This window comes from Streptomyces deccanensis (genome assembly GCF_022385335.1).
GTDB classification, from domain to species: Bacteria; Actinomycetota; Actinomycetes; order Streptomycetales; family Streptomycetaceae; genus Streptomyces; species Streptomyces deccanensis.
This window is the reverse complement of record NZ_CP092431.1, coordinates 230,687-286,994: the sequence shown is the minus strand read 5'-3', so window position 1 is coordinate 286,994 and position 56,308 is coordinate 230,687. Positions and strand designations below refer to the sequence as shown.

The following is a 56,308-nucleotide window of genomic DNA, read 5'->3' as shown; positions in this document are numbered from 1 at the left end:
AGACCGTGGTGAGGACCAGTGCCGGGCGCAGCAGCGGCAGCTTCACATACCGGACCGTCGTCCACGCACCGGCGCCGTCGATGCGGGCGGCCTCGTACAACTCCGCGGGGATCGTACGCAGTTGGGCGACGAGCACCAGCACGTTGTAGCCGGCGAACTCCCAGACGACGATGTTCGCGATGGACCACAACACCGTGCTCCCGCCCAACAGGTCCACCGACACCCCCAGGTGCCGCATGCCGTCCACGAGAGGGCTGACTCCCGGCACGTACAGGAAGCCCCACAGGATGGACGCGATGACCCCCGGAACGCCGTAGGGCAGGAAGTAGGCGGCGCGGAAGAACCGCACGCCCCTGGCCGAGGCGCTGTCCAGCAGCAGCGCGAGCCCGGCGGCGAGCGCGACCATCACCGGCACCTGGACGACCGCGAACAGCAGGACGCGGCCGACGCTGCGCAGGAAGGCGTCATCGGACAACGCGTGGGAGTAGTTGCTCAGCCCTACGAAGGCGGTACGGCTGCCGCCGAGCCCCAGCGGTCCGGTGTACTCGACATCCATGACGCTCTGGTGAACGGCGTAGGCGATGGGGACGGCGAAGGTCAGCAGGAACAGCAGGAGGAAGGGCGCGACGAAGGCGACGGGCGCCAGATTTCTGCGGCGGCGGGGCGCTCGGGTGCGGGTCGGCATCAAGGTACTTTCTGGAGTCCGGAGGGGAGAACGGCGACGGCCGTGTCGCGCCCTCCGGAGGCGGTCACTGGCCGGTGGAAACCTTCAGACCCTTCCTCTGCAGGTCCTCGACGGTCTGCTTCTGTGCCTGCTGGACCGCGGAGACGAACGTGCCCTTGCCCGCCACGGCGGCCTGGAAGCCGTCGTTGAGGTGCTGGTAGGTGGCGGCGATCGTCGGTATCCACTTCCACGAGGTGTCGATGTTCTTGTCCGCCTCCGCGAAGACCTCGTTGTACTTCTGGCCCCCGTAAAACTCTGACGGCTTGTCCAGCGAGGAGCCCTTGTACGCGTCGGCCCCCGCGGGCCAGCCGTAGCCGCCCTGCAGCAGCAGGTCGACGCTCTCGGGGTCGGTGTTGAGCCACTCGGCGAACTTCAGGGCCTCGGGGATGTGCTTGGCGCCCTTGAGGACAGCCGTGGAGGAACCACCCCAGTTCGCGGACACGTTCGCGCCCTTCGTCCACTGCGGCATGGGCGCCACCGCCCACTTGCCGGCGGTCTTGGGGGCGTTTCCGCTGATGATGGCGTCGCCCCACTGGGCGCTGACCCACGAGGTGATGGCACCGGACTGGAGGTCCTTGTACCAGCCGTTGGCGAAGTCGGGTTCGGTCTTGATCAGTTTCTTGGTGCGCATCTCGTCCCAGAACGCGGCGACCTTGAGGGTCTCCGGGGAGTCGATGTTCACGGTCCAGTTGTCACCGTCGACGCCGAACCACTTGGCGCCGGCCTGCCAGGCGAGCGCGGTGAACCAGGCGGAGTTGCCGGGAGGGAAGGTGCCGATGTAGGCCTTCGGGTCGGCCTTGCGGATCTTCTCCGCGGCCTGGGCGTACTCGTCCCAGGTCTTGGGCGGAGCGATGCCCCACTTCTCGAACAGGTCGGAGCGGTAGAACATCCCCATCGGACCGGACGCCTGCGGGATCGCGTAGACGGCCGAACCGAAGACCCCCTGCTGCCACTGCCAGTCCACGAACTTCGACCGGCTCTTGTCCGCGCCGTACTCGGACAGGTTCACCAGGCCGTTCTCCAGCAAAAACGAGGGGATCTCCTGGTATTCCACCTGCGCCAGGTCGGGCGCGTTGCCGCTCTTGAGGGCGGCGCGCATCTTCGCGTAGCCGCCGCTGCTGCCTGCCGGGATCTTCTCCAGCTTGACGCGGATGTCCGGGTGCGTGGCATTCCACTTGTCGACGGCCTTGTCGACACCGGGAACCCACGACCAGAAGCGCAGGTCGACCTTCTCGCCGGGCTTTGCGGGTGCCTGCGCCTTGTCCTGGCTGTCGGTCGAACCGCTGCACGCGGAGATGAGCAGGGAGAGGGCGACAAGGGTCGTCGCGAGTGCGCCCCGGCCTCTGCGGCGGGGTGTGGTGCGGCTCATGGGAGGAGGTCCTTCCTGGCTTCGTGCTGAAGGTGCCTTGGTGTGCCGGTCAGTCTCGGAGCGGCATCACCACCCCGTCAAGATATATTCATAATTAATTGAAACAGCTATGGTGGGCGCGTAGACAGGAGCGAGGGAGACGCACGTGATGACGGAATGCCGCAGGATGACGGGGCGCGTGGCGGTGATCACCGGGGCGGCGCACGGAATCGGCGCGGCCACGGCCCACCGACTCGCGGCCGAAGGGGCGCTGGTCGTGGTCACGGACGTGGACGACACGGCCGGCAAGGCGGTCGCGGCGCACATCGCGGACGGCGGCGGACACGCGGAGTACGTACGCTGCGACGTGACCTCGGCCGCCGACTGGGAGAACCTGGCCCGCCACGTCGACGAGCACCACGGCCGGCTGGACGTGCTGCACAGCAACGCCTTCGCCCAGCTCAACAAGCCCGCCCACGAGCTGAGCGAGACCGAGTGGGACGGTCAGATGGCGGTCCTGCTCAAGCCCGCCTGGCGCGCGATGAAGACGTTCGCGGCCATGCTGCGCACGGCGAAGGGCTCCGTCGTCCTGACCTCCTCGGTGCACGCGGTCATCGGCCTGCCGGGCCATGCCGCCTACGCCGCCGCCAAGGGCGCGCTGTGCTCATTGGGACGGCAGTTGGCCGTGGAGTACGGTCCTGACATCCGGGTCAACACGGTGCTGCCCGGACCCATCCTCACCGCCGCCTGGGACGGGATCCCGGAGGCCGACCGGCAGCGCAGTGTGGCGGCCACGGCGGCCAGGCGGTTCGGACAGCCGGAGGAGGTGGCGGCCGCCGTCGCCTTCCTGGTATCGGCGGACGCCTCCTATGTGACCGGTGCGAGCCTCGTGGTCGATGGAGGATGGAGCGTCATGAAGGAGTCCTCGTGAGCGTCGTGCACCCCGCCGGGCGCCGACCGGCAGGACCGATACGGAAACGGAGAACGTGGTGACCCATCCCCCGAGGGGACTGCACGGCCAGGCCGTGGAGGAGCTGGGCCGGCGCATCATCCGCGGCGACTACCCCCCGGGCTCCGTGGTGGACCCGGCCAAGTTCGAGACCGAACTCGGCGTCAGCAAGACCGTCGTGCGCGAGGCGCTGCGCGTGCTGGCGGCCAAGGGCCTCCTGGAGTCCAGGCAGAAACGCGGTACGACCATCAGACCGCGCGCCGACTGGAACCTGCTCGACAGCGACCTGCTGCGCTGGCAGGGCAGCAGTGCTCCCACCGACCGGTTCCTGGAGGACCTCGCCGAGGTCCGCGCGATCGTCGAACCCGCCGGGGCCCGGCTCGCCGCGACCCGCCGCACCCCCGCCGACCTGGACGCGCTGCGCCACGCGCTCGACGCGATGGCGGCGGCCGGCACGGACGCGGAGGCGATGGTCGAGGCGGACCTGGCCTTCCACCGCGCCCTGCTGGACGCCGCCCACAACGAACTGCTCAGCCGGATGGAGGTCGTCATCGAAGCCGGCCTGCGCGTCCGCGACCGGATCGTGCACGGCGCCCGGCACTTCTCCGACTCCATCCCCGTGCACCAGGAACTCCTCGACGCGGTCGAGGCCGGAGACCCGGACGCGGCGGTGGCCGCCGTCGCGTCCCTGCTCGCCCAGGCGTCGCACGACCTGGCCGCCGTACAGGCCCGGGAAGACCACGACGACACCGTGACGGACCAGCATCCCGAGGGAACTCCTTGAAGATAACCGGACTTGAGACGTTCCTCGTGGCCCCGCGCTGGCTGTTCCTGCGCGTGGCCACCGACGAGGGGGTCACCGGCTGGGGCGAGCCCGTGATCGAGGGCCGTGCCGAGACCGTACGCGCCGCGGTGCACGAACTGGCCGACTACCTCGTCGGCCGGGACCCGCTGCGCATCGAGGACCACTGGCAGGTACTCACCAAGGGCGGCTTCTACCGGGGCGGCCCCATCCTCTCCAGCGCCGTGGCCGGCATCGACCAGGCGCTGTGGGACATCGCGGGCAAGACCTACGGCGTCCCGGTGCACCGCCTGCTCGGCGGCCCCGTGCGCGACCGCGTCCGGATGTACGCCTGGATCGGCGGGGACCGGCCCAGCGAGGTCGCGGAGCTGGCCGAGGAGCAGATCAAGGCGGGCTTCACCGCCGTCAAGATGAACGCCTCGGCCGAACTCGCGCCGATCGACACCCCGGCCCGCACCGCGGAGGTCGTCGCCCGTGTCGCGGCCGTCCGCCAAGTACTGGGCGACGAACGCGACATCGCCGTCGACTTCCACGGCCGGGCCTCCACCGCCATGTCACGCCGCCTCCTGCCCCGACTCGAGGAACTGCACCCGCTGTTCGTCGAGGAACCCGTCGCACCGGAACACTCCGGCAACCTGCGCGGCCTGGTGGAGTCCACGAGCGTTCCGCTGGCGACCGGCGAACGCCTGTACTCCCGCTGGGACTTCCGTGAGGTCCTGACCAGCGGCATCGCCGTCGCCCAGCCCGACCTCTCGCACGCCGGCGGCATCTCCGAGGTCCGCCGCATCGCCGCCATGGCGGAGACGTACGACGTGGCCATGGCACCGCACTGCCCCCTCGGCCCCCTCGCCCTGGCCGCGAGCCTCCAGATCGCCTTCTCCGTACCGAACTTCCTCATCCAGGAACAGAGCATGGGCATCCACTACAACCAGCGGTGCGACCTGCTGGACTACGTGCTCGACCCCGAACCCTTCCGCTTCCAGGACGGATACGCCGTCGCCTCCGCCCGCCCCGGCCTCGGCGTCGACATCGACGAGAAGGCCGTACGCCGGGCCGCCGAGACCGGACACCGCTGGCGCAACCCCGTGTGGCGGGGCGCCGACGGGTCGTTCACCGAGTGGTGAGCACCATCAGGCCCCCACACCCCCGACCCGAGGAGAGCCCCGCTCCCATGAACCTGGTGGAATCGCTCCGCGCCCACCGCCTGCTGGCGATCGTCCGCGGCAAGGACCCCGCCGCGGCCCTGCGCACCGTACGCACCCTCACCGAAGAGGGCGTCGCGGTCATCGAGGTCTCGCTGACCACCGCCGACGCCCTGACCGTCATCCGGCAGGCCCGCGCCGAACTCGGCCCCGACGCCCTCCTCGGCGCGGGGACCGTGCGCTCGGCCGCGGACGCCGAACGTGCCGTGGAGGCCGGAGCGTCGTACCTCGTCACTCCGGCCGTGCTCGACGGGCCGGTGTCCTTCGGCGTACCCGTGTTGATGGGTGCCCTGACACCGACCGAGATCGAGACCGCCCTCGCACGAGGTGCGGACGCGATCAAACTCTTCCCCGGCGTGCTCGGGGGGCCCGGCTATCTGCGGGCCCTGCGCGACCCCTTCCCCGAGGTGCCCTTCGTGCCCGTCGGCGGGGTCGACGCGCAGGCCGCACGGGACTACCTGGACCGGGGCGCCCTGGCCGTCGGCGTCGGCTCGCCCCTGGTCGGGGACGCCGCCGACGGCGGCGACCTGCGGCGACTCCGGGACCGTGCCGCCGAGTTCCGCACGGTGACGGCCGGGGGCAGGTCATGACGAGATCGGTTCCGCCCGAGGTCGTCACCTTCGGCGAGACGATGGCCGCGCTCCGGGCCCACGGCGCCCTCCGGCTCGGCGGCAGTCTCGGGCTGTCCGTGGCGGGCGCCGAGTCCAACGTCGCCATCGGTCTCGCCCGGCTCGGGCACCGGGTGCGCTGGGCCGGCCGGGTCGGCGCGGACGAACTCGGCGCGCTGGTCCTGCGTACCCTGCGCGCCGAGGGCGTCGACACCACCCACGCGGTCACCGACGACGCCGGCCGCCCCACGGGACTGCTGATGACCGAGCCCCGCCTGGGCACGCTCACCCGCGTCAGCTACTACCGCACGGGATCCGCCGGTTCGGCCGTCGCACCGGCCGACGTCCTGCCCGCGCTGGCCGACGGGCCCCGCGTCCTGCACCTGACCGGCATCACGCCGGCGCTCAGCCCCACAGCGGCCGACGCGGCCCTGACCGCCGCCGCCACCGCACACGAAGCCGGCATCACCGTATGCCTCGACATCAACCACCGCTCCCGGCTGTGGACCGCCGACCGGGCCCGCGCCGCACTCAGGCCGATGCTGGCACACGTCGACCTGCTCATCGCCTCCGAGGACGAACTACCGCTCGTACTGGCACGACCCGGCGTGGACGAACCCGAGGCGGTGCGCGCTGTTCTGGCCGAGGGGGTCGGCGAAGTGGTCGTGAAACGGGGCGCGCGCGGCGCGACCGCCTTCACCGCGGACGGGGCGACCGACCGCGCGGCACGACAGGTCGACGCCGTCGATCTCGTCGGCGCGGGCGACGCCTTCGTGGCCGGATACCTCTCCGGACTCCTCGACGGCGCGGACGTCCCGGCCCGGCTGCACCGGGCCGTCACCACCTCGGCGTTCGCCGTCGCCACCCGGGGCGACTGGGAGGGCCTTCCCGCGCGGGACGAACTCGGCCTGTTCGACCAGCCCGACGGCACGACCATCCGCTGACCCAAGCGATGCAAGCAGTTCAAGGAGAACGGAACATGACACCAACGGCGGCGGTCGTCGTCGAGGGAGCCTACGAACTCGCCGAGGGCGGCCGCTGGTTCGACGGCCGGTACGTGTACGTCGACATCCTCAGCGGGCGGCTCTTCGAACTGCGCGACGACCGCGACGACCTCGGTCCGACCCGACTCGCCCGCCTCGACGTCCCGTTGGGCGCCGTCGCCCCGGTGGCCGGCCGACCGGACAGCTGGATCGCCGCCGCGGGCACCGGCATCGCGCTGCTCACCCCCGACGGCACCCTGGAATGGCTCGACCGGCCCGAGGACCGCACCCCGGCCCCCAGCCGCATGAACGACGGCGTCGCGGACCCCGCGGGGCGCTTCTGGGCCGGCAGCATGGCCTACGACGGCACCCCCGGCGCGGGCTCCCTCTACCGGACGGACCCGGACGGCACGGTGGTGCGAGTCCTCGACGGGCTGACCATCGCCAACGGCCCCGCGTTCACCGCCGACGGCACGACCATGTATCTCGCGGACACGGCTGTCGGCACCGTCCTGCGCTGCCGTGTCGACCCCGTCTCGGGCGGGCTCGTGGGCGGCCCGGAGACCTTCGCCCGACTGCGTGACGGGGAAGGAAGTCCCGACGGCATGACCGTCGACGCGGAGGGCTGCCTGTGGGTGGCGCTGTGGGGAGCGGGGGCGGTCCGCCGCTACCATCCCGACGGCCGCCTCCTCGACACCCTGACCGTCCCCGCCCCGCATCCCACGTCGGTGTGCCTGCTGCCCGGAGACACCGACCGCCTCTTCGTCACCACGGCCCGGTACGGGGTGACGAACCCGACCTCGGCCTCCGGGGCGGTACTCAGCGTCCCCGTACCGGTCGGGGGAACGGCGGCCTGCTCCTGGCGCGGCGCGCTCTGACCGGCCCGAATCAGGCCGCGACGAGCTCCTGCTCGCGGTCCGGCGTCCTGACCTTGGGCTTCTTGTTCGGCAGTGAGAGGCGGACGACCTTGCGCCACGCGGAGAACACCTGCTTGGGCAGCGGCCCGGTGACGTACTCCAGCTCGTACTTCTCGAACAGCGCGCGCACCTTCACCGCGACCTCGGCGTACCGGTTGCTCGGCAGGTCCGGGAACAGGTGGTGCTCGATCTGGTGCGACAGGTTGCCGGTCATGAAATGCATGGCCTTGCTGCCGCTGATGTTCGCCGAGCCCATCATCTGGCGCAGGTACCACTGGCCGCGCGTCTCGCCCTTGATCGACCGGCGCTCGAAGACCTGCACACCCTCGGGGAAGTGCCCGCACATGATCACCGAGTGGGACCAGAGGTTGCGGACCAGGTTCGCGGTGAACGTGGCGGCGAGCGTGGGGAGGAACGACGGGCCCGACAGCAGCGGGTGGATCACGTAGTCCTTGAGCACCTGCTTGCGGATCTTGCGGCCCACGGCCCTGGCCCGCGCCCGGAACTCCGGGTTCTTGCGGCGGCGCTTGTGCAGGTTCTTGCCGAGCTCCAGGTCGTACGCCGCGATGCCGTACTCGAAGAAGCAGGCGTTGATGAAGTTCCACATCGGCTGGCCGAGGTGGAACGGGTGCCACTTCTGGTCCTCGTCGACGCGCATGATGCCGTAGCCGAGGTCGTTGTCCTTGCCGATCACGTTGGTGTACGTGTGGTGCAGCTCGTTGTGCGAGTGCTTCCACTGGTCGGCCGGGGAGACGTGGTCCCATTCCCAGGTGGTGGAGTGGATCTTCGGGTCCCGCATCCAGTCCCACTGGCCATGCAGGATGTTGTGGCCGATCTCCATGTTGTCCATGATCTTCGCCACGGACAGACCGGCGGTGCCGATCAGCCACGCGGGCGGGAAGATCGAGAACAACAGCACGCCCCGGCTGACCAGTTCGAGCTTGCGCTGCGCCGAGATGACCTTGCGGATGTACGCGGCGTCCTTCTCGCCGCGGCTCGCGATCACCTCGTCGCGGATCGCGTCCAGCTCGCGGCCGAGCTCCTCGATCTGCTCCGCGGTCAGATGGGCGGTGGGGTCGATGGCGGTCAAGGTGCTCCTACCGTTCGATGTCACAGGGGCCCGCCGCGGCGGACACGCAGGTCTGGATGAGGACGCCCGGTTCGGCCTCGGTGATCTCGCCGGTGCGCAGGTCGCGGACGGCGCCCGCCTTGAGCGGCGTGACGCAGCCGAAGCAGATGCCCATGCGGCACCCGGACGGCATGAGCACACCGGCCTCCTCGCCGACGTCCAGCAACGGCGTGGCGCCGTCCGCGTCGACGGTCGTGCCGGTGGTGCTGAACGTGACCTCGCCACCGTCGCCGGTGGCGACGACGGTGGGGCGAAAGCGCTCGGTGTGCAGGCGCTCCCGGACGCCGTGCTCCGTCCAGTGCTCCTCGGCGGCGTCGAGCAGTCCCGCGGGACCGCAGGCCCAGGTCTCGCGCTCGGCCCAGTCGGGCACGAGGTCGCCGAGACGGGCGATGTCGAGCATGCCGTCGGTGTCGGTGTGCAGCTCGGTGAGGCGCAGCTTCTTGTCCGCGACCAGGGCGTGCAGATCGTCGCGGAAGATCACGTCGTGCGGCCGCGGCGCGGAGTGGACCATGACGACGTCGTCGAAGTCGGTGTCGCGCAGCATGCCCATCACGGGCGTGATGCCGCTGCCGGCCGTCAGATAGAGCACCTTGGCGGGCTTGGCCTCCGGCAGCACGAAGTCACCGGTCGCCTGGTCGAGCTGGATCAGCGTGCCCGGTGTCGCCCTGCGGACCAGGTGGTTGCTGACCTTGCCGTCCGGGATCGCCTTCACGGTGATCGTGATGCGGCCGTCCCGGCGGTCGGTCGGCGAGGTGAGCGAGTAGGCACGCCACAGGCGCACCCCGTCGACGTCGACCCCGACCCGCACGTACTGACCGGCTGTGTGGCCGCGCCAGCCCCGTCCCGGTCTGATCACGATGGTCGCGGCGTCACCCGTCTCGGGGCGCACGGCTTCGATGCGCCCGCGCAGGTCGGCGCCGGCCCGCAGCGGGCTGACCAGGTCGAGGTAGTCCGACGGCACCAGCGGCGTCGTGACCATCTCCAGCAGTTTCCACGCCCTGCTGCGCAGGGCCACACTCGTCATGACTCCAGCTTGCTGTGCCTCAGGGCGTAAAGTCCTGTCCGCAGGACGTGAATCTGATCGGTTGAATTGTTCGCGGGGAACAAAAAATGAGTCACGCAATCCAGAGGGCCAACGAATTGGCCCTGGACGAGACGACGGTCACCGCGCTGCGGGCCGCGCTGAGGACCACCGCGGACGAGGTCGTCCAGGCGATCATCGACGAGGTCCCTCCCTACGCGGGCGCTCTCTCGGGCAGCATGGGCGGCACCATCCGCCGAGCAGTCCGCACCGCCCTCGGGCACTACCTGGACCTCGCGAGCGGGAACGCCACGGGCGGCGACGCCGGGGACGCGGCCTACGAGCTGGGACGCGGCGAGGTGCGCGACGGCCGTTCGATGGACGCCCTGCTCAGCGCCTACCGCGTCGGCGCCCGCGTGGCCTGGCGCTGCCTGGCCGCGGGTGCCGTACCCGCCGGTCTGCCTGCCGCCGAGGTCGCCAAGTTCGCCGAGCTGACCTTCGCCTACATCGACGAGCTCTCCGCCGCGAGCGCCGCGGGCCACGCCGACGAACTGGCCGCCCGGGGCCGGGCCCATGAACGCCACCTGGAGCAACTGGTCCGCGACCTGCTCGCCGGCGCGAGCCCGGACGTGCTGCTGGCCTCCGCGCAACGGGCCGCGTGGCAGCCTCCGGCCTCGCTGACCGCCGTCCTGCTGCCCGCCGCCCAGGCCCGGCCCGCCTGCCGACTGCTCGACCCGAACACCCTCGTCCTCGATGATCTGCCGGACGACCTCGGCGTGCTGCTCGTCCCCGATGCCGACCGATCACACCTCTTGCGGCGGATGACCGACCGCACCGCCGTGGTCGGCCCGGCCCGGCCGTGGACGCGCGCGTCCGCCTCGTACGCACGGGCCGTACGCGCGCGCTCCCTCTCCTCCGACATCCGCGACACCGAGGACCATCTGCCGGAGCTGGTGCTGAGCGCCGACGAGGACGCGTTGGCGGACCTGCGTGCCCGAGCCCTCGCACCGTTGCGGGCCCTGCCTGCCGCGACGGCACGGCGGTTGGAGGAGACGCTGCGGGCGTGGCTGCTGCACCAGGGCAGGCGGGACGAGGTGGCGGCGGCGCTGTTCGTCCACCCCCAGACCGTCCGGTACCGGATGTCACAGCTGCGGGAGCTGTTCCCGGACCTCGCGACACCGCACCGGGTCCTCGAACTGACGCTGGCGGTCGGTCTCCGGGCGAGCTGACGCGACGGGCGACTCAGGCTCGCCAGCCCGTCGTCGGCAGTCGTCACCTAGGAGAGGAGCGGCGCCTCAGCCTCCGAGGGTGCCCCGCTGAGCGGTGAGGGCGACCCGGGTCAGGAGGTCGCGGAACTGGGCCCGCTGCTCTTCGTTCAACTCCACGAGCAGCCGTGCTTCGGCGGCCGCGACATCAGTGCGCATGCGCTGCAGTTGCGATCGGCCTTCGTCCGAGAGGATCACGTGGCGAGCCCGCCGGTCCTGCGGATTCGGGCGTCGCGACAGCAGGCCCTGCCCCTCCAGGCCGTCGAGGAGGTAGGTCATCACCGTTCGGTCGAGACCGACCTGGCCCGCCAGTTCGAGTTGTGTGGGGGGCTTGTCCCCGGCCTCCGCCAGTGCCACGAGCACCAGGTAGGCGCGTGCTCCTCCGGGCAGCGTCTCCGCGGCCTCGGCTGAAGCGCGCCGAAGCGCCCCCGAAATCATACGAATGGCCCAGACCAGGTCGTTGTCCAAGGCGAGACACTGGGCGTTTTCGCTCGAACGGCCGCGAGGTTCAGAGGACATCACATCACCGTAGCACCTTTCGGCATGGCGACAGACAGTCTGCCGAGCAGAATATTTGTCCGGCGCAGTGTGCGAGTTTCGATCGTTCAGGTTTTCTTGTCGGCAGATGTTCTGCTGTGCATACTATCTGCGTTGCAGCAGAACTATGTCGGAGGTACCGCACCATGAACCTGTTCCGTCTCGACGCGAGCATCCGTACCGAAGGGTCGGTGAGCCGCGCCCTCGCCGACACCGCCGAGCAGGCGTGGCTCGCCGAGCACCCCGGCGGCGTCGTGACCCGGCGCGACCTCGGGGTCCACCCGCTGCCCGGGGACGCCTGGACCGCGCTCGCCCACGAAGTCGTCAACCCGGCCGCACCGGCCCCCGCCGAGGCGCACGAGCTCCTCGACCGCCTCGGCGCGGAACTGCTCGCCGCCGACGCGTTCCTGTTCGCGGTGCCGATGTACAACTGGAACGTCCCGGAGCAGGTCAAGACCTGGATCGACCTGATCCTGAAGCACCCCGTGGTGGGTGTGCACGGTGACTGGCCGCTCAAGGGCAAGCCGGCGCTGCTGACGTTGAGCCGGGGCGGCGGCTACGGGCCCGGCACCCCGAAGGAGGGCTGGGATCACGCCACCCCCTACCTGCGCATGATCCTGGCCGACGTCTTCGGCCTCGACCTGCAGATCGCCGAGGCGGAGCTGACCCACGCGTTCTGGAACCCGGAGATGGCGCACCTGCGAGGACTGGCCGAAGAATCCATGAAGACAGGGCACGAGCACGCCGCCGAGCATGGGCTGCGGATCGCCAAGCTCAGCAGGGTCTGATGCGCGAGCGGGCGCGGCACCGAGGAGGACGGCTGCCTGCTGGCGGCCCGGCCGTCTTTTGATCTCGGCCCACTGACCCCCTCGGGACGGGCGGCACGCGCGATCGTGCGTGCCGCCCGTTCATGCCGGCGGTGCCCTGGAACCGACCGGGCGGCCCCGTTCAGGCCCGGGACGGTGCCGGTTGTATGGGGTGGGGCAGGCGGCCGAGGCCCTGGTTGTAGCGGCGTAGCAGGAGTACGGCCGTGGTGGCGAGGCCGGTGAGGAGGCCGAGCCAGATACCGAGGGTGTCGAGCCCGGTGGTGAGACCCAGGAGGGCGGCGGCGGGGAGGCCGACGAGCCAGTAGCCGACGAGGGTGACGCGGAAACCCCCCTTGGTGTCGTCGAGGCCCCGCAGCAGACCGACCCCGATGTTCTGGGTGCAGTCGAAGAACTGCAGGACCGCCGCGACCAGGAGCAGCTGCGTGGCGATCTCGACCGCCCGGTCGTCACCGCTGTCGAGGAACGGCGCGAGGACGAGGCCCGGCAGGGTCACGTAGACCACACCGACCACGGCCATGACAACGCCGGCGCAGGCCAGGGCCGTGGTCTTGAGGCGCTGGGCGGCGGCCAGACGGCGCAGTGCCAGCTCCCGGCTGACGCCGATGGACGCGGCGTGGGAGAGGCCGACGGCTATCTGGAAGACGATGTAGACGAGCTGGTTGACGGCGGTGTGGGCGGCCAGGGCCGCCGTGCCGAAACTGCCGGCGAAGAGGGCGACGACGAAGAAGAAGCCCGCCTCGGAGCCGTAGGTGGCCGCGATCGGCGTACCGAGGCCGGTGAGTCCGCGCAGGGTGGCGGGGCGGGTCTTCCAGACGGCGAGGGACAGCACCGGGGCGAGTCGGCTGTCGCGCCGGGCGGAGAGATACAGGGCGAGACAGGACAGGGCGTAGACCAGGCTGGTGGCCAGGCCGATGCCGGGCAGGCCCAGTTCGGGGAAGATCCACGTGCCGTGGATGAAGGCCCAGTTGAGGCCGGCGTTGACGGCGATCGAGGCCAGGGTGATCCGCAGCAGGGCCTGGGGGCGGCGCATGCCGACGGTGAACTGGCGTATCGCCTGGAACCACAGACAGGGGATCAGGCCGGGCGCCATCGTGTAGAGGACGGGCTTGGCGGCGTCGACCACGTCCGGGTCCTGGCCGAGCCAGATCACGGCGTGCCCGATGAGCACCATCAGGACCGCGCCCGCGACGCCCACCAGGGTCGACAGCAGCAGGCTCGCCCGAACGAGGTCGCGGACCTCCTCCCGGGCGGCCGCGGCGTCGGCGCCGCTCTCGCCTTCGCCCGTGGACTCCGCCTGGGCGTCGGCCGCCGCGACCTGGTTGCCGACGGCGGTGACCATGCCGACTCCCATGGTGCGCAACTGGTTGAAGATCACCATGGCGAGGCCGCCCGCGGCCAGGGCCTCGGTGCCGAGCAGGCCCATCATGACGGTGTCGGTGGTGGTCAGCGCGACCTGTGCGAGCTGGGTGAGGGCCAGCGGCACGGCCAGCGTCGCCAGGGCGCGGCTGTCGCCGAGAAGGCGGGCGAGGGCGGGCGGCATCGGTTCCGTTCCTGTGTGGGGGAGAGGGCGGGGGCGAAGGGAAAGTTACCCCTGGACGTGGACTTGGACCTCTGGCGGGGTCTGGGCCTGGCTGGGGGGCGGGGCTGGGGCCCTGAGCCTTGGCTCGTGTGCGGGGCCGGACTCGGTCCTCGGCCTAGGCGTCCGGTGTGATGCGACGGAGTTCGGCGAGAGAACTCCATACAGTAGGCAAGGGCTACCTAAGTTTGATCTAGGTCACACATCTGGAGGCCTTGCCGCACAGATGACGCACAGGATAGGTAAGGCTAAGCAAAGCAAGCCAACTGCGGGAAAATGAGGAACAAGTGGAGCTGACGCGACGTCATATGCTCTGGGCCGGCGGAGCCATCGGCGCGGGAGCCCTGCTCACCGCCTGCGGCGGCGGCGACGAAAAGCCGACCGCGTCCGCCACCGGCGGTTCGGCCAAGCCGGTCAAGGGCGGAACCCTGCGGGTCGGCGCGCTCGGACGGGCCGGGGCCATCACCCGTGACCCCCACGGCAGTCAGGCCAACGAGAGCGACTACCTCATCCTCAGCCTGATCTACGACACGCTCACCGTCCCCGGCACCAAGCCCAACACCGAGCCCCGCCTCGCCGCGAGCTGGAAGCCCTCCGCGGACCTCAAGACCTGGCGCTTCACGATCGCCAAGGGCGCCAAGTTCCACGACGGTGCACCAGTCACCGCAGAGGACGTCGTCTTCTCTCTCAAGCGCCTGCGCGCCACCCCCTCGGGTGCCTCGCGCCTGCCCGGCATCCAGGAGAAGAACATCTCCGCCGAGGGCACCGACACCGTCGTCATCGTCTCCGACTACGCCAACGCCGAACTCCCGCTGCTGGTCCGCCTCACCACGTTCGTCATCCCCAAGGGCACCTCGGACAAGGACATAGCCAAGGCCCCCGGCACAGGCCCCTTCAAGCTGGACTGGTTCCGCGGGGGCAACGCCCGCCTCGTCCGCAACGAGGACTGGTACGGCGGCGACGTGCACCTCGACGCCATCGAGGTCAAGATCTTCGAGAGCCCGCAGGCCATGGCGAGCGCCCTGCTCGCGGGCCAGATCGACCTCGCCTCCAACGTCGGCGCCGTCGCCGCCCGTACGGCCGAGAGCCGCAAGGACATCCAGACCGTCCGCCGCCCCAACGACATGGCGATGCCCATCGTCATGCGCACCGCCGACGGCCCGTTCGCCGACCCGAAGGTCCGCGAGGCACTGCGCCTGGCCGTCGACCGCGAGGCCATGGTCAAGCAGGTCCTCTCCGGCTATGGCACCGTCGCCAACGACGTCCTCGGCACCGGCGACCCGGCCTACGACAAGAGCCTCCCGCAGCGCACCCGCGACCTCGCCAAGGCCAAGGAGCTGCTGAAGGAGGCGAAGTTCGACACCTCCAAGACCTACGAGCTGTACACCACCGAGGACATCTCCGGCCTCGCCGAGTCGGCCACACTCTTCGCCACCCAGGTGCGCGAGGCCGGCGTCAAGGTCAAGGTCGTCAAGCAGGAGTCGGCCACCTTCTGGGACAAGACCTGGCTCAAGGGCGACCTCTACACCACCTACTGGGGCACCAACGACTCCGTCGTCTTCTTCGCCAGCAAGACCATGGTCTCCGAGAGCGGCACCAACGAGGCCGGCTGGAAGAACGAGGACTTCGACGCGGCGTACGAGGAGGCCATCGGCACCGCCGCCCCGGTGGAGCGCACCGCACTGCTGAAGGTGCTCCAGAAGATCGAGTACGACAGCTCCGGCTACCTCCTGTGGGGCATGGCCGACGGCATCGACCTCGCCGGACCCAAGGTCCACGGACTGCCCGAACTGCCCGGCTACGGCCGGGTCCAGCTCGAACGGGCGTGGCTGGCCCGTTGAGCCCTGACACGGCCGCACCGGCCGGGCCCCCTCCCACGACGGAGGGGGCCCGGCCGACCCGCGCTCCCGTCCTCCTGCCGCTCGCCCGCGTCGGCGCCGTCGTCCTGAAACGGGCGGTGCTGCTCGCGATGCTGCTCGCGCTGGTCTTCCTCACCGTCGAGCTGCTCCCCGGCGACGCGGCGACCGCCACCTCCGAACGGGGCGAGAGCGGGGCCGACCTCCAGCAGCGGCGCGAACTCCTAGGCCTGGACCGGCCCGTCCTGGAGAGGTTCTGGGACTGGATGAGCGGCCTGCCCACGGGAGACCTGGGCACGTCGGCACGCGGCGAGAAGGTCACCGACCTGCTGTCGACCGCGTTTCCGAACACCTTGCTGCTGGGCGGGCTCGCGCTGCTGCTCACCGCCGCACTGTCGCTGGCACTCGGCTGCTGGGCCGCGCTCCGGCCCGGCGGGCGCGTGGACCGGGCGGTGTCCGCCACCGCCACCGCCGTCCTCGCACTGCCCGAGTTCGTGGTCGCCGTCGCCCTGGTCCTGGTGCTGTCCCTGTGGACCGGCTGGCTGCCCGCCGTCACCCTCGCCGACGCCGACGGAACCCCCGGCGACTGGACCATGCTGATCCTGCCCGCGCTCGCCCTGACCGTCCCCCAGGTCGGCTGGAACGTACGCATCGTGCGCGCCGCCCTCGCCGACGAGGCCCGCGCCCCCCACGTGGAGACCGCCGTCCTGGACGGGCTGCCGCCCCACCGCGTCCTCACCCACCACGTCCTGCCCGGCGCCCTGCCCACCATCACCGCCGGCCTCGCCACCTCGACCGGCATGCTCCTCGGCGGCGCCGTCGTCGTGGAGACCATCTTCAACTACCCCGGCATCGGCTCGGTCCTGGCCTCCGCGGTCACCGACCGCGACAGCCCGGTCATCGCCGGGGTGACGGCCCTCGCGGGCGCGGTCATCACCGGCGTACTGCTCCTGGCCGACCTGGTACGGGACCTGACGGCCGGAGTACGCCGATGACCCCCCGGACCTGGGCGACGACAGCCCTGCGTGTGCTGCCCGCCGCGTTCCTGCTCTGCCTCGCCCTCGCCGGGCCCTGGCTCGCCCCGCACGCCATCGACGCCCCGGTCACCGCGCCGTACGCGGAACCCGGCGCCGACGCCGTACTCGGCGGCGACCAGCTCGGCCGCGACGTCCTCAGCAGGCTGCTCGCCGGGGGCCGTGACCTGGTCCTCTCCTCCCTGCTCGTCGCGGTCCTCGTCACCGGCGGCGCGGCGGTGCTCGGCACGATCGGGGCGCTGCGGCCCCGCGTCGGACGCCTGGTGGAACAGCTCGCCGATGTGCTGATGCTGCTGCCCGCCGTGCTCGGCATCCTCCTCGTCACCCTCTCCTGGCCGGACGGCGGCCGTTTCGCCGTGATCGCCGCCGCCGTGGCCCTCGGCGTGCCGTACGCGGTACGACTCGCGGCCGGCGCGGCGGCACCGGTCGCCGCCTCCGGATACGTCGAGGCAGCGGCGGCGGGCGGCGAACGCCTGTGGTACCTGGTGCTGCGCGAGGTGCTGCCCAACCTTCGGGCCACCCTCCTCGCCCTGTTCGGCCTGCGCTTCGTCGCCGCCGTCTACCTCGTCGCCACGGCCGGCTTCCTCCAGGTCGGGCCCCAACCCCCGGCCGCCGACTGGGCGTTGATGATCCGCGAGAACTCCTCCGGCATCCTCCTCAACCCCTGGGCCGTCGTCGCCCCCAGCGCCGCCATCGGTCTGCTCGCCCTCAGCGTCAACCTCGCGGCAGCCGCCCTCGCCCCGCAGACCGGCCGGAAGGCGGTGACCGTCCTGTGAACCCCACACCCGACCGGTACCGAAAGGCCGACGACGACTCCTCGGCATCCCCGGCCACTCCGCTGGCTCAGGCGACTCCGGTGGCTCAGGTCACGGACCTCGCCGTCTCGGCACCCGACGGCAGGACCGTGCTCCAGGACGCCGCGCTCATGCTCCGGCCGGGACGGCTGCTCGCCCTGACCGGACCCTCCGGCTCGGGCAAGACGACGCTGCTGCGCGCCCTCACCGGCCTCCTGCCGCCCGGCACCACCCGCACCGCCGGGCGCGTCGAGGTCTTCGGCCAGGACGTGTTCGCCCTGTCCGAACGGGAGTTGCGCGTCCTGCGCCGCGAGCGCCTCGCCTACGTCGGCCAGGACCCGGGCTCGGGGCTGAACCCCCGGATGCGCGTCCGCTCCCTGCTGCGCGAACTCTCCGGCGATCGAACCCCCGAGGCGGTGCGGGCCCTCCTCGCGGAGGTGCGGCTCCCGGACGACGACGGCCGACTCGCCGCACGACGCCCCGCCGCCCTCTCCGGCGGACAACAGCGCCGCGTGGCCCTCGCCCGCGCCCTGGCCCGCCGCCCCCGGATCCTCCTCCTGGACGAGCCGACCGCCGGACTGCACCCCGAACTCCGCGACGAGATCGGCGAGTTGCTGCGCCACCTAGCCAGCGAGCATCAACTCGCCATCGCCCTCTCCTGCCACGACCGCGAACTCGTCGAGCGCATCGCGGACGAGGTGGTGGACCTGGCGACGCCAAATCCGCGCCCCGTCAGGGGCGCGGGGAACTGCGCGACCAGCCCCCACGAACCCGCACCCGCCCAAGCAACCGAACCCCCCGAGCTCTCAGGCGCAAGGGGGTCGAAGGGGCACAGCCCCTTGAGGACGGGACGGGTAGGGGCGGCGGGGGCGACCCCCTCCACCGCACCCCTCCTGGCGATGGACGACCTCCGCGTCACCTTCGCCCGCCGCCGCCGCACCGCCGCCCCCGCCCTCGACGGCGTAACCCTCCGCATCGCCCCCGGCGCCGCCACCGGCATCGTCGGCGCATCAGGCTCCGGCAAGACCACACTGGTCCGCGCCGTGGTGGGCCTGCAACCGATCACCGCCGGCACGATCCGCCTCGACGGGATACCGCTGAGCACCGGCCTGCGCGGCCGCGGCCGCGAACAGCGCCGCCGGATCCAGCTGGTCACACAGAACCCGCTGGGTGCGCTCAACCCCAGTCGAACGGTCGGCGACGCGATCGGCAGGCCGATGCGGCTGCACCGCCGCTGCCCGAACGGTGAGGTACCCGCCCGCGTGGCGGACCTCCTCGAACAGGTCGGCCTGCTCCCCTCGTACGCCGACCGCTATCCGCACGAACTGTCCGGTGGACAGCGCCAGCGCGTGGCCATCGCCCGGGCGCTCGCGGCCGATCCGGACGTCCTCATCTGCGACGAGGTCACCTCCGCGCTGGACTCCACCACCGCCGAGGCGATCATGGACCTGCTGGTCCGGCTGCGCGAGGAACGCGGCACGGCCCTGGTCCTCATCAGCCACGACCTGCCCCTCATCGCCGACCGCACCGACACGGTCACCGTCCTCGACGCGGGCCGCACGGTCGAGTCCGGCCGCACGGCCGACATCTTCACCGCCCCCAGCCACTCCGCGACCAAGGCCCTGCTGCGTCTGCCGGCCGGGACGGTGTGACGGGCCTCGATCGAGAACGGCGGCACCACCTGGTGGTGCCGCCGGATCGGTTTCAGGCGTCGTAGATGTGGAAGCCGCGGCCGCTCTTGCGGCCGAGGTGGCCCGCGGCGACCATGCGGCGCAGCAGGGCGGGCGGTGCGTACAGCGGCTCCTTGAACTCCTCGTACATCGACTCGGCCACCGCCTGCGCGGTGTCGAGGCCGATGAGGTCGAGCAGGCGCAGCGGGCCCATGGGGTGGGCGCAGCCGAGTTCCATGCCCTGGTCGATGTCGTCCGGCCGGGCGGCGCCCGACTCCACCATCCGTACCGCGCTGAGCAGATACGGAACGAGCAGGGCGTTGACGACGAATCCGGAGCGGTCGGGTGCCTGGATGGCCTGTCTGTCCAGTTGCCGGGCGAGCTCGTGGGTGCGGCGCACCGTCTCCTGGTCGGTGGTCAGGGCCGGGATCAGCTCGACCAGCCGCTGCACGGGCACGGGGTTGAAGAAGTGCATGCCGATGACCTGCGCGGGCCGCTCGGTGGCGACGGCCAGGTCGACGACGGGGATAGAGGAGGTGTTGGTTGCGAGGATCGCGGCGGGGTCTTCGAGCGCCTTGTCCAGGGTCCGCAGGACGTCGGTCTTGACGGCGCGGTTCTCGGCGACGGCCTCGATGACGAACTGACGGTCGGCCAGGTCGCCGAGGTCGGGGGTGTAGGACAGACGGGCGAGGGCCTCGTCCCGTTGCTGCTCGGTGAGCTTGCCGCGCCGTACGCCGCGGTCGAGGGAGGCGGTGATACGGCGGCGGCCGGCCTCGGCGGCGTCGTGGCCGGCTTCGGCCACACGGACGTCGATGCCGTTGCGGGCGGCGACTTCGGCGATGCCGGAGCCCATGAGGCCGCAGCCGACGACGCCGAGACGGGTGACGGGATCCATTCGAGGTCCTCTTCGTAGAGTTGCGGCACGGGGGTTGCGGGGCCGGTTCAGACGTTGCGGCGGTACTGGCCGCCGACCTCGAAGAAGGCCTCGGTGATCTGTTGGAGGGAGCAGACCCGGGCGGCGTCCATGAGGACCGCGAAGACGTTGCGGCCGCTCACCGCCGCGTCCTTCAGGGCGGTCAGGGCCGCGTGGGCCTCGTCGCGGTGGCGGGCCTGGTGGTCCCTGACACGGGCCAGCTGGGACTGCTTCTCCTGCTCGGTGGCGCGGGCCAGTTCGATGGCGCCGGGCTCGGTGGTGTCGGCGTGGGGGTTGCGGAAGGTGTTGACGCCGATGAGGGGCAGGGTGCCGTCGTGCTTGCGCTGCTCGTAGAGCATCGACTCGTCCTGGATGCGGCCGCGCTGGTAGCCGGTCTCCATGGCGCCGAGGACACCGCCGCGCTCGCTGATCCGCTCGAACTCCTGGAGCACGGCCTCCTCGACCAGGTCGGTGAGTTCGTCGATGACGAAGGAGCCCTGGAGGGGGTTCTCGTTCATGGCCAGGCCCCACTCCCGGTTGATGATCAGCTGGATGGCCAGGGCCCGGCGCACGGACTCCTCGGTGGGGGTGGTGACCGCCTCGTCGTAGGCGTTGGTGTGCAGGCTGTTGCAGTTGTCGTAGATGGCGATGAGCGCCTGCAACGTTGTGCGGATGTCGTTGAAGTCCATCTCCTGCGCGTGCAGGGAGCGGCCCGACGTCTGGACGTGGTACTTCAGCTTCTGGCTGCGCTCGTTCGCGCCGTACTTCTCCTTCATCGCCACCGCCCAGATACGGCGGGCCACCCGGCCCAGCACCGTGTACTCCGGATCCATGCCGTTGGAGAAGAAAAACGACAGGTTCGGGGCGAAGTCGTCGATGTGCATGCCCCGGGCCAGGTACGCCTCGACGTAGGTGAAGCCGTTCGCCAGGGTGAAGGCCAGCTGGCTGACGGGGTTCGCGCCGGCTTCGGCGATGTGGTAGCCGGAGATGGACACCGAGTAGAAGTTGCGGACCTTCTGCTCGATGAACCACTCCTGGATGTCGGCCATCATCCGCAGGGAGAACTCGGTGGAGAACAGGCAGGTGTTCTGGCCCTGGTCCTCCTTCAGGATGTCGGCCTGCACCGTGCCGCGCACGTTCGCCAGCGCGTGCGCCCGCAGTTCGGCCGTCTCCTCGGGTGAGGGGGCGCGGCCCTCGGTGGCGCGGAAGTGGTCGATCCGCTGGTCGATGACGGTGTTGAGGAAGAACGCCAGGACGGTGGGCGCGGGGCCGTTGATGGTCATGGAGACCGAGGTGGTCGGCGCGACCAGGTCGAAGCCGTCGTAGAGCGCCTTCATGTCCTCCAGCGTGGCCACGGAGACGCCGGAGGTGCCGACCTTGCCGTAGACGTCGGGTCGTTCGTCCGGGTCGCGGCCGTAGAGGGTGACCGAGTCGAACGCGGTGGACAGGCGGGTGGCCGGCTGGCCTTCGGAGAGCAGCTTGAAGCGACGGTTGGTGCGGAACGGATCGCCCTCGCCGGCGAACATCCGGGCCGGGTCCTCGCCGTCCCGTTTGAAGGGGAACACCCCTGCGGTGAAGGGGAAGTGGCCGGGCAGGTTCTCGCGGCGCCAGAAGTTCACCAGCTCCCCGTGGTCGGTGAACCGGGGCAGCGCGACGCGCCGGACCTTGTTCCCCGACAGGGACTCGCGGGTCAGCCGGGTACGGATCTCCTTGTCCCGGACCTTCACGACCTGTTCGTCACCGGAGTACGAGGCCACGACGGCGGGCCAGTTGGCGATCCGTTCCACGATGTCGTGCGGGAGCTGCCTGCGGGCGTCGTCGAGCAGTGACCGCACGTTCCCGGCGTCGGAGCCGGCCTCGACGAGTTCGGCGCTGACCAGGTCCAGGCGCTGCGCCCGCCGGGCCGCCTCGGCGAGCCGCTCGGTCTCGGCATGGTACGCGCGGACCGTGTCCGTGACCTCGGCGAGGTAGCGCACCCGACCGGCGGGAACCACCTGGCGGATGCCGGAGGAGTGGCGCACGTCGACCGGCGCCGTCACGCCCTCGGACAGCGGCAGCCCCTTCTCGGCCAGTGCGGCCTTCAGGTGCTGGTGGAGCGCGGTGACACCGTCGTCGTTGAAGGTGGCCGCGGAGGTGCCGTACACCGGCATGTCCTCGGGCCGCATGCCGAACGCCTCGCGGTTGCGGACCAGTTGGCGGCCCACGTCCCGCAGCGCGTCCTTGGCGCCGCGCCGCTCGAACTTGTTGATCGCGACGACGTCGGCGAAGTCGAGCATGTCGATCTTCTCCAACTGCGAGGCGGCGCCGAACTCCGGCGTCATCACATAGAGGGAGGTGTCGACGAACGGGACGATCGCCGCGTCGCCCTGTCCGATGCCCGGTGTCTCCACGATCACCAGGTCGAATCCGGCGGCCTTGACCACGTCGATCACGTCGGTGAGGTGCTCGGGCAGCTCACGGCTGCCGCGGGTGGCCAGGCTCCGGAAGAAGACCCGATCGCCGTCCAGGGAGTTCATGCGGATCCGGTCACCGAGCAGGGCGCCGCCGCCCCGGCGGCGGGTCGGGTCGACCGCGATCACGGCGATGCGCAGCTTGTCCTGCTGGTCGAGGCGGAAGCGGCGCACCAGTTCGTCGGTGAGTGAGGACTTCCCCGAGCCGCCGGTGCCGGTGATGCCGAGCACCGGCACGGTGCGTGCCGCCGCGGCAGTACGCAGCTTCCCCAGAAGATCCGGGGGCAGCTTGCCGAGTTCCGCGCCCGTGAGGGCGCGGGCGATCGCGAACCGGTCGCCCGCGAGGACGTCGGCCGCGTCGGCCGCCCCGGCGTCCCAGAGGTCGAAGTCGCAGTCCCGGATCACCGAGTTGACCATCCCGGCCAGGCCCATCCGCTGACCGTCCTCCGGGGAGAAGATGGTGACCCCGCTGTCGCGCAGCCGGGCGATCTCCTCGGGCACGATCACCCCGCCCCCGCCGCCCACCACCCGCACATGCTCCGCTCCGTGCCCGCGCAGGGACTCGACCAGGTACTCGAAGTACTCCACGTGCCCGCCCTGGTAGGACGAGACGGCGACGCCGTGCGCGTCCTCCTCCAGCGCCGCGTCCACGACCTCCCGCACCGAACGGTTGTGTCCGAGGTGGATCACCTCCGCGCCCTGGGACTGGAGGATGCGCCGCATGATGTTGATCGACGCGTCGTGTCCGTCGAACAGGGCCGACGCGGTGACCAGTCGGACGGGGTGCACAGGTCGGTGCAGGTCGCTCATGGGGGCCTTCCCGGGCGGGATGGAGGAACGCTGGCGAGACAGATACTAGGACGTCCTAGTAAATTGCCGGAAGGGGGCATGACGTGAGCAGCGGCACAGGGGCGGTGCGCGAGGCCAACCGCCCCCGCCCGCTCACAGGTCGAGGACGAGGCGGGGCCCGCACGAGCGGGAGACGCAGATGAGCATGGTGTCGCCGGCGGCCCGCTCGTCCTCGGTGAGCAGCGAGTCGCGGTGGTCGGGATCGCCGTCGAGGACGTCGGTCTCACAGGTGCCGCAGGTGCCCTCCCGGCAGGAGAAGGCCACCTCGACGCCCGCCTTCTCCACCGCTTCGAGCACCGAGTGGTCCGGTGGCACGGTGAGGGTGAGCCCGGAGCGGGCGAGTTCCACCTCGAAGGCCTCGGCGGGACCGGCCGCCGCCGTCTCGACCGGGGCGAACCGCTCGACGCCCAGCGTGCCCGCCGGCCAGTCCTCGCACTGCTCCCGCAGTGCCTGCAGCAGGGGTTCGGGACCGCAGGCGTGCACCAGGGTGTCCGGCTCGGGTGGGCCGAGGAAGGCGGCGAGGTCCAGCAGGCCGTACTCGTCCTGGGGACGGATCAGCACACGGTCCCCGTACGGGGCGAGACGGTCCAGGAACGCCATGGAGGTGCGGGTGCGGCCGCCGTACAGCAGTCGCCAGTCGGCTCCCGCGGCGTCGGCGGCCTCGACCATGGACAGGACGGGCGTGATGCCGACCCCGCCGGCCACGAACAGCTGACGTGCGGCGGGCCGCAGCGGGAAGTTGTTCCGGGGGCCACGGACCCGGACGGTGGAGCCTTCGCGCAGGTGGTCGTGGACATGGGCGGAGCCGCCACGGCTGTGCGGCTCGCGCAGCACGGCGATCTGCCACACCCCGCGTTCCTCCGGGCGCCCGCACAGGGAGTACTGACGGATCAGCTCGCCGTCGGCACCGTCCAGGAGCACGTCGATGTGGGCGCCCGGCGTCCAGGACGGAAGTGTCCCGCCGTCGGGGCGGCGCAGGGTGAGGGAGACGACACCGTCGGCGGCGGTGATGCGGTGCGCCACGGTGAGGACCGTCTCGGTCGACGGCAGTTGGTCGTTCATGGTCGCGTCCACTTCCGGGGTTCAGGCCTGTGCCGGCACGTGCAGCAGCAGCGCGTCGCCCTGGCCGCCGCCCCCGCACAGGGCCGCCGCCCCGGTGCCGCCGCCGCGTCGCCGCAGCTCCGCCGCGAGGGTCAGCACGAGGCGGGCGCCCGTCATGCCGACCGGGTGGCCGAGCGCGATGGCACCGCCGTTGACGTTCACCTTCTCCAAGGGGATCTCCAGCTCGCGTACGGAGGCGAGGGCCACTCCGGCGAACGCCTCGTTGATCTCGAACAGATCCAGGTCGGCGGCCTTCAGCCGGCCGTCCCGGGACAGGGCGTCGAGCACCGCGCCGGCCGGCTGGACCAGCAGGGAGGGGTCGGGGCCGGCGACCGTGCCGTAGGCGCCGATCTCGGCGAGCGGGGTGAGGCCCTCCCGCCGGGCGCGTTCCGCGCTCATCACGACGACCGCCGCGGCGCCGTCGGAGAGCTGGGAGGAGTTGCCCGCGGTGACGGTGCCCCCAGGGGAGAACGCCGGCTTCAGACGGCCGAGGCTCTCGGCCGTGCTGTCCGGCCGTACGCCCTCGTCGGTGTCCACCACCGTCTCGCCGCGCCGTCCCGTCACCGTGAACGGGGCGATCTCCTCGCCCAGCGCGCCGGACTCCCGGGCGCGGGCGGCCCGTTGGTGGGAGAGCGCGCTGTACTCGTCCTGCTCCTCGCGGGTCAGGGCGAACGGCTGCTGGTACCGCTCGGTCGCCGCGCCCATGGAGACACCGTCGAAGGCGCACACGAGGGCGTCGCGGTCGAGGGCGTCCTCGACGGCGGTCGCGCCGTACTTCCATCCGGTACGTGCTCCGCGCAGCAGGTGCGGCGCGCCCGACATGGACTCCATGCCGCCCGCGACGACCACCTCGTGACGGCCCGAGGCGATCATGAGGTCGGCCAGGGCGATGGCGTGCAGACCCGACGGACAGAGCTTGTTGACGGTGCTCGCGGGCACGGAGAACGGGACTCCGGCGCGGATCGCGGCCTGCCGTGCCGTATTGGGGCCGGCCCCCGCCTGGACGACATGACCGAGGACGACGGCCTCCACCGCACCCGGGTCCAGGCGCGCGGCGGCCAGTGCCGCGCGGATTGCGTGGGCGCCGAGGTCGACGGCTGACACGGTGCTCAGGGCACCCATCAGTCTGCCGATGGGTGTTCTGGCGCCGGAGACGATGACGGATCCGGGCATGCCGGGGACCTCCTGAAGGAGTGGGGCGATCGGGCCTGGGGCGGGGCAGGGGCGGGTCAGGCGACCGCGTCGACGGCGCGCTCGGCGATCATGTGGGCCGTCTCGTTCACCGAGTGCGGGACGATCCGGCCGCCCGGCAGCCGCCGTACCCGGCAGATCGAGGTGTAGCCGGGGTGGAACCAGAACATCCTGGGCAGGCCGAGCACCGTCGCCAAGTAGGTGTTGGTGATGCCGCCGTGGCACACGGCCGCGACCCGCCCGCCGGGATGGGCGTCGAGGATGGTGTCCATGGCCCGTACGGCACGCGCGCGGAAGGCGTCCCAGTCCAGATCGGGCACGAAGTCCTCGTACCGCCCCTCGGCGAGGGCCGCCGCCCGGGGATCGTCCGCGCCGATCTGCTCCGGCGGGGTGTAGGGGTGCGAGACGTCCGTGTCCCACTCGCGCAGGTCGTCCAGCACGGTCGCGGTCATGCCGGTGAGCCGTTCCAGGGGCGCCACCGTCTCGCGGGCCCGCCGGAACGGGCTGGTGTACAGGGCGTCGATGTCCTCGGTCCCGAGCCAGGCCGCGAGGCGCTCCGCCTGGACGGTGCCCTCCGGCGACAGCCCCGGGTCGTACACGCCCGCCAGGGGGAGGCCGTGCCGGATGAGGAGGAGTTCGGTCATGGATGGTCCTTCGTGGGAAAGGTCGGCGGAGGCCGGTGAGGGTAAGGAACGGTCGTCGGTCCGGCTCAGCCCGCGATGGTTCGCTCGGAGTGCCAGTAGGGGCGGCGCATCGCGCGTTTGTCGAGCTTGCCCATCGCGTTGCGCAGCAGCTCCGGAACGAACTCGTACGCCTTCGGGCACTTGTAGGCGGCCAGTCGCTCGCGGCAGAACCGGTCCAGGTCCTCGGCCGACGGCTCCTCGGCGCCCGCCACGACCAGCGCCCGCAGCGACTCGCCGAAGTCCGCGTCGGGCACCCCGATGACCGCCACCTCCGCGACCGCCGGGTGCTGCCGCAGCACCTCCTCACTCTCCGCCGGGTACAGGTTGACCCCGCCGGAGACCACGACGTCGGCGGCCCGGTCGGTGATGAAGATGTAGCCGTCCGCGTCGACGTAGCCGATGTCGCCGAGGGTGAAGACGCCGGGGGAGAGGTAGGCGGACTTCGTCTTCTCCGGGTCCGCGTGGTAGCGCACGCCCCGGTCCTCGGGGGCGCGGAACGCGAGGAGCCCACGCTCGCCGGGTGGCAGCGGCCGTCCGTCGTCGTCGGTGACGAGCACCTCGAACGGGGGCTGGGCGCGCCCCACCGAGCCGGGGTGTTCCAGCCACTCGGTGCTGCTGATGCGGGCCACGGTGCCCGCCTCACTGGCGCCATAGGACTCGGTCAGCACCGGACCGAACCACTCGATCATGGCCCGCTTGACGTCCGGCGGACACGCGGAGCCCGTGTGGGAGACCTGCGTGAGGCTGGAGACGTCGTACCGGGCGCGTACCTCGTCCGGCAGGGCGAGCAGCCGTTGAAAGTGGGTGGGCACCATGACGGTGGAGGTGACCCGCCACTTCGCGACACGGCTCAGGAAGATCGCCGGGTCGTATCTGCCGAGGACGACCACCTGTTGGCCGGCCGCGAGGTGTCGCAGCGACGTCAGCGCCGCGTTGTGCTGCAGCGGGCCGCACACGAGGTGCGGCCCCGGCGGGAACCCGGGCCGGACGGCGATCGCGGCCAGATACGCGGCGCTGTCGGCGACCGGGCCGCTCACCCAGCGCACCTCGGTGCCGCGCGCCCGGCCGGTGGTGCCCGAGGTGTAGACGAGGGGCGGCCGGGCGGGCCGGCCCTCCGGAAGGGTCCGTCCGGGGGGCGTGGCCGCCAGCCACAGGTCCCAGTCGAAGGCGTGCCCGATCGCCGTGGTCCCGTGCAGCACCAGCGGCAGACCCAGTTCCCTGGCCGCGTCCAGGGCGGCACCCGCCCCGGCGGGGCCGGCGATGATGCCGGTCGCCCCCGCGTCGATGATCTGGTCCACCAGCTCACCCGGGGTCAGATGCCGGGACGTGGCCACGGTCCCCACTCCGGCGCGCAGTCCGGCCAGATGGGCCACGACGGTCGGGATGGCGTTGTCGCCCAGGACGACGACCCGGTCGTGCGGGCCGGGGGCGATCTCCAGCAGCCGCGCCGCGACCCGCTCCACCTGGTCGGCGAGACCGGACCAGGACAGCACTTCCCAGTCGTCCACCAGGGCGGCTTCGTCCGGGGTCTCCCGGGCGCGACGGTCGAATGGCAGCAGCGACATGGCTCCTCCGGCGGCTCCTCGGCCCTCTCCCACGTTCAGGGGAGAGGCGATGCCGAGACTGTAGCGTTTATCAAGAAAGTGCGGAACACTCTGAGGCGAGCCGAACGCGTTCATACGTGCTCAAGCAGATGATTCGGATGCCTTCCGGTCGCCGTTACTGCAACTTCCGTCTGGTAAGTGCCGTCTCAAGGAGGAGCCATGTCCCAGCCCGATCCGGACACATGGCGCACAGAGGTCCGACAGTGGCTGACCACTGTCCTCGAGCCGGCGCGACCGCAACGGAGCACCGGCGACGCCGCCGGCCTCGCGGTGTTCCACAACCTTCCCGAGGACGAGGAGCGCCTGCTGCTGGAGCGCTGCCGCGCCTACCAGCGCGCCCGCTTCGACGCCGGCTACCAGGCCCTGACCCTTCCTCGTGACAAGGGCGGCGCCGGTCTGACCGCCGCCCACGCCGCGGCTTTCGCCGAGGAGGAGTCGGCCTTCGACGTACCGCCGTCCACCGAACTGATCAGCGTCACGGTGCGCCTGGTCGCGATGGCCGTCTCCCTGTTCGGGACTCCCGAGCAACGCCAGGACCACGCACGCGCGTTCCTGCGTACGGACCTGCTCGCCTGCCAGCTCTTCAGCGAGCCCGGCGCCGGCTCCGACCTCGCCGCGCTGCGTACCCGCGCCCGGCGGGAGGGCGAGGAGTGGGTGATCGACGGACAGAAGGTGTGGACCTCCGGGGCGCAGTTCGCCGAGTACGGCCTGCTGCTCGCCCGCACCGATCCCGAGGTCGTCAAACAGGCGGGCATCACCGCCTTCCTGGTCCCGATGGACGCCCCCGGCGTGGAGGTGCGCCCCATCCGGCAGATGAGCGGCGGCGCCTCCTTCAACGAGGTCTTCCTCAGCGGGGTCCGCGTCCCGGACCGGCTCCGCATCGGGCAGCCGGGGCAGGGCTGGGAGGTCGCCACCGCCACCCTCGGCTTCGAACGGACCGCCTCCGGCAGCGGCAACCGTCGCAAGGGCGGCACCTTCACCGACGTTCTCGCCCTCGCCCGCTCGCTCGGCCGCACCGACGACCCACTGGTCCGCCAGCGCCTCGCCGACCTGTACGTCCGCACCGAACTGCGCGCCGCCACCGTGGACCGCGTCGCCCGCGCGAGCGCCTCCGGCGGCCGGCCCGGCCCCGAGGCGTCGCTGACCAAGCTGATGGCCTCCGACCTGCTCACCCGCACCGGGCAGGTCGCCGCCGAACTCATGGGCGCCCGGATCAGCGCCGACACCGGAGAGCCGGGCACGTTCGCCTGGACCGAGCACCTGCTCGGCGCCCCCGGCTACCGGCTCGCCGGAGGCACCGACCAGATCCAGCGCAACCTGATCGGCGAACGCGTACTGAGGCTTCCGCCGGAACCACGCGTGGACCGGGTGCCGTTCTCGCAACTCCCCGGCAACTGAGGGACCACCCCCCTGGGCCTCGGCCCGTCGCGACAATCACGAAGGAGTGACATCGATGGATCTGGGACTGACAGGCGCGAAGGCGCTGGTGACCGGCGCGAGCCGGGGCATCGGCCGGGCGATCGCCGGCACCCTGGCGGCCGAGGGCTGCACGCTGGCGCTGTGCGCCCGGGGCGAGGAGGCGCTCGCCAAGGCCGCGGCCGAACTGCGCGGCGAGGGAGCGACGGTGTTCGCCGAACCGGTCGACGTCACCGACCCGGCCGCGCTCGCGGGCTTCGTGGAGCGGGCGGCCCTTGAGCTGGGCGGCCTGGACCTGCTGGTGTCCAACGTGTCGGCGGGCAACGTCAAGGGCCCGGACTCGTGGGAGGCGAGCCTGCGCGGCGACCTGATCCCGTTCGCGGGACTGGTCGAGGCGGCCCTGCCGCACCTGGAGGCCTCCGACCGAGCCGCCGTCGTCGCCATCGGCACCACCAACGCCTCCGACACCGCCCGGCCCGCCGGCGCCAACTCCTACTCCGCGCTGAAGGCCGCCGTCGTCCAGCACGCCTCGGCCCTCGCGCACGCCCTCGCGCCGAAGGGCATCCGCGTCAACACCGTCTCGCCCGGCCCGATCGACTTCCCCGGCGGCGCCTGGGAGACCATCCGCACCAGCCGACCGGAGGTGTACGAGGAGGTCCTCGCCAAGCTGCCGATCGGCCGCTACGGCACGGCGGAGGACGTGGCCGCCGCCGTGGCGTTCTTGCTCGGCCGGACCGGCTCCTTCTGCGTCGGCGTCAACCTCGTGGTGGACGGCGGGCTGCTGACCCGCGTCCAGTACTGAGCCGTGGCGGGCCCGGCCGGCCGGCTGGACGCCGTACTGGTGTGCGGCGGCAGGTGGCACGACTTCGACTACGCGCGGCTGCGGTTGCTGGAGCTGCTCGGTGAGCATCCGCAGGTGCGTACGACGGTCTTCCAGGACTACGACTGCGCCGCCGCGCTGGAGGCGGCCGATCTGCTGGTGACCTACACCTGTGACGTCCGGCCCCGCCCGGCCGAGCGGAAGGCGCTGGCACGGTTCGTCGAACGGGGCGGGCGCTGGCTCGCCCTGCACGGCACCAACGCGGTGATCGACCCGCCCGCCAACGGCGGACCCCGGGTCTTCACCACCCCCCGGCTCCTCGGCGAACTGGCGGCCGTGCTCGGCAGCCAGTTCCTCGCCCATCCGCCGATCGAGCCCTACGAGGTGCGGGTGACCCGGCCCGGCCATCCGTTGGTCGCCGGCATCGAACCGTTCACCGTCAGCGACGAACTGTACGTGTGCGAGCTGCACGGCGAGTTGGAGGTGCTGCTGCACGCCGAGTACACGGGGCCGTGCCGGGGCTTCGCCGAGGGCGACACGGCGGCCCTGGACGACGCGCCTCGGCCGGTGCTGTATCTCAAGCGGCACGGTCTCGGCGAGGTCTGCTACTTCACCCTCGGCCACTGCCGGGGCCGCCACGACATACAGGACCTCGGCGTGGCGGACACCGGGCGGGTGGACCGTGGACCGTGGCAGACCCCGCAGTTCATGACGGTGCTGCGGCGCTGTGTGGGGCGGGTGGTGGCGGGAGCGGAGAGCCCGGTGGGCGGCTGATCGTCCTATGTCATGCGGCAGGCCGAGGCGCGACAACCGGTGGGTTGAGGCGGGCGAAGCCTTCCTGGCGTTGGTAAGGGAAGTGCGGGTAGGGCGCTGTCCTGCCGCTCGCGGTGTCGAGTTTCGCCATCTGGTCGGGCGTGAGCGTCCAGCCGACGGCGCCGAGGTTCTGGCGAAGCTGGTCCTCGTCGCGGGCGCCGATGATGACGGAGGAGACGGTCGGCCGCTGCAGCAGCCAGTTGAGGGCGATCTGCGGAATGCTCCTGCCGGTCTCCTGCGCGATCTCGTCGAGGGCGTCGACCACGCGGTAGAGGTGTTCGTCCTCGACCGGCGGGCCGTACTCCGCGGTGTGGTGCAGTCGGCTGGTGGCCGGCAGCGGCCGGCCCCGGCGGACCTTGCCGGTGAGCCGGCCCCAGCCGAGGGGGCTCCAGACGAGGGCTCCGAGGCCCTGATCCAGCCCCAGGGGCATCAGCTCCCATTCGTAGTCGCGGCCGATGAGGGAGTAGTAGACCTGATGCGCGACATAACGCGGGTGGCCGTGTCTCTCCGCGATCGAGAGGGACTTCATCGCCTGCCAGCCGGAGAAGTTGGAGATGCCGACGTAGCGCACCTTCCCCGCCCGGACGAGATCGTCGAGCGTGGACAGGACTTCCTCGATCGGCGTGCCGGCGTCGAACGCGTGCAGCTGGAAGAGGTCGATGTAGTCGGTGCCGAGCCGGCGCAGGGCGTCCTCGCACGCGGTGATCAGGCGGGAACGGGAGGAACCCGCATCGCCCGGGCCCTCGCCCATGGGCAAGCCGGTCTTGGTGGACACGATCGCCTGGTCCCTGCGGCCTTTGATCGCTTCGCCGAGCACCTCCTCGGAGGCCCCGCCGGAATAGACGTCGGCGGTGTCGAACATCGTGATCCCGGCGTCGAGGCAGATGTCCACGAGACGGCGTGCTTCTTGTGCGTCGGTGTTGCCCCAGGCCCCGAACAGCGGTCCTCGGCCGCCGAAGGTGCCGGCGCCGAAACTCAGTGCGGGGACCTTGAGGCCGGATGCGCCCAGCCGCCTGTACTCCATGACTGTTCCTCTCTCGCCGCCCGATCACACTAATGGGCCTGAAGTTCCGTTAGTGTGGGCTTCAACGTAACAGGCGCGAGAGATTAACGAAACTGGAGTCCCGTTATGGGGTTTGACGAGGGTGCGGATCCGGGGACCGTCCGTCCTGGAGGGCGCACGGCGCGGGTGCGGGCGTCGGTGCTGCGTGCGGCCGGGGACGCCTTGGCGGAGCATGGCTTCGCCCACCTGGACCTCGCTGACGTCGCCCGCCGTGCGGAGGTGGGCAGGACCACCGTCTACCGCCGATGGGGGACGGTCACCGGCCTGGTGGCCGATCTGCTGCTGGACATGGCCGAGCAGTCACTGCCGCGTACCGAGACCGGCTCCCTGCTCGGTGACCTCACAGCCAACGCCCGGCTCGTGCAGCGCACGTTGGCCGACCCGCGGCAAGGAGCGCTGTTCAAGGCGGTGATCGCCGCCGCCACCTGCGAGGCGAAGACAGCCGAGGCCCTGCACCGCTTCTACGACATCCGCGTCAATGAGTGGGCACCCTGCGTTCAACAGGCCGTCGACCGGGGCGAGGTGCCCGAGGGCACCGACGCCCACGAGGTCATCCGCGCGGTCTCCGCCCCCCTCTACTACCGTCTCCTGACCAGCGGCGACCGCCTCGACGAAGCCGCCGCCGAACAGGCCGCCGAGGCCGCCGCGGCTGCGGCGCGCGCGGGAGCGTACGTGCGGGGCGACGAAGGCCGTGGAGAGGACGAGTGATCTCGCCCCGGCGGGCCGGTCGTCCGCAGGCGCGCGGGCCCTCGGTTGTCCCGAGCGCCGGGACCGGACCGCCCCTCAGCCGTGCGGCAGCACCACCGCGCGGCCGTTGATCTCGCCCGCGTGCAGGCGCTCGTACGCGGTCGGCGTCTCCTCCAGGGAGAAGGTCTCCACGTGGGAGGAGACGAGCCCCTGCCGTGCCAGCTCGACGACCTCCATCAGCTCCACGCGGCTGCCCCAGTAGGGGAACGTCGCGGACACCTCGAACGGCAGACCGCCGCCGAAGCCGACCGCCAGCGTGCCCCCGCCGAGGCCGACGATCGTCACATCGCCCTCCACCGCCACGGACGCGGCGGCGACGGCCAACGTGGCCTCCGCTCCCACGAAGTCCAGCACCACCTCCGCTCCCACCCCGCCGGTGAGCTCCCGGATCCGTCCGGCCGCCGCGTCGTCGGAGAGCAGTGCCTCATGCGCGCCGACGGTCGTCGCCAGCTCCAGCTTCTCCTTGCTCACGTCGAGCGCGACCACCCGGGCCGGCGTCAGCGCGCGCAGCAGCTGCACGGCCAGATGGCCGAGCCCACCGACGCCGATCACGACCGCCGTACTGCCCGGCACCAGCTTGGGCAGCGACTTCGCGATCGCGTGGTACGGCGTCAGCCCGGCGTCGGTGAGCGGTGCCGCCTGGACCGGGTCGAGCCCGTTCAGCGGCACCAGGTGGCGGGGCGAGTCCACGAGCATGTACTCGGCCAGTGCGCCGGGCCGGCCGAGCCCGGGCGGCGCGATGCCGAGCCCGGCGGCGTGGGGACAGCAATTCTCCTTGCCCTGCCCGCACTTGCGGCAGCGACCGCAGCCCCACGGCCCGTACACCGCCACCGCGTCGCCCTCCGCCAGTCCCTCGACCCCGCTGCCCACCGCCGCGACGGTTCCGGCGCCCTCGTGGCCGAGCGTCATCGGCAGCGCGTACGGGAACTGCTCCTCGGGCCAGCCCATGACCGCGAGGTCGGAGTGGCACAGCCCCGCCGCCGTCACCTTCAACAGCACCTGCCCGGGGCCGGGTTCGGGCACGGGGACCTCGACGACCTCGGGGGCCTGTCCCACCTTCCGGTACTGCACGGCCTTCATCATTCTCCGTTCTCCTTACTCGTGGCGGACGTGGACGTGGCGGACGTGGTGGCGCCCTCCGGGGGAGCGTCAGGGGTGACACCCGAGGTGTTCCCCCTCCGGCGCCGCAGGGCGGCCGGCAGGGTGATCCGGCCACCCGTCAGGACCAGCGCGACGATGAGGACCGAGCCGGTGAACAGGCTCGCGGCCCAGGGGGCGCTGGTGGCGAGTCCGAGGCCGGTGACGCCCGTGCCGAGCAGCAGGACCGCGAGCACCGTGCCCCAGGCGTTGAAGCGTCCGGCGCGCAACTGCGTCGCCCCGACGAAGGCCGCCGCGTAGGCCGACAGCAGATACGGGGTGCCCGCGGTCGGCGATCCCGATCCGACCGACGACGCGAAGACGACTCCGGCCGCGCCGGAGAGCAGCGCGGAGGTCACCAGGGTCAGGAACCGCAGCCGGTCGGTGCGCACTCCCTGCAGCCGGGCCGCGTCGGCGTTGAAGCCGGTGGCGTACAACCGGCGCCCGGTGGCGGTGTGTTCCAGCAGGAACCAGATGGCCACGGCGGCGAGCAGCAGATACAGCACCGGCAGCGTGATGCCGCCCGCGTCCAGCTGGGCGATGCTCGCGAACGGCTCGGCCAGCAGTTGTACGCCGGTGATGGAGCTGTCGTTGGTGACCATGGTGATCAGCGACTGGATCAGCGCCCCGGTCGCCAGGGTGGCGATGAACGAGTCGACGCGCAGCACCACGACCACGACACCGTTGACGACCCCGATCAGCAGCGCGGCGGTCATCGCCAGGGCGATCGCGGCGGAGGGGCCGAGTCCGGCGGAGACCAGGAAGTAGGCGGTCAGCACGCTGGTGAGCGACATGGTGTAGGCGACCGAGAGGTCGAAGACCCGGGCGGCCAGCGGCGCAACGACGCTGAGGGCCACGAGCCCGGCCACGGCGTTGCCGTTGAGCACCTGCTTGACCGTGGTGGCGGTCGGGAACGTCTCCGGTGCCCAGACGGAGAAGAGCACGGCGATGACCAGCCACACGTACACGGCGCCGATGTTCCGGAACGACAGGGCGGCCGCCACGCGCCGGACCGGCGCGGCGGGGACGAGCCCCGGGTGCCGGTGCGGCGCGGGCGGCCTGAGCGCCGCCGGCCGGGTCGGGGTGGATGTCATGTCACTCGGTCCCTTCCATGGCGTGCACCAGCGCGGGTTCGGTGATGTAGCGGCCGCTGAGTTCCCGTACGATCCGGCCCTCCCGCACCACCAGGACTCGCGTGCACAGCGCGAGCAGGTCCTGGGTGTCGGAGGAGGAGACGATGACGCCCATGCCCTCACCCGCCTGACGCTCTATCAGGTCGTACAGCTGTAGACGGGTGGCGATGTCGACGCCCGCCGTGGGTTCGCACAGCGCCAGCACCGGCGGGCGCTGTGCCAGACAGCGGGCCATGACGACCTTCTGCTGGTTGCCGCCGCTCAGCGTCGTGATGCGGGCCCCGCGGCCCGCTGTGCGCACCCCGACCCGCTCGATCCACTCCTCGGCGAGGACCGACTCGCGGCGCCGGTGCAGCCGCCCGCCCCGGGCGCGGAGCCGCCGCAGCAGCGGGAGGGTGAGGTTCTCGCCGACCGAGAAGTCACCGATCACCCCCTCGGCCGTCCGGTCGGCGGGGACCAGGGGCAGGCCCAGCCCATCGGCGCGGCGCGCGTCGGTCCAGCGTTCGGAGCGCTCCGGCAGCCGCAGCCTGCCGCTCACCCGCCCGGTGTGGGCGCCGCACACCGCGTACGGCACGATCTCGTGGCCGGAGCCGACCAGCCCGGTGATGCCGAGGCGTTCGCCCCCGGCGAGGTCGAAGCCGATGCCGCGCAGGGGGCCCGCCCACAGGTCGCGGACCTCCAGTACGGCCGCGCCGGTGCCGGGCCGGGGAGCCGGGCGGTGGTCGGTCTCCGTCTCCTCGCCCGCCATCAGCTCCGCCAGTGAGCGCGGGGTGAGTTCGTCGACCCGGCGCGTGGCGATCCGGCGCCCGCCGCGGATCACGGTGACCCGGTCGGCGAGCGCGAAGATCTCGTCCATCCGGTGCGAGACGTACAGCACGCCGGCGCCGGCGTCGCGGACCTCCCGCACGATGTCGAAGAGCCGGGCCACCTCACCGGGCGGCAGCACGGCGGTGGGTTCGTCGAGCACGAGGACGCCGCGGCGGCCCTCCCAGCCCTGGAGCGCGGCGGCGATGGCCACCACCGCGCGCTGGACGGGGGTGGCCGTCGTCAGGGGCCGGCGTACGTCGATGCCGAGGCCGAACCGTTCGACCAGTGCGGTCGTGCGCCGCTCCATCTCCGGCCAGCGGATGTTGCCGAGGGCCGTACGGGCGAAGCCACGGCTGAGCGCGAGGTTGTCGATGGCGCTCAACTCGCCCACCAGCCCCAGCTCCTGATGGACGAAGCGGAGCCGGTCGTGTCGGGAGGCGGTGACCTGGCCGAGGTCGAACGGTTCGCCGTCGAGTTCGGCGACCGCTCCCGGCTCCGCGTGGTGGTATCCGGCGAGGATCTTGATGAGGGTGGACTTGCCGGAGCCGTTGGGGCCGATCAGGGCGTGGATCTCGCCCTGCGCGACCTCCAGGTCGACGTCCTCCAGGGCCTGGGTGCCGCCGAATCTCTTCGACAGGGCGGACACCCGGAGCACCGGCCCGGTCAACTCAGGCCCCACAGCGCCTTGAACTGCGCCTGGTAGTCCTCGACGATCGGGAAGTCGCCGTCGGCGGAGGGCAGGTTGTCCTTGGTGACGAGCATGTTGGGCAGCTTCGCGTGCTGGTCCACGTCCATGGGCTGGCCGGTGAAGTGCCTGGCCAGCGCGTCGACCTGGAGCCATGCCGTCTCGTGCGAGTTCAGCGCCATGGCGCCGTCGGTGAGACCGCTCTGGATGTACTGGTAGTTCTGCGCGTCACCGACGTTGACGACGATGTGCTTGCCGGTGAGGCCGGCCGTCTTCAGCGCGGCCGGAACGCCCACGTTGAGCAGGCCGAGGGAGAACACGACGTGGGTCACCTTCGGGTGCGACCGCAGGTAGGACACCACACGGTCCGGCATGTCCTTGCCCACCGCGGTGATCGGCACGTCGACCTGGTCCAGCGGGCAACCGTCGCACCACTTCTCGTACTTGGTGGCGAAGGAGTCCTTGACGGGCTTGAGGATCGTGTAGGCCGGGAGATCGAAGTAGACGGTGTTCGCCTTGGCGCCGCTGTCCGACACCACCCACGAGGCGAGCATCTCGCCCTGGACGGCGACGTCGTCCGGGCCGTTGCTGAGCAGGGAGATGCCGTCGCCGAGCAGGTCGTCGGCGTTCGACTGGAGGACGGGGATCTCGGCGGCCTTCAGTCGTGCCAGCTGTTTGGCGTAGACGGCGCGCGGGAAACCGGAGGCGACGACGGCGTCCGGCTTGTCGCGCAGGGCCTGCTCGTAGGCGGCCTGGACGGACTCCGGCGTGCCCTGGGTGGCGATCTGCTTCACCTTCCAGCCGAGTTCCTCGGCGGCCTCGGTGAAGAAGTCGGCGAGGTCCTTGCAGGACTGGACGCCGCACAGGATGAAGTCGATCTCCTTGCCCTTGGGGATCTTCTTGCCGACGGGCTCGGTGACGGGGATCGTGGTGGGCCGCTCGGAGAACTTCTTCAGCGCCTCGCGGGCCGCCGTCAGGCCGGGCGAGTCGGGTGCCGCCGCCTGTGAGCTGCCGGCGGCCGGAGTCGAGTCGGCACCGCAGGCCGCGAGGCCCAGCAGGGCGGTGACGGACACGAGCGCGGTGAGGGCGCGGCGGACCGCGCGACCGGGTGTGGAACTCATCGTCGAGTACTCCCGTGGTGTGGCGCCTGCGCTGCCGCGTTCCGCGTCGCTCCGCGAACGCGGCAGTCGGCTTCGGTCAGGCGTATCCCTGTGCCGCCCGGGACGGGACGGCGCGTATGGGGGCTTGAGGTGAAGCGGGCTGCGTCGGTCGCCGGCGTGGGGCACGGCGGGGGCCGTCGGGGAATCCCGCGGCGCTGTGCCCGGGACGAACGAAAGCCCACCCGGACGAGAAACTTATGAGGCACTACAGCCTCAAGTGCGTCGGAGTGTGACATGCCCCGGCGCGATTGGGGAGGGGGTCGCCGTAAGAAAATCCAGGCCCGGCGGCGGTTTCCACGATGACCTCGCTGTATGCGCCCCGGCCCATCGTCACGACTGTTGCTCCCGACCCTGGCAGCTAACTACACTCACTCTAAAGTTTCTGCCGGAGGAGAGATGATGGACGAAACGTCGGAGTCGGGCACCGCGCGGTGCCCAGGGCCCAGCGTCCAGGACTACCTCGACCAGGACAGCCGGCCTGTTCCCGCCGCCCTGCGATTCGAGCGGAACGATCACCTCGGCAGCGAGGACATCGACACCACCCGCTTCACCTCCCGCGAGTGGGCCGAACGCGAGATGCGCCAGGTGTGGCGGCGGGTCTGGCAGTTCGCCTGCCTGGAGAGCGAGATCCCCGAGGTCGGGGACCACGAGATCTACGAGATCGGCGACGACTCCCTGATCATCGTGCGCACCGCCCCGGGCGAGATCCGCGCCTTCGTCAACGTGTGTCTGCACCGCGGCCGCAAACTGCGCACCGCCGGCGGTAACGTCGGCGAGTTCCGCTGCGCCTTCCACGGCTTCACCTGGAACCTCGACGGCACCATGCAGAGCCCGCCGTGCGCCTGGGACTTCCCGCACGTCGACCCGGAGAAGTTCGCGCTCCCCGAGGCCCAGGTGGCCACCTGGCGCGGCTTCGTCTTCATCAACATGGACCCCTGCGCGGAGTCCTTCGACAGCTACCGCGGCACGTTCGACGACTACTACATCTGGCCGCTGGAGAACCGTTACAAGTCGCTGCACATCGCCAAGGTGCTGCCCTGCAACTGGAAGATCGCGCAGGACGCGTTCATCGAGTCCTTCCACGTGATCGCCACCCACCCGCAGATGCTGCCGTGGCTCGCCGACGCCAACTCCCAGTACGACGTGATGGCGGACCAGCCGAACTGGAACCGGATGATCAACATCCAGGGCGCGCCCAGTCCGCACGTGGCCGACTCCGTCACGGAGGAGGACGTGCTGGAGACCTTCTACGACTCGCGCGCGTTCTACTCGGCGGCCCAGGGCCGCGACCTGGTGCGGGGGGAGGGCGACGAGCTGCCCGCGATCCCGCCCGGCGGCACCGCCCGCCAGGTCCTCGCCCAGCGGATGCGCGCACAGTTGGAGGCCACCTCCAGCCAGGACTTCTCCCAGACCCCCGACACCGAACTGCTGGACGCCATCAACTACCTGCTGTTCCCCAACTTCAACCCGTGGGGCGGCGCCAAGTCCAACATCATCTACCGGTTCCGGCCCCACGGCCTCGACCCGGACTCCTGCACCGCCGAGATCATCTTCATGTCGGCACCGAAGGAGCCCGGCGAGATGCCGCCTCCGGCGAAGATCCGCTGGGTGCCGGAGGACTTGCTCTTCGCGGACATCCCCGAACTCGGCGTGCTCGGGCCCGTCTTCGACCAGGACTGCGAGAACCTGCCGTACGTGCAGCAGGGCCTCAAAGCGATGCGCAAGCCGGGCATCACCCTGGCCAACTACCAGGAGAGCCGTATCCGCCACTTCAACCGGACGCTCGACCACTGGATGGACAAGTGACCCACCGCGTCGCGGTCCGGCCCTCCGGAGAGGAACTCGAACTCCTCGACGGCGAGGACCTGTTCACCGCCGCCGGGCGGCTCGGCTACCGCTGGCCGACCCTCTGTGGCGGCAAGGGCACCTGCCGCACCTGCTTCGTCCGGATCGAGGAGGGCGCCGAGAACTGTTCGCCCGTGGACCCGCTGGAGCGCGAGGGCATCGAGGCCCTGCGCAAACCGGTGGACGGCCTGACCCGGCTCGCCTGCCGGCTCCGGGTCGAGGGCCCGGTGACCGTGACCAAGCGCGGCGTACGCCGCCGAGTGCAGGAGTGAGGCCCCCATGTCCAAGCAAGTGATCCACCCATTGACCGGGCATGTGTACCGGCTCACCGAGGACGGTCTGGTCGAGGTGACCGATCCGAAGACCGGCGCGCGGGGCGTCTTCGACTTCCAGGCACGCTGGCAGTCGGGCGAACTGCGCCACGCCGACCTGCAGATGGCCGGCTGGGTGGGCCGCCTCGCCCAGCGTCGCGGCCCCCAGCCGGGGGAGTGACCCGGTGACACCCCGCACCACCCGGGTGGTCTGCCTGGTGCGCCGGCCCGACGGGGAGCCGGTGCCCGGTGACTTCGCCGTCGAGGAACGCCCGCTGCCGCCCCTCGGCGCGGGACAACTGCTCGTCCGCAACCTCTACATGAGCGTCGACCCGTCCATGCGCGGGCGGCTGGAGAGCACCGAGAAGCACTACACGCACAACTTCACCCCCGGCTCGCCGCTCGACGGCCGGGCTCTCGCCGTGGTCGAGGAGAGCCGCTGCCCGTCGGTGCCGGCGGGCGCCTTCGTGCGGCACCAACTGGGCTGGCGCGAGCGGGCCGTGCTGGACGCCGGGGACACCGACGGCGCGGATCGCATCGACCCGCGCCTCGCCCCGCTGCCGACCTGGCTCGGACTGCTCGGCCAGACCGGATTCACGGCGTACGTCGGCCTGACCCGCATCGCCGAACTCCGCCCCGGTGACACCGTCTTCGTCTCCGCGGCGGCCGGGGCGGTGGGCACCGCCGCCGGCCAGTTCGCGCGGCTGCTGGGCGCGGAACGGGTCGTCGGGACTGCCGGAGGCCCGGACAAGTGCGCCTTGCTGGTGAAGGAGTTCGGCTACGACGCCGCCGCGGACTACCGGACCGAGCCGGTGCGCGAGGCGCTGGCCCGGCTGGCACCCGACGGTCTCGACGTCTACTTCGACAACGTCGGCGGCGAGCAGCTCGCCGCCGCCCTGCACGCGCTGCGCACCGGTGGGCGCGTCGCCCTGTGCGGCATGATGTCGCAGTTCGGCGGCGAGCGACGGCCCGTCGACATCAACCAGTTGATCCAGGCCGTCCTCAAGAGGCTGACGCTGCGCGGGTTCATCGTCCGCGACCACGACGACCTGCGGCCGGAGTTCGAGCGACGGGTCGCGCACTGGCTGGCCGACGGCCGGATCACCGCGCGCGAGACGGTCGTGGAGGGCCTGGAGAACGCCGCCGGCGCGCTGTTGTCCCTGCTGGACGGCGGCAATGTCGGCAAGATGCTGGTGCGGCTCGGCTGACCCCGGTGAACCGAACGGCGTCCCCGACGGGGGCGCCGTTCTCAGCGCATGGGGCGGGAGGCGGCGACGGTGTGCGCCGTCAGGGAGACCCCCACGCGGGTCAGCCCCGCCACGGCCGCCCGGAAGTCCTTGATGTGCGCGGTGGAGAAGTGCTCGTCGAGGGCCTGCTGCGAGGTCCAGTGCTCGTACACCCGGATGCGCCGCCCGTCGGTGGGGTCGGCGGTCATGGCGTAGTCCAGACAGCCCGGTTCCCGCTCGCGGGTGTGCCGGCCCAGCTCGACGAGGGCCGCCAGCATGGTGTCGCGGTCACCGGGTGCGTAGTCCATCCAGCCGGCGACGATGATTTCCTCGGCCACGGGGGTCCTTTCGCGGTCAAGTCGTCGGGCCCGCCGCCCCGGGCAGGGGAGCGGCGGGCCCTCGGTGTGTGCTCAGGCGCCGAGCGGCGCCGGGACGTCGTCTGCGGAATCAACGGAGTCCACGGCGTCCACGGAGTCCACCGTGACCGTGCCCCGGTGACCGTCGACCGTGATCACCATCCCGTCCCGCAGCCGCCTCGTCCCGCCTTCGACGGAGATGACGGCCGGGATGCCCAACTCCCGGCAGACCACGACGGCGTGGCTGTTGAGCGCGCCCACGTCCACCACGGCCGCCCCGGCGACCAGGAACAGCGGGGTCCAGGCCGCGTCCGTGATCGGCGCGACCAGCACCTCTCCCGGCTCCAGCGCCTCGCACGAGGCCGGGTCGGTGACCACCCGCACCCTGCCGGTGTATGTGCCATGGCTGCCGCCCACACCGCTGAGCACATCACCCGCGGCCGCGGCCTCGGTGCGCTCCTCGGCGCGGCGCGGCCAGCCGTCGATCTCGGTCCGGGCGTCGTCGGCGATGAAGAACGGCGGCTCCAGCTCGTGCAGCCCGGCGTACTCCTCCAGCCGCCGCGCGATGACCGGTCCGAACGGCTCCGGGTCGGAGACGTAGTCGTCCAGTTCGGTGTCGAGCAGCATCATCAGGTCCCCCGGCTCGGCGAAGCGTCCCGCCTCGACGCCCCGGCGGCCGAGTTCGCGCACGGCCATGCGGATCTCGTTGACGACGGTCACACAATTCGCCTTGGTGCGCTCGCGGGCCGGGATCCACACCTGGGAGGCGTGCATGCCGGCGTCGAACATCGGCTGCGCGTCCTCGGGCAGCGCGGCCCGGACCTCCCGGGCGGTCCGCTCGCGCCGCTCGGTCAGACGGGTGCGCCGGGCGGCGGGGGAGTCGTCGGCGGGGCTGTGCCGGATCCGGTCGACCAGCGCCAGTGCCTGGACCGGCGCCGCCTCCCACGACAGCGCGTGGATGTCCCACTCGTTGGGGCCGCGGTCGCCGGAGGTGGCCAGGAACTCCTCGAACGCGTCACGGAACGCCTTCACGTCCCCCACCGCCCCGTCGAGCGCCCGTTCCACGGCGGCCGGGCCCTCGTCGAACAGCGCCGTCAGCTCCGCCGATGCCGCCACCTGCCGGGAGAGGGTCCACAGCCCGTCCGAGGGGGAGGCCGAGTCGACGTCGCCGAGACCGCCGATGAGGTCCAGCATCGCGTCGGAGCGGTCCACGCTCGCGCACAGCGGTCCCAGGATCGCCGGGCCCACGGACGCGGGCAGCGACGACTCGACGTGCCGCTGGAACGTCGTCTCCACGTCGTCCAGCAGCGAGCGCGCGTGCGCCACCAGTTCGGCGTCCGACAACCGGGCCAGGTCCGGCCGATCGCGGCGCAGACGGCGCAGCCGCTCCCGGTCGGCGTCGGCCTCCGGGAAGCTGGACTGGCCCAGCATCCGCTGGAGCGTCCCGCCGGCCTTGGCGGTCAGCTCTCCGTCCTGGTCGTCGGGGTGCGCCACGTACACCGGGGTGTCGGAGCGCTGGCCGACGAACGCGGCGTCGATCTGGTCCGCCGTCTGCCCCATACGGATGCCGAACAGCCGCATGTGGGACAGGTTGAGGTAGAAGTAGCCGCCGAACATTCCGACGAACGGCGGTCGAGGCCCGGCCACCTCCTCCTCGCGGTAGATGCCGAAACCGACGAAGCCCTTGCGCCAGCCGTGCAGGCCGCGCCCCCACACGAGGGTCCAGCCCAGCGGGCTGGCCGGCTCGGGGAGGGTCTCGCCCGCGTTGGCCCGGGTGTAGTGCGGCAGCCGCTCACTGCGCTGCCAGTCCGTGATCCAGCTCTTCATGACCGAAGGTCTCCCGCCGTCCGTCCCCGTCCCTACCACTGCGCCGTACCGCCGTCGACGCTGATCAGCGTGCCCGTGATACCGGCGCCGGCGTCACTCGCGAGCAGCGAGGCGACCGCGGCGATCTGTTCCACGGTGGTGATCTCCTTGGTGGCGGCGTGCTCGGCGAACCGGCCCAGCCACTCCTCGTACGAGATGCCCTCCGCCTCGGCCGCGGCCGGTCCTGCGGCCCGCATCAGGTCGGTGTCGACGGCGCCGGGGCAGATGGCGTTGCAGGTGATGCCCTGGGTGCCGTACTCGAAGGCGGTCGCCTTGGTCAGTCCGTGGATCGCGTGCTTGTTGGTGATGTAGTGACTGATCGCGGGCTTGTTGGCCTGCTTGCCCTCGACGGAGGAGATGTTGATGATCCGTCCCCAGCCGCCCTCCAGCATCTTCGGCAGCGCGCGCCGGGTGCCGTAGAAGTAGGCGTTGAGGTTCAGCTTGAGGGCGTCGTGCCAGGCCTCGTCGCTGAGCTGGTGGACCGGGGCGAAGCCGGAGGTGCCACCGGCGTTGTTGACCCACACGTCGAGCCGGCCGAAGCGCTCGGCGGCGAAGTCGGCGAGGTTCTCGATGTCCTCCTGGCTGTTGGCGTCGCAGGGGTGGAAGACGGCCCGGTCGCCGGCGCCGATCTCCTCCAGGGCCTGCTTGCCCTTGAGTTCGCTGCGGCCGCTGATGACGACCGTGGCGCCGTCGGCCAGGAACCGCTCGGCGATGGCGCGGCCGATGCTGCGCGTGCTGCCCGTGATCACCGCGACACGTCCGTCGAGGCTGCCCGAAGCCACCATGGTGTTCTCCCGCGAGTGTTGTTGGTTCGTCACCTGGCGGCTCTGTCGGCTGGGATGCCTTCGGCGTGTGTGTCCAGGCGCTGGTGGATGGTGCGGTGGAAGTGCTGGAGTCCGGGCTCGTTGCGTCCGAAGACGAAGTCGGTCCCGTCGAGGGCGGCGAGGCCCTGCTGGACTCCGTAGGTGGTCGCGTAGTCCTCGTCGCGGACCACCTCGTGGAACCATTCGCCGAACCGGTCGGCGGCCTGGCGCTCCTCCTCGGTGACCGCCGGTTCCCGCAGCAGGATGATCTGCTGGGTCACCGACTCGGTGGCCGTCCGGGGGAGCACCAGGGAGACGGCGATCTTCTGCCGCCAGCCGCCGGCGATCGCCAGCCCGGGGAAGAGCCAGTAGATGGGGCCGACGCATTCCCCCGGGTCGCGCTGGTCCGGGGGCAGCTCGACCGCCTGCGCGATGGGACGCAGGGCCGGGGCGATGCGCTGGTGGGGGCCCCAGGTGTCGTGCGCCATCATGTTGGAGAGGTTCGTCTCGAACACCGTCTTGGGGTGCAGCGAGGCGAAGTGGTACGTCTCCAGGTACCCGTCGAGGGTGACCTTCCAGTTGGGGCTGGTCAGTTCGCCGGTGGAGTAGTGGTGGCACTCCGCCAGCCGCAGCCCCTCCAGCAGGGGCAGCAGATCGCCCAGCCAGTCGTCCAGGTCGGGCTCGGCGGCCGGGTCCAGCGAGACGAAGACGATCCCCGCCCGCTCGCCGGCCGGCAGCCTGATCAGGCCGCGGCCCTCGCGCGGGACCTCGCCGAAGGTCTTCTCGGCGTACACGCCCCGCAGCTCACCGGCCAGGTCGTAGGACCAGGAGTGGTACGGGCAGGTGAGCCGCCTCGACACCCCGCAGCCGGGTTCCACGAGCTTGGCGCCCCGGTGCCGGCAGGCGTTGATCATCGCGTGCACGGCGCCCTGCCGGTCACGGGTGATCAGCACGGGGAGGCCGAGCACGTCGATCGCCTTGTAGGTGTTCGGCCCGGGAAGCTCGCACGACATCGCGAGCGGCAGCGGGACGCTCCGGTGGACGGCGTCCGTCTCCCGTCGCCAGCGGTCGGCGTCGAGGTAGTGGGCGACCGGCTCCGTCCACTGGCCGTCCGCCTCGTGCGTCGTGCCGTCGCGGTAGTGCGTCAGCACGCGTTCGACGAGTTCGGCGGCCTCCCGCCGCATCGTCACGGATGCGGCGTCGGTGGACCGGTCCCGGCTGATCCACGAGGAGTACTCGGGGGTGGAGGGGGCCGAGGGGGCCGAGGGCGGCTCGCTCCCGGCGTCCGTCTCCCGAAGCTCCGGTGAACTGGTCTGGACCACGATGTCCTCACAATCCCTCCCAGCCGCGAGCCGGTGACCGGCTTCGGAATGCGACAGCTGGGTTGTGTCCGAAACGACAACAGGACTTAGTGTGGTCTGTCAATAGAAAGTGGAGAAGTTGAGGCTCGGTGTCCCGTGGGGGTGCGTGCGGTGGTGATGACGCGGCCGTTCGAGGTGGGCGTGGTGGTACGGGACTTGGCGATGATGGAGCGTTTCTACCGCGACGTGATCGGTTGTCGCGCGGTGCGCCGCTCCCGTGTACCGGAGTCCGTCGGCGGCCCGGCCGGCCTGGGCGGCGAGCTGGTCGTCGTCTGGCTCCAGGTGCCCTCCGGGGGGTGCGTCAAATTGCTTCTTCCCTCGTCGCCCGTGGCGCCGGTGCCCGAGGCGCTCGGGCCGGCCGGGCGCGTGGGGCTGTCGTATCTGACCTTCCACTTCGACGACATGGACCCCGTGGTGACGGCGCTGACGGCCGCGGGCGCCCGGCCGCTGTCGGACCCGGCCGTCGTCCCGGCGCGAGGGCGGCGCGTCAGCTTCTGGTCGGACCCGGAGGGCAACGTCGTCGAGCTCGTGGACGCCCGCGGGCAAGACCCCGGTACAGGGCGTAGTAATTAGAGACGCTGTTCAGTAAGGTGCCCCGTGTTGGTAACTGTAGACCGGCACAAGTAAGTCCGATTGCTTGGCAACCTCCCTCGGGCGAAGGGGCGGACGATGGCTCAACGAGCGTCGACGGCGTCAGAAGAATCCGCGCAGGTCAGCAAGGATCTGTCCGCACAGGTCATCAAGGACCTGCACGAGCGCATGGTGCGCATCCGGCTGTTCGAGACGGAGGCGGGCAAACTCATGGAGGCGGGCAAACTGCCCGGCTTCCTGCACCTCTACGTCGGCCAGGAAGCCGTGGCCGCCGGCGTGATGGCCGCCCTGCGCGACGACGACCAGATCACCTCCACCCACCGCGGCCACGGGCACGCCGTGGCCAAGGGCGTCGGCCTGCGGGAGATGTACGCCGAGCTGTACGGCCGCGTCACCGGCGCCTGCCTCGGCCGCGGCGGAAGCATGCACATCAACGACGTCACCCGCGGCATGCTCGGCGCCAACGGCATCGTCGGAGCGGGCGTCCCGATCGCGGTGGGCGCCGCCTTCGCCGCCCGGTACAAGGGCGAGGACAGCGTCGCCGTCACCTTCTTCGGCGACGGCGCCACCAACATCGGCGCCTTCCACGAGGGCGCCAACATGGCCGCCATCCTCGACCTGCCCGTCGTCTTCGTCTGCGAGAACAACGGCTACGCCGAATTCACGCCACAGTCCAAGCACATGCTGCTCACCGACGTGGCCGACCGGGCCGCCGCCTACGGCATGCCCAGCGTGATCGTCGACGGCATGGACGCGGTCGCCGTCCACCGCGCCGCCGTCGAAGCCGTCGAACGGGCCCGGTCCGGCGGGGGCCCGATGATGATCGAGGCCAAGACCTACCGCTTCTTCGACCACCAGGGCGTCAAGGGACTGCGCCACCCCTACCGCTCGGACGACGAGGTCGCCGAGTGGAAGGCCCGCGACCCCATCGACCTGATCGAGACCCGCGCCGTCGCCGACGGCACCGCCACCCGCGCGGAGCTGGACGACACCTGGCAGCGCACCCGCGACGAGATCGCCGAGGCCATCGCGTACGCCGAGGCGAGCCCGCTGCCCGACACCGCCGACCTGCTGCTCAACGTCTACTCGGGATGACCGCCATGACCACCCTCACCGAAGCACAGGCCGTCGCCCCGAACAGCACGGCCCGCAAACTGTCCTACGTCAAGGCCTTCAACGAAGGACTCGCCCAGGCCATGCGCGAGGACGAGAACGTCTTCGTGGCCGGCGAGGACGTGGCCGGATACGGCGGCGTCTTCCGCATGTTCGACAACCTGCTCGACGAGTTCGGCCCCCGCCGCATGATCGACACCCCGATCTCCGAGGCCGCCCTCGTCGGCCTCGGCGTGGGCGCCGCCGCGCGCGGGCTGCGCCCGGTCGTCGACCTGATGTTCATGGACTTCATCGGCGTCTGCCTCGACCAGATCGTCAACCAGGCCGCCAAGATGAAGTACATGTTCGGCGGCTCCGTCTCCGTGCCGCTCACCATCACCACCGCCTCCGGGGCGGGCCTCGGCGCCGCCGCACAGCACAGCCAGAGCCTGGAGGCCTGGCTCGCCCATGTGCCCGGCCTCAAGGTGGTGATGCCGAGCGACGCGTACACCGCCAAGGGCCTGACCGTCTCGGCCATCCGCGACGACAACCCGGTCGTCGTCATGCTCAACAAGGTCCTCCTCGGCAGCTCCTGCGAGGTGCCCGAGGAGATCTACGGCATCCCGCTCGGCCAGGCGCACACCGCCCGGCACGGCTCCGACGTCACCGTGATCGCCCTGGGCCGGATGGTGGGGGAGGCCCTCGCGGCGGCCGACGAACTCGCCGCCGAGGGCGTGGAGATCGAGGTGATCGACCCCCGCACCGTGCAGCCCCTGGACACCGAGACCATGTTCACCTCCGTCCGCCGCACCAACCGCGTGCTCGTGGTGCACGAGGCCGTCACCTTCGGTGGACTCGGCGCGGAGATCGCCGCCCAGATCCAGGACGCCGCCTTCGACTACCTGGACGCCCCCGTCCTGCGCATCGGCGCCCCCTTCTCCCCGGTGCCCTTCTCCCCGGTCCTGGAGAAGGCCTACGTTCCCGATCGCGACCGGATCGCCCAGGGCTGCCGGCGCCTCCTCGAAAGGTCGTGACCGACGTGGCGGTCGAGGTTCTGCTGCCGAAGATCGGCCTGACCATGCAGGAAGGCACGATCGACGAATGGCTCGTGCCCACCGGCACCGCCGTCGCCGAGGGCGACGCGCTGCTTCGGCTGGCCACTGACAAAGTCGACGTGGATGTCGAGGCGGAGGCCGGGGGACTGTTCCACCCGGTGGTCCCGGCCGGGACCACCGTCCCCGCAGGGGCCCTCATCGGCTGGCTGCTGGCCGAGGGCGAGCAGCCACCGGGCCCGGCCGGTACGCCGATGCCGGCCGGGCCCGGGTCGGGGGCCGGTGACACGGCCGAGGCGGCGGCTGCCGTGTCGGCGAGCAGCGGTACGGCCGCGCCCTCCCTCAATGGCCGGTCCACCAACGGCCATTCCGCCACCCGCGGGGACGGGGGCAGGCTCTTGGCCTCACCGAACGCCCGACGGGTGGCGTCCGGGGCCGACGTCGACCTCACCGCCGTACGCGGCACAGGACCCGGCGGCCGGATCGTCTCCGAGGACGTGGAGGAGTACCTCGCCGCAGCCGCCGCCTCCCCGGCGGTGGCCCAGGCGCCGCCCACTGTCCTGCCGGCCGACCCCGTCCTGCCCGTCTCGCCGCTGGTCCGCCGACTGGCGAAGGAGCGGGGCATCGAGCTGTCGGAGGTGAACGGCACCGGCCCCGGCGGCCGGATCCGCAGGTCCGACCTCGACGCGCTCGGCCAGGCGCCGGAACCGGCGCCCGCCCGCCGCGACGCCGCACCCCGGCATGCCGAACCCCGACCGGGGGACGTCCTGCCGCTGACCGGGATGCGCGGCACCATTGCCCGCCGCATGCACGCCAGCCTCCAGGAGATGGCGCAGCTGACGCACGGGTACGAGGTGCGGATGGATGCCGTGGTGACCCTGCGGGACCGGCTCAAGGAGGAATGGGCCGACAGCGGCCTGCCCGTACCCAGCCTCAACGACTTCCTGCTGAAGGCCGCCGCCCTGGCCCTGCGCGAGCACCCGCTGCTCAACGCGACGGTGCGCGAGGACGGCATCCATCTCCTCGACGACATCCACCTGGGGTTCGCCGTGGCCGTTCCGGGCGGCCTGATGGTCCCGGTCATCAAGGACGCGGTGGCGCTGCCGCTGCCCGAGATCGCCCACCGGTCGAAGGCCCTGGCCGGGGCCGCGCGCGAGGGACGGATCTCCCCGGCCCAGCTGGAGGGCGCCACGTTCACCGTCACCTCGCTGGGCGGCTACGGCGTCGACTTCTTCACGCCGGTGATCAACCCCGGCAACGTCGCCATCCTCGGGGTGGGCAGACTCCGGGACGGCGTCGAGTGGAGCGACGACCGGCCGGTGCGGACGCGGGTGCTCACGCTGAGCCTCACCTTCGACCACCGCGCCGTCGACGGGGCACCCGCGGCCGAGTATCTGCGCACGGTCGCGGAGCTGCTGAGCAAGCCCCTGCGTCTGCTGGTGTGACCCGGTGGCCGGGCTGCCACCCGGCCACCCCGGACTATCCGGCCACCCCGGACTATCCGGCCACCGCCGGGTCGGCGATCCGCTCCGCGAGTCGGTCGACCTCGCGGACGAACGAGCGGTGCCCGAGCGACCGGTACACGTCGTCGCCCCGCACCTGGGAGATCGCCGCGGTCTCCAGCAGCGCCAGCAGGCCCAGGCCGATCACGGCCGCCTCCGCGTCGGTCACCGACGCGCGAGCCTTGTGGATCAGCCGCACCAGTTCGGCCAGCAGGTCCGTACGGCTCTCCAGGCGCAGCGCCTCCGCCTCCTGGCTCATGCCGGCCGACGACACGAAGAACACGGTGGCGGCGGACCGGTGCTCGCCCAGCCAGGCCAGCAGCGTGGTGACCGCCGGTCCGATGTCCGAGCCGGGCTCGTGCGCCTCGGTGAGCGTCCGCAACTGCTCGCGCAGCGCGCCTGCGAACACCCGCATGCCCTCCGCCAGGACCTGGTCCTTGGAGGAGAAGTGGTAGTACACCGCCGCCGAGGTCATCTCCGCGCGGGCGGCGATGTCGGCCACCGTCACCTCGTCCGGCGGCTGCGTGGCGAACAGCTCCGTGGCGGCCTCGATCACCCACTGCTTGCGCGACGGACGGTGAGCGGCGCGGGCCTTGGATGTCGTCATGATGTCAAGTATGCCGGGACATCCGTGCCCTGGCTGCACTGGCGTAGCAGGAATCGCGCCGTCGGCCGGTCGGAGTTACTGGATAGCATGGTCAGTACACAGGGCACGCGGACGCGGGTCCGCGGCAGTCGCCAGGGGAGCATGATGGCCACCACGAAGAACGGCAAGCAGCCCGCCCACCGCCCCTCGCGACGGCAGCACATCATCACCGCCGCCGTCCGGGTCTTCGGCCGCAACGGCTTCGCGGAGACCAGCATCCAGGACATCGCGGCCGAGGCCCAGGTGGTGCCGACGGCCGTCTACTACCACTTCGACGGCAAGGACGAGCTGCTCGAACTCGCCATGCGGCGGGTCTTCGACCAGCTGAACGCGGTCGTGGAGGCCGCCCGGCCGGAGTCCGAGCCGGGTGACGCGGAGGGCCTGCTGCGCGTCATCGACGCCGTGTGGGACTGGGTGGAGCAGAACCCGGACGAGGCCCGCCTCTACCAGGTGCAGACGGCCTCCGCCAGCGGCAATGTCAAGGCGCTCCGCGACGAGTTCGAACAGCGGCACATCCAGCGCGGTTACGACTACCTGCCCGAGGGCACCACCCGCAGCCCCCGGGCGGCCAAGGCCCGGCACGCGGCGCAGGCGCTCGCCGTCCGCACCCTGATCAGCACGACCATGCTCGTCACGGCACTGCGCGCGGAAGGCGGGCCGCTGTCCCGGATGCCGTCCCGGTCCGTGCTGGAGGCGGTCAGGGAACTGGCACTGCGCATCGTCGCCACCGAGCAGGAACCGGCCCAGGTTTCTGCCTCTGCCCCGGCTCCCGCCTCGACCCCGGCCCCCGCCCCGTCCGCGGCACGGGCCTGAGAGGGCCCTTCACGCGCCGCCGGCCCTCACACCGTGAGGACCGAACAGGCGCTGATCCCGGGTGCCCCGTACACATGGGTGAAGCCCACCCGGGGAGCGCCCGGCACCTGCGCGCCCGGCGCCCGGCCCTGCAACTGCCGTACGACCTCGTGGAACTGGCGCAGCCCCGAGGCGCCGACGGGCTCCCCGCCGGCCAGGCAGCCGCCGTCGGTGTTGACCGGGATACGGCCCGTGGGGTCGGTGTCCCCGCGGGCCAGCAGCTCTTCCTGTTCGCCGTGCCCGCACAGGCCGGTCTCCGCCAGGTGGATCAGCTCCGAGCCGCTGTCGGTGTCCTGCAGTTGCGCGACCCGTACGTCCTCGGGCCGTACGCCGGCCGTGCGGAAGGCCGCCTCGGCGGCGTCGACGCTGGGGCTGCGGTGCGGACCCGGTGGTAGCCAGGGCGAGAACACCTCGAACGAACCGAACCGCCGGGTACGGAAGGCCAACGACGCCAGCCGCACCGGGCGCTCGCACAGGTCGAAGGCGCGGTCGCCGCGCGCCAGCACCAGCGCCGCCGCGCCCTGGCCAGGTGAGCAGAACATGTACTGGGTCAGCGGGGGACTGACCTCGGCGGAGTCCAGGATCTCCCGCTCCGTCAGCGGCTTGCGCCGCCACGCCAGGGGGTGCCGCGAGCCGTTGCGGAAGGCGCGCGCGGCGACCGCCGCCAGCGCCCGCTCCGAGATCCCGTGCTCGTGCAGATACCGCTGGGTCTTCAGGGCGAAGAACTGGGTGGTCAGCATCATGCCGGTCTCGGCGTACCAGTCGCCCAGCCCGTAGCGGGCCGCGGAGACGTGGAACGCACCCCGCTCGTGCTTGTCGAACCCCACCGCCAGCCCCAGGGACGCCTCACCCGCGCGAAGCGCGTTGGCCACGGTGAGGACGGTGGAGGCACCGGTGGCGCAGCCGTTCTGCACATTGACGAACGGCACCCCGGTCAGTCCCAGACGACCCACCAGCGTGTCGGGCTTGCCGGACACGTCCGAGCCGCCGACCGCGTAGTCGATGTCCGCCCAGGAGACCCCGGCGTCGGCCAGCGCCTCGCGCACCGCGCGCTCGGCCATGTCCATCCCGGTGACGTCCTCGTCGCGGCCGAACGGATGCATCCCGCATCCGACCACGTAGACGTCCTCGCTGCGGCTCATCGCTCCCCTTCAGGATCCGGGCGGAACGCGAAGGTCAGGACCTCGGTCCCGTCCTCGTCGTGGTACGCGGGCACCGTGGTGAGCCGCACCGGCAGTCCGATCCGAATCTCCGCGCGGGGAACCGCGAGCCGCGCCTCGACCAGCACCTCGCCGAGGTCCACATAGCCGACGTGGTAGGGCCGGTGACCGCCGGCCGGGGGCCGGTACGGCGGCTTGGGCGGGAACGCCTGGAGCGTCCACGACCACACCCGCCCGTTCACCGGCAGCACATGGCCGTCCATGTGCCCGTCGGAGCACCTGGGGCAGGAGTCCTGCCGGGGGAAGACGACGGTGCCGCACGCGGAGCAGCGGGCGCCCACGAGTCGCGGTGGCGCCCCGTCGGTGCGGTTGGCCTCGGCCCCGTCCTCGAACAGCGATTTGTCGATCAGTCGGGTGGTCATACCGGTTCCGCCTTCCACGTCACCAGCCCAGCAGTCCGGCCAGCCGTTCCCGGTGATGTGCGGCGCCGCCCAGCAGGACGGCGTCGGACTGGGCGCGCCGGAAGTACAGATGGGCGTCGTGTTCCCAGGTGAAGCCCATGCCGCCGTGCAGCTGCACGCACTCGGCGGTGACGGACACGAAGGCCTCGCAGGCCCAGGCCTGGGCCACCGCCGCCGCCTCGGCCAGCGCGTCGCGCGAGTCGGCCGCCCGGACGGCGCGCACCACGGCCGACCGCGCGCCCTCGACCTGGAGCAGCATGTCGGCGCAGGTGTGCTTGACCGCCTGGAAGCCGCCGATGGCCCTGCCGAACTGGGTACGGTCCCGCACATGGGCCACCGTCATGTCCAACGCGGCCTGCGCACCGCCGAGTTGCTCTGCGGCCAGGGCGACCAGGGCCACGTCCAGGGCGCGGGAGACGACCTCCGCCCCCTCGCCTCCGGCGGTCAGCGGCCGGGCCCGGGCACCGGAGAAGGTGACCACCGCCTGCCCCCGGCTGAGGTCCAGGGTGGGCACCCGGCGAACCGTGACCCCCGGCCCGCTCGGGTCGAGGAGGAACAGGTCGACCCCGTCGGTTCCCGTGGCGGCCACCACGAGGGCGCGGGCGTCCGCGCCGTCCAGCACGAATGGCGCTGTGCCGTCGAGGATCGGGACGCCGCCCTGCCAGGAGACGGCCACCGGCACCGAGCCGGGCCGCCATGTGCCGTCCGCCGCCACGACCGCCAGGGCGTGCACCGTGCCCTCGGCCAGTTCGGCGAGCGCCTTGTCGGCCGTGCCGCAACCGGCCAGCACCTGCCCGGCCAGCACGGTGGAGGACAGCAGCGGTACCGGTGCCAGCGTCCTGCCCAACTCCTCGCAGACCACGGCGATCTCGGCGAGACCGCCGATGCCGCCGGCCGGCTCGGGCAGCCCGAGGGCCGCGAGGCCGACCTGCCGGCCGAGGGTGTCCCACAGCTCGGCGTCGATGCCGGGGGAGTGCTCGGGCTGCCTGCGCACCGCCGCGGTGCCTCCGGCGTCCGCGCACACCGACCGTACGGTCTCGCGCAGGTCGTCCAGTTCGGCATCCGACACGGCCGGGCCGTCCGTCAGTGCGCTAGTCATCGCGTGCTCCCGCTCCCATTCCCGCTCTCGTCTCGCCGCGCGCGCAGCGCACTGTGCGCTGCCGCCATCCGGGCCACCGGCACGCGGTGCGCGGAACAGGACACGTAGTCGAGGCCGAGGCCGTCGCAGAACGCGATCGACTCCGGATCCCCGCCGTGCTCCCCGCACACGCCCAGCTTGATGTCGGGCCGTACGCTCCGGGCCCGCTCGACCGCCAGAGCGATCAGGGCGCCCACGCCGTGCGGGTCGAGCCGCGCGAAGGGGCTGGCCGTCAGCAGGCCGCGCTCCTGGTAGGTGGCGAGCACCTGGCGCTCGACGTCGTCCCGGGAGAACCCGTAGGTCAGCTGGGTGAGGTCGTTGGTGCCGAAGGAGAAGAACTCGGCGTGCTCGGCGAGTTCACCGGCCAGCAGCGCTGCCCGAGGGGTCTCGATCATCGTGCCCAGCCGGTAGGGAACCTCCACCCCGGTACGGGCGGCGACCGCCTCGGCGGCCCCGCGTACGTACGCGGCGGCGGCGGCCAGTTCCTCCGGCAGGCTGACGAGCGGGATCATCACCTCCAGCGCGGGCCGGACCCCGGTGGCGGCGACGTCCGCCCAGGCGGCGAAGAGCGCCTCGGCCTGCGTGGGGTAGAGCCGCTCGTGCAGCAGCGCCAGCCGTACGCCGCGCAGCCCGAGCATCGGGTTGGCCTCCCGCAGCGCGGCGGCCCGCTGCTCCTCGTCCGCGTCCAGGGCCTGGCCGGGGGCGGGCAGGAACTCGTGCAGCGGGGCGTCCAGCAGACGCACGGTCACCGGGCGGTCGCCGACCGAGGACAGCAGGGCCCTGAAGTCCTCGTGCTGAGCTTGTCCCAGCGCCACCAGCGCCTCGTCGCGGGCGGCCGGGTCGGCGGCCAGGATCACCCGGCGCACCAGCGGCAGCCGCTCCCCGAGGAACTGGTGCTCCGTACGGCACAGCCCGACCCCTTCCGCGCCGAGCGCGACGGCGGTGTCGACCTCGGCGGCGGTGTCGGCGTTGACCCGCACGCCCAGTCGGCGCATGCCGTCCGCGCGGTCGAGCAAGGTGGACAGCTCGGGCGGCGGTCCGGCGACACTGACGCTGAGCGTCCCCGCGTAGACGGCACCGGTACGGCCGTCCAGCGAGACGGGGTCGCCCTCGCGCAGCAGCCGCTCCCCGATCCGCACGGTCCCCGCGTCCAGGTCCACGCGCAGCCCCTCGGCGCCGCACACCGCGGGCGTGCCCGCGCCCCGCGCCACCACGGCGGCGTGCGAGGCGATACCGCCGCTGCCGGTCAGGACGGCGACGGAGGCCAGCATGCCCGGGACGTCCGCCGGCGTCGTCTCATGGGAGACGAGCACGACGCGGGCGCCGTCCGCGCTCAGTTCGAGAGCACGTTCACTGGACAGCACGATCACACCGGTCGCCGCGCCCGGGGAGGCGGGCAGCCCCGTCACCAGCAGCTCCTCGCCCCCGGTCAGCCGGAGTTGGGGGTGCAGCAGTTCCTGCACCTGCGCGGGGCTGATCCGGAGCACGGCCTCCTCGGGGGTGAGCGCGCCGTCCCGTGCCAGGTCGGCGGCCAGGCACACCGAGGCCCTCAGCGGCGGCCGTTGCTGCGCGGAGGCGGCCAGCAGGGAGATCTCGTCGTCGCGCACCTCGAAGTCGACGGAGACGGGCGCGCGCAGATGACGTTCGAGGGTGAGCAGGGAGTGCTCCAGCAGAGCCGTTCCGCCCGCGAGCCGCTCCAGCGGCTCACTGGTGTGCGGTGGAGGTGCGCTGCGGCGCACGCCCCGGAAGAACGAGCCCTGCGGGGAGAGGCGGCCGGTCTCGGGGTGGCGGCTGACCGCCGTGCCGTAGCCCGAGTGGTCCGCCGGGCCGATGCGCAGCGCCTGGACGTGCAGGGCGATACCGAGATCGGCGGGCAGCCGCTGCGCCTTGCGGGACCTCCTCGCGCGCGGTGAGTCCCACCGCGCGAGGAGGGCGCGGGCGGCCAGCGCGAGCTGCTCGGCGGGGTCGTCGGGGAAGGGCCGGGAGCCGTGCCGCGCGACCAGGGACAGCAGGGCCTCGACCCGGGCTCGCGGCTCGGGCGTGTCGAGGAGGACGTCGTCGAGCATCGCGCCGGGTACGTCGAGGGCGTACTCGGCGATCATCCGCACGGTGGCGGCCCACACCTCGTGCAGCGCGTCCGCGCGCCCGATGACGGCGCACAGGTCGTCGGCGCCCGAGGGAGTGATGCCGAGGCAGGCGAGGTCGGGCGGCAGCCCGGCTATCTCGGTCGGC

51 protein-coding genes (2 of these 51 cut by a window edge) are annotated in these 56,308 nt (G+C 71.8%); 25 read left to right on the top strand and 26 right to left on the bottom strand.

What is annotated here, in order from left to right:
* Both L3078_RS01385 and L3078_RS01380 read right to left on the bottom strand, forming a co-directional pair.
* A protein-coding gene (locus tag L3078_RS01385) for a carbohydrate ABC transporter permease (protein ID WP_239750081.1) crosses the window boundary here: on the bottom strand, nt 1-685 show its 5' portion. It extends 227 nt beyond the left edge of the window; only the first 685 of its 912 coding nucleotides appear in the window; the start codon lies at nt 683-685; its stop codon lies beyond the left edge, outside the window.
* Between the two features lie 64 nt (nt 686-749).
* Nucleotides 750-2,093: an ABC transporter substrate-binding protein gene (locus L3078_RS01380; RefSeq protein ID WP_239750080.1), complete on the bottom strand. Its 1,344-nt coding sequence runs from the start codon at nt 2,091-2,093 to the stop codon at nt 750-752.
* A 166-nt stretch (nt 2,094-2,259) separates the two neighbouring features.
* Between L3078_RS01380 and L3078_RS01375 the strand changes: the two genes are divergently transcribed.
* Genes L3078_RS01375 through L3078_RS01350 form a run of 6 tightly spaced genes read left to right on the top strand, consistent with a single transcriptional unit; the run spans nt 2,260 to nt 7,494 of the window.
* Nucleotides 2,260-3,003 (top strand): SDR family NAD(P)-dependent oxidoreductase, encoded by a 744-nt coding sequence (locus L3078_RS01375; protein WP_239750079.1) that lies wholly within the window; start codon nt 2,260-2,262, stop codon nt 3,001-3,003.
* Between the two features lie 58 nt (nt 3,004-3,061).
* Nucleotides 3,062-3,805: a FadR/GntR family transcriptional regulator gene (locus tag L3078_RS01370; RefSeq protein ID WP_392310758.1), complete on the top strand. Its 744-nt coding sequence runs from the start codon at nt 3,062-3,064 to the stop codon at nt 3,803-3,805.
* The gene (gene dgoD / locus L3078_RS01365; RefSeq protein WP_239750077.1) at nt 3,802-4,947 is read left to right on the top strand and encodes a galactonate dehydratase; all 1,146 of its coding nucleotides are present in this window, start codon (nt 3,802-3,804) and stop codon (nt 4,945-4,947) included. The genes L3078_RS01370 and dgoD overlap by 4 nt, the downstream gene beginning before the upstream one ends.
* Nucleotides 4,948-4,994: 47 nt before the next feature.
* The gene (locus tag L3078_RS01360) at nt 4,995-5,615 is read left to right on the top strand and encodes a bifunctional 4-hydroxy-2-oxoglutarate aldolase/2-dehydro-3-deoxy-phosphogluconate aldolase (protein ID WP_239750076.1); all 621 of its coding nucleotides are present in this window, start codon (nt 4,995-4,997) and stop codon (nt 5,613-5,615) included.
* Nucleotides 5,612-6,577: a sugar kinase gene (locus tag L3078_RS01355; RefSeq protein WP_239750074.1), complete on the top strand. Its 966-nt coding sequence runs from the start codon at nt 5,612-5,614 to the stop codon at nt 6,575-6,577. Before L3078_RS01360 ends, L3078_RS01355 begins: the two co-directional genes overlap by 4 nt.
* 35 nt (nt 6,578-6,612) lie before the next feature.
* Nucleotides 6,613-7,494 carry an SMP-30/gluconolactonase/LRE family protein gene (locus L3078_RS01350; RefSeq protein WP_239750073.1) on the top strand — a complete coding sequence of 294 codons (882 nt, stop codon included), beginning with the start codon at nt 6,613-6,615 and terminating at the stop codon, nt 7,492-7,494.
* Nucleotides 7,495-7,504: 10 nt separating this feature from the next.
* Here L3078_RS01350 and L3078_RS01345 read toward each other — a convergent pair whose 3' ends face one another.
* Both L3078_RS01345 and L3078_RS01340 read right to left on the bottom strand, forming a co-directional pair.
* The gene (locus L3078_RS01345) at nt 7,505-8,623 is read right to left on the bottom strand and encodes a fatty acid desaturase family protein (protein ID WP_239750072.1); all 1,119 of its coding nucleotides are present in this window, start codon (nt 8,621-8,623) and stop codon (nt 7,505-7,507) included.
* A gap of 7 nt (nt 8,624-8,630) precedes the next feature.
* On the bottom strand, nt 8,631-9,686 hold the full coding sequence (locus L3078_RS01340) for a ferredoxin reductase (protein WP_239750071.1): 1,056 nt from the start codon (nt 9,684-9,686) through the stop codon (nt 8,631-8,633).
* An 86-nt stretch (nt 9,687-9,772) separates the two neighbouring features.
* Here L3078_RS01340 and L3078_RS01335 point away from each other — a divergent pair, with 86 nt between their 5' ends.
* Nucleotides 9,773-10,912 (top strand): PucR family transcriptional regulator, encoded by a 1,140-nt coding sequence (locus L3078_RS01335; RefSeq protein ID WP_239750070.1) that lies wholly within the window; start codon nt 9,773-9,775, stop codon nt 10,910-10,912.
* Nucleotides 10,913-10,978: 66 nt separating this feature from the next.
* Here L3078_RS01335 and L3078_RS01330 read toward each other — a convergent pair whose 3' ends face one another.
* Nucleotides 10,979-11,416: a MarR family winged helix-turn-helix transcriptional regulator gene (locus tag L3078_RS01330; protein ID WP_239750069.1), complete on the bottom strand. Its 438-nt coding sequence runs from the start codon at nt 11,414-11,416 to the stop codon at nt 10,979-10,981.
* A 215-nt stretch (nt 11,417-11,631) separates the two neighbouring features.
* Here L3078_RS01330 and L3078_RS01325 point away from each other — a divergent pair, with 215 nt between their 5' ends.
* Entirely contained in the window at nt 11,632-12,273 is a 642-nt protein-coding gene (locus L3078_RS01325) for an FMN-dependent NADH-azoreductase (RefSeq protein WP_239750068.1), read from the top strand.
* Nucleotides 12,274-12,433: 160 nt separating this feature from the next.
* On the opposite strand, the gene L3078_RS01320 is transcribed toward L3078_RS01325, so the two are convergent.
* Nucleotides 12,434-13,852 (bottom strand): MATE family efflux transporter, encoded by a 1,419-nt coding sequence (locus tag L3078_RS01320; protein WP_239750067.1) that lies wholly within the window; start codon nt 13,850-13,852, stop codon nt 12,434-12,436.
* 344 nt (nt 13,853-14,196) lie between these two features.
* Between L3078_RS01320 and L3078_RS01315 the strand changes: the two genes are divergently transcribed.
* From L3078_RS01315 to L3078_RS01300, 4 genes are read left to right on the top strand one after another with little or no spacing between them, the layout of a single operon-like run.
* On the top strand, nt 14,197-15,729 hold the full coding sequence (locus L3078_RS01315) for an ABC transporter substrate-binding protein (RefSeq protein ID WP_420864153.1): 1,533 nt from the start codon (nt 14,197-14,199) through the stop codon (nt 15,727-15,729).
* Nucleotides 15,726-16,739 carry an ABC transporter permease gene (locus tag L3078_RS01310; RefSeq protein ID WP_420864027.1) on the top strand — a complete coding sequence of 338 codons (1,014 nt, stop codon included), beginning with the start codon at nt 15,726-15,728 and terminating at the stop codon, nt 16,737-16,739. The genes L3078_RS01315 and L3078_RS01310 overlap by 4 nt, the downstream gene beginning before the upstream one ends.
* Complete coding sequence (locus tag L3078_RS01305; protein ID WP_239750064.1) at nt 16,736-17,554, top strand: ABC transporter permease; 819 nt, start codon at nt 16,736-16,738, stop codon at nt 17,552-17,554. Before L3078_RS01310 ends, L3078_RS01305 begins: the two co-directional genes overlap by 4 nt.
* Entirely contained in the window at nt 17,551-19,224 is a 1,674-nt protein-coding gene (locus L3078_RS01300; protein WP_420864026.1) for an ABC transporter ATP-binding protein, read from the top strand. Before L3078_RS01305 ends, L3078_RS01300 begins: the two co-directional genes overlap by 4 nt.
* 52 nt (nt 19,225-19,276) lie before the next feature.
* Here L3078_RS01300 and L3078_RS01295 read toward each other — a convergent pair whose 3' ends face one another.
* The 6 genes from L3078_RS01295 to L3078_RS01270 form a co-directional block, all read right to left on the bottom strand.
* Nucleotides 19,277-20,137: a 3-hydroxybutyryl-CoA dehydrogenase gene (locus L3078_RS01295; RefSeq protein ID WP_239750060.1), complete on the bottom strand. Its 861-nt coding sequence runs from the start codon at nt 20,135-20,137 to the stop codon at nt 19,277-19,279.
* A gap of 47 nt (nt 20,138-20,184) precedes the next feature.
* The gene (icmF, locus tag L3078_RS01290; RefSeq protein ID WP_239750058.1) at nt 20,185-23,415 is read right to left on the bottom strand and encodes a fused isobutyryl-CoA mutase/GTPase IcmF; all 3,231 of its coding nucleotides are present in this window, start codon (nt 23,413-23,415) and stop codon (nt 20,185-20,187) included.
* 132 nt (nt 23,416-23,547) lie between these two features.
* Nucleotides 23,548-24,516, bottom strand: a complete 969-nt coding sequence (locus L3078_RS01285) for a PDR/VanB family oxidoreductase (protein ID WP_239750057.1) — start codon at nt 24,514-24,516, stop codon at nt 23,548-23,550.
* Between the two features lie 21 nt (nt 24,517-24,537).
* Entirely contained in the window at nt 24,538-25,728 is a 1,191-nt protein-coding gene (locus L3078_RS01280) for an acetyl-CoA C-acyltransferase (protein WP_239750056.1), read from the bottom strand.
* Between the two features lie 56 nt (nt 25,729-25,784).
* A complete protein-coding gene (locus L3078_RS01275; protein WP_239750055.1) occupies nt 25,785-26,390 on the bottom strand; it encodes a histidine phosphatase family protein in 606 nt (201 codons plus the stop codon).
* Nucleotides 26,391-26,455: 65 nt separating this feature from the next.
* Entirely contained in the window at nt 26,456-27,994 is a 1,539-nt protein-coding gene (locus L3078_RS01270; protein ID WP_239750054.1) for an AMP-binding protein, read from the bottom strand.
* 198 nt (nt 27,995-28,192) lie between these two features.
* On the opposite strand from L3078_RS01270, the gene L3078_RS01265 reads away from it, so the two are divergent.
* The 3 genes from L3078_RS01265 to L3078_RS01255 are packed head-to-tail and all read left to right on the top strand — an operon-like array spanning nt 28,193 to nt 31,043.
* A complete protein-coding gene (locus tag L3078_RS01265) occupies nt 28,193-29,431 on the top strand; it encodes an acyl-CoA dehydrogenase family protein (protein ID WP_239750053.1) in 1,239 nt (412 codons plus the stop codon).
* A gap of 55 nt (nt 29,432-29,486) precedes the next feature.
* Complete coding sequence (locus L3078_RS01260) at nt 29,487-30,251, top strand: SDR family NAD(P)-dependent oxidoreductase (RefSeq protein WP_239750052.1); 765 nt, start codon at nt 29,487-29,489, stop codon at nt 30,249-30,251.
* 3 nt (nt 30,252-30,254) lie between these two features.
* Nucleotides 30,255-31,043: a ThuA domain-containing protein gene (locus L3078_RS01255; protein ID WP_239750051.1), complete on the top strand. Its 789-nt coding sequence runs from the start codon at nt 30,255-30,257 to the stop codon at nt 31,041-31,043.
* A 10-nt stretch (nt 31,044-31,053) separates the two neighbouring features.
* Here L3078_RS01255 and L3078_RS01250 read toward each other — a convergent pair whose 3' ends face one another.
* Nucleotides 31,054-32,106 carry an aldo/keto reductase gene (locus L3078_RS01250; protein WP_239750049.1) on the bottom strand — a complete coding sequence of 351 codons (1,053 nt, stop codon included), beginning with the start codon at nt 32,104-32,106 and terminating at the stop codon, nt 31,054-31,056.
* 105 nt (nt 32,107-32,211) lie between these two features.
* Here L3078_RS01250 and L3078_RS01245 point away from each other — a divergent pair, with 105 nt between their 5' ends.
* The gene (locus L3078_RS01245) at nt 32,212-32,853 is read left to right on the top strand and encodes a TetR/AcrR family transcriptional regulator (protein ID WP_239750047.1); all 642 of its coding nucleotides are present in this window, start codon (nt 32,212-32,214) and stop codon (nt 32,851-32,853) included.
* Nucleotides 32,854-32,928: 75 nt separating this feature from the next.
* On the opposite strand, the gene L3078_RS01240 is transcribed toward L3078_RS01245, so the two are convergent.
* The 4 genes from L3078_RS01240 to L3078_RS01225 are packed head-to-tail and all read right to left on the bottom strand — an operon-like array spanning nt 32,929 to nt 37,775.
* Complete coding sequence (locus L3078_RS01240; protein ID WP_239760159.1) at nt 32,929-33,972, bottom strand: NAD(P)-dependent alcohol dehydrogenase; 1,044 nt, start codon at nt 33,970-33,972, stop codon at nt 32,929-32,931.
* Entirely contained in the window at nt 33,972-35,123 is a 1,152-nt protein-coding gene (locus L3078_RS01235; RefSeq protein ID WP_239750046.1) for an ABC transporter permease, read from the bottom strand. Before L3078_RS01235 ends, L3078_RS01240 begins: the two co-directional genes overlap by 1 nt.
* A gap of 1 nt (nt 35,124) precedes the next feature.
* Nucleotides 35,125-36,636 (bottom strand): sugar ABC transporter ATP-binding protein, encoded by a 1,512-nt coding sequence (locus L3078_RS01230; RefSeq protein WP_239750045.1) that lies wholly within the window; start codon nt 36,634-36,636, stop codon nt 35,125-35,127.
* Complete coding sequence (locus L3078_RS01225; protein WP_239750044.1) at nt 36,633-37,775, bottom strand: sugar ABC transporter substrate-binding protein; 1,143 nt, start codon at nt 37,773-37,775, stop codon at nt 36,633-36,635. The genes L3078_RS01230 and L3078_RS01225 overlap by 4 nt, the downstream gene beginning before the upstream one ends.
* 435 nt (nt 37,776-38,210) lie before the next feature.
* Here L3078_RS01225 and L3078_RS01220 point away from each other — a divergent pair, with 435 nt between their 5' ends.
* Genes L3078_RS01220 through L3078_RS01205 form a run of 4 tightly spaced genes read left to right on the top strand, consistent with a single transcriptional unit; the run spans nt 38,211 to nt 41,178 of the window.
* The gene (locus L3078_RS01220) at nt 38,211-39,620 is read left to right on the top strand and encodes an aromatic ring-hydroxylating oxygenase subunit alpha (protein ID WP_239750043.1); all 1,410 of its coding nucleotides are present in this window, start codon (nt 38,211-38,213) and stop codon (nt 39,618-39,620) included.
* Nucleotides 39,617-39,931, top strand: coding sequence for a 2Fe-2S iron-sulfur cluster-binding protein (locus L3078_RS01215; RefSeq protein ID WP_045561969.1), 315 nt, complete (start codon nt 39,617-39,619; stop codon nt 39,929-39,931). Before L3078_RS01220 ends, L3078_RS01215 begins: the two co-directional genes overlap by 4 nt.
* Before the next feature lie 7 nt (nt 39,932-39,938).
* Nucleotides 39,939-40,151 (top strand): transposase, encoded by a 213-nt coding sequence (locus L3078_RS01210; protein WP_239750039.1) that lies wholly within the window; start codon nt 39,939-39,941, stop codon nt 40,149-40,151.
* Between the two features lie 4 nt (nt 40,152-40,155).
* A complete protein-coding gene (locus L3078_RS01205) occupies nt 40,156-41,178 on the top strand; it encodes an NADP-dependent oxidoreductase (RefSeq protein ID WP_239750036.1) in 1,023 nt (340 codons plus the stop codon).
* Between the two features lie 41 nt (nt 41,179-41,219).
* Here L3078_RS01205 and L3078_RS01200 read toward each other — a convergent pair whose 3' ends face one another.
* The 4 genes from L3078_RS01200 to L3078_RS01185 form a co-directional block, all read right to left on the bottom strand.
* Nucleotides 41,220-41,534, bottom strand: coding sequence for a putative quinol monooxygenase (locus L3078_RS01200; protein WP_239750035.1), 315 nt, complete (start codon nt 41,532-41,534; stop codon nt 41,220-41,222).
* Nucleotides 41,535-41,606: 72 nt separating this feature from the next.
* Complete coding sequence (locus tag L3078_RS01195; protein ID WP_239750034.1) at nt 41,607-43,379, bottom strand: PEP-utilizing enzyme; 1,773 nt, start codon at nt 43,377-43,379, stop codon at nt 41,607-41,609.
* A 32-nt stretch (nt 43,380-43,411) separates the two neighbouring features.
* Nucleotides 43,412-44,203, bottom strand: a complete 792-nt coding sequence (locus L3078_RS01190) for an SDR family NAD(P)-dependent oxidoreductase (protein WP_239750033.1) — start codon at nt 44,201-44,203, stop codon at nt 43,412-43,414.
* Between the two features lie 29 nt (nt 44,204-44,232).
* Nucleotides 44,233-45,543, bottom strand: coding sequence for an aromatic ring-hydroxylating oxygenase subunit alpha (locus L3078_RS01185; protein ID WP_239750032.1), 1,311 nt, complete (start codon nt 45,541-45,543; stop codon nt 44,233-44,235).
* A 156-nt stretch (nt 45,544-45,699) separates the two neighbouring features.
* Here L3078_RS01185 and L3078_RS01180 point away from each other — a divergent pair, with 156 nt between their 5' ends.
* The 4 genes from L3078_RS01180 (at nt 45,700) to L3078_RS01165 (ending at nt 49,762) form a co-directional block, all read left to right on the top strand.
* Nucleotides 45,700-46,155, top strand: a complete 456-nt coding sequence (locus L3078_RS01180; protein ID WP_239750031.1) for a VOC family protein — start codon at nt 45,700-45,702, stop codon at nt 46,153-46,155.
* 96 nt (nt 46,156-46,251) lie between these two features.
* On the top strand, nt 46,252-47,268 hold the full coding sequence (locus L3078_RS01175) for a thiamine pyrophosphate-dependent dehydrogenase E1 component subunit alpha (protein ID WP_239750029.1): 1,017 nt from the start codon (nt 46,252-46,254) through the stop codon (nt 47,266-47,268).
* 5 nt (nt 47,269-47,273) lie between these two features.
* A complete protein-coding gene (locus tag L3078_RS01170) occupies nt 47,274-48,299 on the top strand; it encodes an alpha-ketoacid dehydrogenase subunit beta (protein ID WP_275593111.1) in 1,026 nt (341 codons plus the stop codon).
* Nucleotides 48,300-48,304: 5 nt separating this feature from the next.
* Nucleotides 48,305-49,762: a 2-oxo acid dehydrogenase subunit E2 gene (locus tag L3078_RS01165; RefSeq protein ID WP_239750028.1), complete on the top strand. Its 1,458-nt coding sequence runs from the start codon at nt 48,305-48,307 to the stop codon at nt 49,760-49,762.
* A gap of 52 nt (nt 49,763-49,814) precedes the next feature.
* Here the strand turns inward: L3078_RS01165 and L3078_RS01160 are convergent, their stop codons facing one another.
* Nucleotides 49,815-50,426, bottom strand: a complete 612-nt coding sequence (locus tag L3078_RS01160) for a TetR/AcrR family transcriptional regulator (protein WP_239750027.1) — start codon at nt 50,424-50,426, stop codon at nt 49,815-49,817.
* A gap of 141 nt (nt 50,427-50,567) precedes the next feature.
* On the opposite strand from L3078_RS01160, the gene L3078_RS01155 reads away from it, so the two are divergent.
* A complete protein-coding gene (locus L3078_RS01155; RefSeq protein WP_239750026.1) occupies nt 50,568-51,278 on the top strand; it encodes a TetR/AcrR family transcriptional regulator in 711 nt (236 codons plus the stop codon).
* Nucleotides 51,279-51,304: 26 nt separating this feature from the next.
* Here L3078_RS01155 and L3078_RS01150 read toward each other — a convergent pair whose 3' ends face one another.
* The 4 genes in view from L3078_RS01150 to L3078_RS01135 are tightly spaced (at most 19 nt apart) and all read right to left on the bottom strand, a layout consistent with a single transcriptional unit that may run on beyond the window.
* Nucleotides 51,305-52,459: a thiolase family protein gene (locus L3078_RS01150; RefSeq protein ID WP_239750025.1), complete on the bottom strand. Its 1,155-nt coding sequence runs from the start codon at nt 52,457-52,459 to the stop codon at nt 51,305-51,307.
* Nucleotides 52,456-52,899, bottom strand: coding sequence for a Zn-ribbon domain-containing OB-fold protein (locus L3078_RS01145; RefSeq protein ID WP_239750023.1), 444 nt, complete (start codon nt 52,897-52,899; stop codon nt 52,456-52,458). The genes L3078_RS01150 and L3078_RS01145 overlap by 4 nt, the downstream gene beginning before the upstream one ends.
* Before the next feature lie 19 nt (nt 52,900-52,918).
* On the bottom strand, nt 52,919-54,037 hold the full coding sequence (locus L3078_RS01140) for an acyl-CoA dehydrogenase family protein (protein ID WP_239750022.1): 1,119 nt from the start codon (nt 54,035-54,037) through the stop codon (nt 52,919-52,921).
* Nucleotides 54,034-56,308 carry the 3' portion of a putative PEP-binding protein gene (locus L3078_RS01135; protein ID WP_239750021.1) on the bottom strand. It continues 353 nt past the right edge of the window, so the window shows 2,275 of its 2,628 coding nt (coding positions 354-2,628); its start codon lies off the right edge, out of view; it ends in the stop codon at nt 54,034-54,036. Before L3078_RS01135 ends, L3078_RS01140 begins: the two co-directional genes overlap by 4 nt.

Excerpts from the sequence above, each read along its gene's own strand:
- L3078_RS01250 (WP_239750049.1), bottom strand. The coding sequence starts at position 32,106 with ATGGAGTACAGGCGGCTGGGCGCATCCGGCCTCAAGGTCCCCGCACTG.
- L3078_RS01320 (WP_239750067.1), bottom strand. The coding sequence starts at position 13,852 with ATGCCGCCCGCCCTCGCCCGCCTTCTCGGCGACAGCCGCGCCCTGGCG.
- L3078_RS01145 (WP_239750023.1), bottom strand. The coding sequence starts at position 52,899 with ATGACCACCCGACTGATCGACAAATCGCTGTTCGAGGACGGGGCCGAG.
- L3078_RS01260 (WP_239750052.1), top strand. The coding sequence starts at position 29,487 with ATGGATCTGGGACTGACAGGCGCGAAGGCGCTGGTGACCGGCGCGAGC.
- L3078_RS01150 (WP_239750025.1), bottom strand. The coding sequence starts at position 52,459 with ATGAGCCGCAGCGAGGACGTCTACGTGGTCGGATGCGGGATGCATCCG.
- L3078_RS01210 (WP_239750039.1), top strand. The coding sequence starts at position 39,939 with ATGTCCAAGCAAGTGATCCACCCATTGACCGGGCATGTGTACCGGCTC.
- icmF (WP_239750058.1), bottom strand. The coding sequence starts at position 23,415 with ATGAGCGACCTGCACCGACCTGTGCACCCCGTCCGACTGGTCACCGCG.
- L3078_RS01225 (WP_239750044.1), bottom strand. The coding sequence starts at position 37,775 with ATGAGTTCCACACCCGGTCGCGCGGTCCGCCGCGCCCTCACCGCGCTC.
- L3078_RS01335 (WP_239750070.1), top strand. The coding sequence starts at position 9,773 with ATGAGTCACGCAATCCAGAGGGCCAACGAATTGGCCCTGGACGAGACG.
- L3078_RS01160 (WP_239750027.1), bottom strand. The coding sequence starts at position 50,426 with ATGACGACATCCAAGGCCCGCGCCGCTCACCGTCCGTCGCGCAAGCAG.
- L3078_RS01245 (WP_239750047.1), top strand. The coding sequence starts at position 32,212 with ATGGGGTTTGACGAGGGTGCGGATCCGGGGACCGTCCGTCCTGGAGGG.
- L3078_RS01285 (WP_239750057.1), bottom strand. The coding sequence starts at position 24,516 with ATGAACGACCAACTGCCGTCGACCGAGACGGTCCTCACCGTGGCGCAC.
- L3078_RS01265 (WP_239750053.1), top strand. The coding sequence starts at position 28,193 with ATGTCCCAGCCCGATCCGGACACATGGCGCACAGAGGTCCGACAGTGG.
- L3078_RS01155 (WP_239750026.1), top strand. The coding sequence starts at position 50,568 with ATGATGGCCACCACGAAGAACGGCAAGCAGCCCGCCCACCGCCCCTCG.
- L3078_RS01360 (WP_239750076.1), top strand. The coding sequence starts at position 4,995 with ATGAACCTGGTGGAATCGCTCCGCGCCCACCGCCTGCTGGCGATCGTC.
- L3078_RS01140 (WP_239750022.1), bottom strand. The coding sequence starts at position 54,037 with ATGACTAGCGCACTGACGGACGGCCCGGCCGTGTCGGATGCCGAACTG.
- L3078_RS01325 (WP_239750068.1), top strand. The coding sequence starts at position 11,632 with ATGAACCTGTTCCGTCTCGACGCGAGCATCCGTACCGAAGGGTCGGTG.
- L3078_RS01175 (WP_239750029.1), top strand. The coding sequence starts at position 46,252 with ATGGCTCAACGAGCGTCGACGGCGTCAGAAGAATCCGCGCAGGTCAGC.
- L3078_RS01355 (WP_239750074.1), top strand. The coding sequence starts at position 5,612 with ATGACGAGATCGGTTCCGCCCGAGGTCGTCACCTTCGGCGAGACGATG.
- L3078_RS01295 (WP_239750060.1), bottom strand. The coding sequence starts at position 20,137 with ATGGATCCCGTCACCCGTCTCGGCGTCGTCGGCTGCGGCCTCATGGGC.
- L3078_RS01270 (WP_239750054.1), bottom strand. The coding sequence starts at position 27,994 with ATGTCGCTGCTGCCATTCGACCGTCGCGCCCGGGAGACCCCGGACGAA.
- L3078_RS01315 (WP_420864153.1), top strand. The coding sequence starts at position 14,197 with ATGCTCTGGGCCGGCGGAGCCATCGGCGCGGGAGCCCTGCTCACCGCC.
- L3078_RS01340 (WP_239750071.1), bottom strand. The coding sequence starts at position 9,686 with ATGACGAGTGTGGCCCTGCGCAGCAGGGCGTGGAAACTGCTGGAGATG.
- L3078_RS01195 (WP_239750034.1), bottom strand. The coding sequence starts at position 43,379 with ATGAAGAGCTGGATCACGGACTGGCAGCGCAGTGAGCGGCTGCCGCAC.
- L3078_RS01350 (WP_239750073.1), top strand. The coding sequence starts at position 6,613 with ATGACACCAACGGCGGCGGTCGTCGTCGAGGGAGCCTACGAACTCGCC.
- L3078_RS01305 (WP_239750064.1), top strand. The coding sequence starts at position 16,736 with ATGACCCCCCGGACCTGGGCGACGACAGCCCTGCGTGTGCTGCCCGCC.
- L3078_RS01380 (WP_239750080.1), bottom strand. The coding sequence starts at position 2,093 with ATGAGCCGCACCACACCCCGCCGCAGAGGCCGGGGCGCACTCGCGACG.
- L3078_RS01190 (WP_239750033.1), bottom strand. The coding sequence starts at position 44,203 with ATGGTGGCTTCGGGCAGCCTCGACGGACGTGTCGCGGTGATCACGGGC.
- L3078_RS01280 (WP_239750056.1), bottom strand. The coding sequence starts at position 25,728 with ATGCCCGGATCCGTCATCGTCTCCGGCGCCAGAACACCCATCGGCAGA.
- L3078_RS01275 (WP_239750055.1), bottom strand. The coding sequence starts at position 26,390 with ATGACCGAACTCCTCCTCATCCGGCACGGCCTCCCCCTGGCGGGCGTG.
- L3078_RS01235 (WP_239750046.1), bottom strand. The coding sequence starts at position 35,123 with ATGACATCCACCCCGACCCGGCCGGCGGCGCTCAGGCCGCCCGCGCCG.
- L3078_RS01240 (WP_239760159.1), bottom strand. The coding sequence starts at position 33,972 with ATGAAGGCCGTGCAGTACCGGAAGGTGGGACAGGCCCCCGAGGTCGTC.
- L3078_RS01375 (WP_239750079.1), top strand. The coding sequence starts at position 2,260 with ATGACGGGGCGCGTGGCGGTGATCACCGGGGCGGCGCACGGAATCGGC.
- L3078_RS01180 (WP_239750031.1), top strand. The coding sequence starts at position 45,700 with ATGACGCGGCCGTTCGAGGTGGGCGTGGTGGTACGGGACTTGGCGATG.
- L3078_RS01170 (WP_275593111.1), top strand. The coding sequence starts at position 47,274 with ATGACCACCCTCACCGAAGCACAGGCCGTCGCCCCGAACAGCACGGCC.
- L3078_RS01220 (WP_239750043.1), top strand. The coding sequence starts at position 38,211 with ATGATGGACGAAACGTCGGAGTCGGGCACCGCGCGGTGCCCAGGGCCC.